This window comes from Novosphingobium aquimarinum, assembly GCF_009746585.1.
Classification (GTDB): Bacteria; Pseudomonadota; Alphaproteobacteria; order Sphingomonadales; family Sphingomonadaceae; genus Novosphingobium; species Novosphingobium aquimarinum.
The window spans coordinates 226,169-283,839 of record NZ_WRPO01000003.1 but is presented as its reverse complement, the minus strand read 5'-3'; the positions used below and the strand labels follow the sequence as shown (position 1 = coordinate 283,839).

The 57,671-nt window shown below is 64.6% G+C and carries 49 protein-coding genes, 1 tRNA gene and 1 pseudogene (2 of these 51 running past the window's edge); 36 read left to right on the top strand and 15 right to left on the bottom strand.

What is annotated here, in order from left to right; translation table 11 throughout:
* From murG to GQO94_RS05250, 21 genes are all read left to right on the top strand, one after another.
* Window positions 1–181, top strand: the end of a protein-coding gene (gene murG / locus GQO94_RS05350; protein ID WP_156840127.1) for an undecaprenyldiphospho-muramoylpentapeptide beta-N-acetylglucosaminyltransferase. 1,001 nt of this gene lie to the left of the window's left edge; only the last 181 of its 1,182 coding nucleotides appear in the window; the start codon falls outside the window, past its left edge; its stop codon occupies window positions 179–181.
* Window positions 178–1,587, top strand: coding sequence for a UDP-N-acetylmuramate--L-alanine ligase (gene murC / locus GQO94_RS05345; RefSeq protein ID WP_156840126.1), 1,410 nt, complete (start codon window positions 178–180; stop codon window positions 1,585–1,587). Before murG ends, murC begins: the two co-directional genes overlap by 4 nt.
* Window positions 1,584–2,498 (top strand): UDP-N-acetylmuramate dehydrogenase, encoded by a 915-nt coding sequence (gene murB, locus GQO94_RS05340; RefSeq protein ID WP_408636587.1) that lies wholly within the window; start codon window positions 1,584–1,586, stop codon window positions 2,496–2,498. The genes murC and murB overlap by 4 nt, the downstream gene beginning before the upstream one ends.
* Window positions 2,495–3,457 (top strand): D-alanine--D-alanine ligase, encoded by a 963-nt coding sequence (locus tag GQO94_RS05335; RefSeq protein ID WP_156840125.1) that lies wholly within the window; start codon window positions 2,495–2,497, stop codon window positions 3,455–3,457. The genes murB and GQO94_RS05335 overlap by 4 nt, the downstream gene beginning before the upstream one ends.
* Window positions 3,454–4,386 (top strand): cell division protein FtsQ/DivIB, encoded by a 933-nt coding sequence (locus tag GQO94_RS05330; protein ID WP_156840124.1) that lies wholly within the window; start codon window positions 3,454–3,456, stop codon window positions 4,384–4,386. Before GQO94_RS05335 ends, GQO94_RS05330 begins: the two co-directional genes overlap by 4 nt.
* Window positions 4,386–5,663 carry a cell division protein FtsA gene (ftsA, locus tag GQO94_RS05325; protein WP_156840123.1) on the top strand — a complete coding sequence of 426 codons (1,278 nt, stop codon included), beginning with the start codon at window positions 4,386–4,388 and terminating at the stop codon, window positions 5,661–5,663. Before GQO94_RS05330 ends, ftsA begins: the two co-directional genes overlap by 1 nt.
* 169 nt (window positions 5,664–5,832) lie before the next feature.
* Window positions 5,833–7,473 carry a cell division protein FtsZ gene (gene ftsZ / locus GQO94_RS05320; RefSeq protein ID WP_156840122.1) on the top strand — a complete coding sequence of 547 codons (1,641 nt, stop codon included), beginning with the start codon at window positions 5,833–5,835 and terminating at the stop codon, window positions 7,471–7,473.
* A gap of 306 nt (window positions 7,474–7,779) precedes the next feature.
* Window positions 7,780–9,735: an SPOR domain-containing protein gene (locus tag GQO94_RS05315; protein WP_232332785.1), complete on the top strand. Its 1,956-nt coding sequence runs from the start codon at window positions 7,780–7,782 to the stop codon at window positions 9,733–9,735.
* Between the two features lie 148 nt (window positions 9,736–9,883).
* Window positions 9,884–10,390, top strand: coding sequence for a type III secretion system chaperone family protein (locus tag GQO94_RS05310; protein WP_156840121.1), 507 nt, complete (start codon window positions 9,884–9,886; stop codon window positions 10,388–10,390).
* 52 nt (window positions 10,391–10,442) lie between these two features.
* Window positions 10,443–11,249: a pyrroline-5-carboxylate reductase gene (gene proC / locus GQO94_RS05305; RefSeq protein ID WP_156840120.1), complete on the top strand. Its 807-nt coding sequence runs from the start codon at window positions 10,443–10,445 to the stop codon at window positions 11,247–11,249.
* 120 nt (window positions 11,250–11,369) lie between these two features.
* On the top strand, window positions 11,370–12,116 hold the full coding sequence (locus tag GQO94_RS05300; RefSeq protein ID WP_156840119.1) for a Bax inhibitor-1/YccA family protein: 747 nt from the start codon (window positions 11,370–11,372) through the stop codon (window positions 12,114–12,116).
* Window positions 12,117–12,240: 124 nt separating this feature from the next.
* Window positions 12,241–12,957 carry a hypothetical protein gene (locus GQO94_RS05295; protein ID WP_156840118.1) on the top strand — a complete coding sequence of 239 codons (717 nt, stop codon included), beginning with the start codon at window positions 12,241–12,243 and terminating at the stop codon, window positions 12,955–12,957.
* Between the two features lie 136 nt (window positions 12,958–13,093).
* Window positions 13,094–13,169 (top strand) — tRNA-Ala (locus GQO94_RS05290).
* Between the two features lie 194 nt (window positions 13,170–13,363).
* Window positions 13,364–14,419, top strand: a complete 1,056-nt coding sequence (gene obgE, locus GQO94_RS05285; RefSeq protein WP_156840117.1) for a GTPase ObgE — start codon at window positions 13,364–13,366, stop codon at window positions 14,417–14,419.
* Between the two features lie 45 nt (window positions 14,420–14,464).
* Window positions 14,465–15,619 (top strand): glutamate 5-kinase, encoded by a 1,155-nt coding sequence (proB, locus tag GQO94_RS05280; protein WP_156840116.1) that lies wholly within the window; start codon window positions 14,465–14,467, stop codon window positions 15,617–15,619.
* Window positions 15,616–16,518: an NAD-dependent epimerase/dehydratase family protein gene (locus tag GQO94_RS05275; protein WP_156840115.1), complete on the top strand. Its 903-nt coding sequence runs from the start codon at window positions 15,616–15,618 to the stop codon at window positions 16,516–16,518. Before proB ends, GQO94_RS05275 begins: the two co-directional genes overlap by 4 nt.
* 80 nt (window positions 16,519–16,598) lie before the next feature.
* Entirely contained in the window at window positions 16,599–17,390 is a 792-nt protein-coding gene (gene cobA, locus GQO94_RS05270) for a uroporphyrinogen-III C-methyltransferase (RefSeq protein WP_232332784.1), read from the top strand.
* Window positions 17,387–17,683 (top strand): DUF2849 domain-containing protein, encoded by a 297-nt coding sequence (locus GQO94_RS05265; protein WP_156840114.1) that lies wholly within the window; start codon window positions 17,387–17,389, stop codon window positions 17,681–17,683. Before cobA ends, GQO94_RS05265 begins: the two co-directional genes overlap by 4 nt.
* Complete coding sequence (locus tag GQO94_RS05260; RefSeq protein ID WP_156840113.1) at window positions 17,683–19,317, top strand: nitrite/sulfite reductase; 1,635 nt, start codon at window positions 17,683–17,685, stop codon at window positions 19,315–19,317. Before GQO94_RS05265 ends, GQO94_RS05260 begins: the two co-directional genes overlap by 1 nt.
* Window positions 19,310–19,741 carry a DUF934 domain-containing protein gene (locus GQO94_RS05255; RefSeq protein WP_156840112.1) on the top strand — a complete coding sequence of 144 codons (432 nt, stop codon included), beginning with the start codon at window positions 19,310–19,312 and terminating at the stop codon, window positions 19,739–19,741. The genes GQO94_RS05260 and GQO94_RS05255 overlap by 8 nt, the downstream gene beginning before the upstream one ends.
* Window positions 19,742–19,745: 4 nt before the next feature.
* A complete protein-coding gene (locus GQO94_RS05250) occupies window positions 19,746–20,546 on the top strand; it encodes a phosphoadenylyl-sulfate reductase (protein WP_156840111.1) in 801 nt (266 codons plus the stop codon).
* Window positions 20,547–20,562: 16 nt separating this feature from the next.
* On the opposite strand, the gene GQO94_RS05245 is transcribed toward GQO94_RS05250, so the two are convergent.
* The 4 genes from GQO94_RS05245 to GQO94_RS05230 form a co-directional block, all read right to left on the bottom strand.
* A complete protein-coding gene (locus GQO94_RS05245) occupies window positions 20,563–21,546 on the bottom strand; it encodes a transporter substrate-binding domain-containing protein (RefSeq protein ID WP_156840110.1) in 984 nt (327 codons plus the stop codon).
* Between the two features lie 167 nt (window positions 21,547–21,713).
* Window positions 21,714–22,814 carry a mechanosensitive ion channel family protein gene (locus GQO94_RS05240; RefSeq protein ID WP_156840109.1) on the bottom strand — a complete coding sequence of 367 codons (1,101 nt, stop codon included), beginning with the start codon at window positions 22,812–22,814 and terminating at the stop codon, window positions 21,714–21,716.
* Window positions 22,811–24,022 carry a cystathionine beta-lyase gene (gene metC, locus GQO94_RS05235; protein WP_198045827.1) on the bottom strand — a complete coding sequence of 404 codons (1,212 nt, stop codon included), beginning with the start codon at window positions 24,020–24,022 and terminating at the stop codon, window positions 22,811–22,813. Before metC ends, GQO94_RS05240 begins: the two co-directional genes overlap by 4 nt.
* A gap of 35 nt (window positions 24,023–24,057) precedes the next feature.
* Window positions 24,058–25,278 (bottom strand): hypothetical protein, encoded by a 1,221-nt coding sequence (locus GQO94_RS05230; protein WP_156840107.1) that lies wholly within the window; start codon window positions 25,276–25,278, stop codon window positions 24,058–24,060.
* Between the two features lie 155 nt (window positions 25,279–25,433).
* Here GQO94_RS05230 and queF point away from each other — a divergent pair, with 155 nt between their 5' ends.
* A complete protein-coding gene (gene queF, locus GQO94_RS05225; RefSeq protein WP_156840106.1) occupies window positions 25,434–25,895 on the top strand; it encodes a preQ(1) synthase in 462 nt (153 codons plus the stop codon).
* Here queF and GQO94_RS05220 read toward each other — a convergent pair.
* On the bottom strand, window positions 25,892–26,161 hold the full coding sequence (locus GQO94_RS05220; RefSeq protein WP_156840105.1) for a hypothetical protein: 270 nt from the start codon (window positions 26,159–26,161) through the stop codon (window positions 25,892–25,894). The genes queF and GQO94_RS05220 overlap by 4 nt on opposite strands.
* A 219-nt stretch (window positions 26,162–26,380) precedes the next feature.
* Between GQO94_RS05220 and GQO94_RS05215 the strand changes: the two genes are divergently transcribed.
* From GQO94_RS05215 to GQO94_RS05205, 3 genes are all read left to right on the top strand, one after another.
* Complete coding sequence (locus tag GQO94_RS05215) at window positions 26,381–27,922, top strand: bifunctional GNAT family N-acetyltransferase/carbon-nitrogen hydrolase family protein (RefSeq protein WP_156840104.1); 1,542 nt, start codon at window positions 26,381–26,383, stop codon at window positions 27,920–27,922.
* Between the two features lie 157 nt (window positions 27,923–28,079).
* Window positions 28,080–29,864 carry an SLC13 family permease gene (locus GQO94_RS05210; protein WP_156840103.1) on the top strand — a complete coding sequence of 595 codons (1,785 nt, stop codon included), beginning with the start codon at window positions 28,080–28,082 and terminating at the stop codon, window positions 29,862–29,864.
* Window positions 29,865–29,955: 91 nt separating this feature from the next.
* The gene (locus tag GQO94_RS05205) at window positions 29,956–31,329 is read left to right on the top strand and encodes a sulfotransferase family protein (protein WP_156840102.1); all 1,374 of its coding nucleotides are present in this window, start codon (window positions 29,956–29,958) and stop codon (window positions 31,327–31,329) included.
* A 6-nt stretch (window positions 31,330–31,335) separates the two neighbouring features.
* Here GQO94_RS05205 and GQO94_RS05200 read toward each other — a convergent pair whose 3' ends face one another.
* Window positions 31,336–32,631 carry an HD-GYP domain-containing protein gene (locus tag GQO94_RS05200; protein ID WP_232332783.1) on the bottom strand — a complete coding sequence of 432 codons (1,296 nt, stop codon included), beginning with the start codon at window positions 32,629–32,631 and terminating at the stop codon, window positions 31,336–31,338.
* A gap of 348 nt (window positions 32,632–32,979) precedes the next feature.
* Between GQO94_RS05200 and GQO94_RS05195 the strand changes: the two genes are divergently transcribed.
* Window positions 32,980–34,335 carry a GntP family permease gene (locus GQO94_RS05195; RefSeq protein ID WP_156840100.1) on the top strand — a complete coding sequence of 452 codons (1,356 nt, stop codon included), beginning with the start codon at window positions 32,980–32,982 and terminating at the stop codon, window positions 34,333–34,335.
* Window positions 34,336–34,440: 105 nt separating this feature from the next.
* Window positions 34,441–34,860, top strand: coding sequence for a GlcG/HbpS family heme-binding protein (locus GQO94_RS05190; protein ID WP_156840099.1), 420 nt, complete (start codon window positions 34,441–34,443; stop codon window positions 34,858–34,860).
* A gap of 6 nt (window positions 34,861–34,866) precedes the next feature.
* On the opposite strand, the gene GQO94_RS05185 is transcribed toward GQO94_RS05190, so the two are convergent.
* The 3 genes from GQO94_RS05185 to GQO94_RS05175 form a co-directional block, all read right to left on the bottom strand.
* Window positions 34,867–35,217 carry a PilZ domain-containing protein gene (locus GQO94_RS05185; protein ID WP_156840098.1) on the bottom strand — a complete coding sequence of 117 codons (351 nt, stop codon included), beginning with the start codon at window positions 35,215–35,217 and terminating at the stop codon, window positions 34,867–34,869.
* A gap of 205 nt (window positions 35,218–35,422) precedes the next feature.
* On the bottom strand, window positions 35,423–37,156 hold the full coding sequence (locus GQO94_RS05180) for a DUF389 domain-containing protein (RefSeq protein WP_156840097.1): 1,734 nt from the start codon (window positions 37,154–37,156) through the stop codon (window positions 35,423–35,425).
* On the bottom strand, window positions 37,153–38,421 hold the full coding sequence (locus GQO94_RS05175; RefSeq protein ID WP_156840096.1) for a cation:proton antiporter: 1,269 nt from the start codon (window positions 38,419–38,421) through the stop codon (window positions 37,153–37,155). The genes GQO94_RS05180 and GQO94_RS05175 overlap by 4 nt, the downstream gene beginning before the upstream one ends.
* Window positions 38,422–38,824: 403 nt before the next feature.
* On the opposite strand from GQO94_RS05175, the gene GQO94_RS05170 reads away from it, so the two are divergent.
* The 7 genes and pseudogenes from GQO94_RS05170 (at window position 38,825) to galU (ending at window position 50,438) form a co-directional block, all read left to right on the top strand.
* A complete protein-coding gene (locus GQO94_RS05170; protein WP_156840095.1) occupies window positions 38,825–41,242 on the top strand; it encodes a glycogen/starch/alpha-glucan phosphorylase in 2,418 nt (805 codons plus the stop codon).
* Window positions 41,239–43,397, top strand: a pseudogene (glgB, locus tag GQO94_RS05165) (1,4-alpha-glucan branching protein GlgB). The gene GQO94_RS05170 and the pseudogene glgB overlap by 4 nt, the downstream one beginning before the upstream one ends.
* Window positions 43,398–43,415: 18 nt before the next feature.
* A complete protein-coding gene (gene glgC, locus GQO94_RS05160; RefSeq protein ID WP_156840094.1) occupies window positions 43,416–44,678 on the top strand; it encodes a glucose-1-phosphate adenylyltransferase in 1,263 nt (420 codons plus the stop codon).
* 31 nt (window positions 44,679–44,709) lie between these two features.
* The gene (glgA, locus tag GQO94_RS05155; RefSeq protein ID WP_156840093.1) at window positions 44,710–46,158 is read left to right on the top strand and encodes a glycogen synthase GlgA; all 1,449 of its coding nucleotides are present in this window, start codon (window positions 44,710–44,712) and stop codon (window positions 46,156–46,158) included.
* The gene (gene glgX, locus GQO94_RS05150; RefSeq protein ID WP_156840092.1) at window positions 46,155–47,978 is read left to right on the top strand and encodes a glycogen debranching protein GlgX; all 1,824 of its coding nucleotides are present in this window, start codon (window positions 46,155–46,157) and stop codon (window positions 47,976–47,978) included. The genes glgA and glgX overlap by 4 nt, the downstream gene beginning before the upstream one ends.
* Before the next feature lie 160 nt (window positions 47,979–48,138).
* Window positions 48,139–49,449 (top strand): UDP-glucose dehydrogenase family protein, encoded by a 1,311-nt coding sequence (locus GQO94_RS05145; RefSeq protein ID WP_156840091.1) that lies wholly within the window; start codon window positions 48,139–48,141, stop codon window positions 49,447–49,449.
* 104 nt (window positions 49,450–49,553) lie between these two features.
* The gene (gene galU, locus GQO94_RS05140) at window positions 49,554–50,438 is read left to right on the top strand and encodes a UTP--glucose-1-phosphate uridylyltransferase GalU (protein WP_156840090.1); all 885 of its coding nucleotides are present in this window, start codon (window positions 49,554–49,556) and stop codon (window positions 50,436–50,438) included.
* 106 nt (window positions 50,439–50,544) lie between these two features.
* Here the strand turns inward: galU and galE are convergent, their stop codons facing one another.
* On the bottom strand, window positions 50,545–51,555 hold the full coding sequence (gene galE, locus GQO94_RS05135; RefSeq protein WP_156840089.1) for a UDP-glucose 4-epimerase GalE: 1,011 nt from the start codon (window positions 51,553–51,555) through the stop codon (window positions 50,545–50,547).
* Between the two features lie 54 nt (window positions 51,556–51,609).
* Complete coding sequence (locus GQO94_RS05130) at window positions 51,610–52,392, bottom strand: sulfite exporter TauE/SafE family protein (RefSeq protein WP_156840088.1); 783 nt, start codon at window positions 52,390–52,392, stop codon at window positions 51,610–51,612.
* 338 nt (window positions 52,393–52,730) lie between these two features.
* Here GQO94_RS05130 and GQO94_RS05125 point away from each other — a divergent pair, with 338 nt between their 5' ends.
* Window positions 52,731–53,744 carry an NAD-dependent epimerase/dehydratase family protein gene (locus GQO94_RS05125; RefSeq protein ID WP_156840087.1) on the top strand — a complete coding sequence of 338 codons (1,014 nt, stop codon included), beginning with the start codon at window positions 52,731–52,733 and terminating at the stop codon, window positions 53,742–53,744.
* 25 nt (window positions 53,745–53,769) lie between these two features.
* The gene (locus GQO94_RS05120) at window positions 53,770–54,582 is read left to right on the top strand and encodes a hypothetical protein (protein WP_156840086.1); all 813 of its coding nucleotides are present in this window, start codon (window positions 53,770–53,772) and stop codon (window positions 54,580–54,582) included.
* Between the two features lie 86 nt (window positions 54,583–54,668).
* On the opposite strand, the gene GQO94_RS05115 is transcribed toward GQO94_RS05120, so the two are convergent.
* The 4 genes in view from GQO94_RS05115 to GQO94_RS21360 are tightly spaced (at most 29 nt apart) and all read right to left on the bottom strand, a layout consistent with a single transcriptional unit that may run on beyond the window.
* Window positions 54,669–55,709 (bottom strand): glycosyltransferase family 4 protein, encoded by a 1,041-nt coding sequence (locus tag GQO94_RS05115; protein WP_198045817.1) that lies wholly within the window; start codon window positions 55,707–55,709, stop codon window positions 54,669–54,671.
* Window positions 55,710–55,732: 23 nt separating this feature from the next.
* Complete coding sequence (locus GQO94_RS05110; RefSeq protein WP_198045816.1) at window positions 55,733–57,070, bottom strand: O-antigen ligase family protein; 1,338 nt, start codon at window positions 57,068–57,070, stop codon at window positions 55,733–55,735.
* Window positions 57,071–57,099: 29 nt separating this feature from the next.
* Window positions 57,100–57,597 (bottom strand): glycosyltransferase, encoded by a 498-nt coding sequence (locus GQO94_RS05105; RefSeq protein WP_198045815.1) that lies wholly within the window; start codon window positions 57,595–57,597, stop codon window positions 57,100–57,102.
* Window positions 57,594–57,671, bottom strand: partial view of a hypothetical protein gene (locus tag GQO94_RS21360; RefSeq protein ID WP_408636589.1) — the end only. The gene runs 132 nt beyond the window's last position; 78 of the gene's 210 nt are visible here — the last part of the coding sequence; the start codon falls outside the window, past its right edge; the stop codon is at window positions 57,594–57,596. Before GQO94_RS21360 ends, GQO94_RS05105 begins: the two co-directional genes overlap by 4 nt.

Sequence of the window (57,671 nt, the reverse complement as noted above, 5' to 3'; positions counted from 1 at the left end):
TCCCGAGACTCTCGCCAACGCCGCGCACGCCGCATGGAACTGCGGCTATCCGAATGCCGCCGCCGACCTCGCCGATCTCGTCGAGAGCTTCGGTGGCGAGCCGCTGATGGACGTGATCCGGGTGCAGGGCTCTTCGGTGAAGGCGGGCAAGGAAGCCCTGGCGCTGGAGAGTGCCGAATGAAGGGCGTTGCCACCGATATCGGCAAAGTGCATTTCGTCGGGATCGGCGGGATCGGCATGTCGGGCATCGCCGAAGTCATGCACAATCTCGGATACGACGTGCAGGGCTCCGACATTGCCGAAAGCTATGTCGTCGAGGGCCTGCGCGACCGCGGCATCAAGGTGCTGATTGGTCACGATGCGGCCAATGTCTCTGGCTGTGCCGTGGTCGTAACCTCGACGGCGGTCAAGCGCGACAACCCCGAAGTGCGCGCCGCGCTCGAAGCGCGCATTCCGGTGGTGCGCCGCGCCGAGATGCTGGCCGAACTGATGCGGCTCAAGAACACTGTCGCGGTGGCCGGGACCCACGGGAAGACCACCACGACCTCGATGGTCGCCTGCGTGCTCGAAGCCGGCGGCGTCGATCCCACGGTCATCAACGGCGGCATCATCAACGCCTACGGCTCGAACGCGCGGCTGGGCGAGAGCGACTGGATGGTGGTCGAGGCGGACGAAAGCGACGGTTCATTCTTGCGGCTTGACGGCACCATCGCGGTCGTCACCAACATCGATCCCGAGCACCTCGATCATTATGGCAGCTTCGAAGCGGTCAAGGACGCCTTCGTCGAGTTCATCGAGAACGTGCCGTTCTACGGCGCAGCCATCCTGTGCATCGATCATCCCGAAGTGCAGGCGGTGATCTCGAAGGTGCGCGACCGCCGGGTCATCACTTATGGTTTTTCCGCGCAGGCCGATGTGCGCGGCGAGAACGTGACGCCGATCCCAGGTGGCAACCGCTTCGATGTCGCGATCCGCGAGCGCGACGGGTCCTCGCGCCGGATCGAGGGTATCGAGATGCCGATGCCGGGCCGTCATAACGTGCAGAACGCGCTGGCAGCCGTCGCGGTGGCGGTCGAGATGGGCTGCCCCGAAACGATCGTGTGCACCGGGTTTGCCAAATTCGACGGGGTCAAGCGCCGCTTCACGCGAGTCGGTGAGGTAAACGGCGCGGTCGTGATCGACGATTACGGCCATCACCCGGTCGAGATCCGCGCCGTGCTGGCCGCAGCGCGCGAAGGCGTGACCGGGCGCGTGATCGCGGTGGCTCAACCGCACCGCTACACCCGCCTGCGCGATCTGATGGGCGAGTTCCAGACCGCGTTCAACGATGCCGACGCGGTCTACATCGCGCCGGTCTATGCGGCGGGGGAAGATCCCATCGCGGGTGTCGATGCCGCCGCTCTGGTCGATGGCCTGAAGGCGCGCGGACATCGCGAGGCGCACACGGTCGCCGGTCCGGCTGAACTGGCCCAGGCACTTGCGGACACGGTCGGCCCCGGCGACATGATCGTCTGCCTCGGGGCAGGGGACATCACCAAGTGGGCGGCCGGCCTTGCCTCCGCGATTGCGGAGCGGGTGGCGGCATGATGGCGCGGCTCGAAGCTCGCGAAGCCCATACGCTGCCGCCGGTCGCCGGAAAGCTGACGCCCGACGCGCCGCTCGCCCCGCTGGTCTGGTTCAAGTCCGGCGGCGCGGCCGACTGGCTGTTCGAACCGAAGGACGCGGATGACCTCGCCGCCTTCCTGCGCGATCTCGACCCCGCCACGCCGGTCATGGCGTTGGGCCTCGGTTCGAACCTGATTGTCCGCGACGGGGGCGTGCCGGGCGTGGTGGTGCGGCTGGGCAAGCCCTTCGCCAAAGTCAGCGCGCTCGACGAAACCACCCTCGAATGCGGCGGCGGGGCTTCGGGCATTCTCGTGTCCTCGACCGCGCGCGACGCTGGGATTGCCGGCGTGGAGTTCCTGCGCTCGATCCCCGGCACGGTCGGCGGCTTCGTACGGATGAACGGCGGCGCTTACGGTCGCGAAGTGAAGGACGTGCTCGTCGATTGCGACGTCGTGCTGCGTTCGGGCGAGGTCGTCACTTTAGCGTCGGCCGATCTCGAATACCGCTACCGCCACTCCGCGCTGCCCGAGGGCGCGATCGTCGTCGCCGCGCGGTTCCGAGGCGAGCCCGGCGAACTTGCAGCCATCCAGGCCGAAATGGATCGCATCGCCGCGAGCCGCGAAGCCTCGCAGCCGTTACGGAGCAAGACCGGCGGGTCTACCTTCAAGAACCCCGATGGTCACAAGGCCTGGCAACTGGTCGACGCAGCCGGCTGCCGCGGTCTGACGCTCGGCGGCGCGCAAGTGAGCGAGAAGCACACCAACTTCCTCATCAACACCGGCGATGCCACCAGCACGGACATCGAGGCGCTGGGCGAGGACGTCCGCCGCCGGGTGCGAGAGACCTCGGGCGTCGAACTGGAATGGGAAATCAAGAGAGTGGGCCGCGCATGACGCTTCCGAACCTTCACGTCGCGGTGCTGATGGGCGGGTGGTCGAACGAGCGGCCGGTCTCGATGATGAGCGGCGAAGGCGTGGCCGAGGCGCTGGAGAGCAAGGGCCACAAGGTCACGCGCATCGACATGAAGCGGGACGTCGCGCTGCGACTGGCCGAGATCGCGCCCGATGTCGTGTTCAACGCGCTGCATGGCGCGCCGGGCGAGGATGGCACGGTGCAGGGGATGATGGACCTGATGGGCCTCGTCTACACGCACTCGGGCCTCGCCACCTCGGTGATCGCGATCGACAAGGAACTGACCAAGCAGGCGCTCGTGCCTCACGGCGTGCCAATGCCGGGCGGCCGCATCGTCGAGAGTGCCGAACTCTACGAGCGCGATCCGTTGCCGCGCCCTTATGTGCTCAAGCCCGTCAATGAAGGCTCATCGGTGGGCGTCGCCATCGTCACCGACGAAAGCAATTACGGGAATCCGATCCGGCCCGATGCCGCCGGCCCCTGGCAGGAATTCGACCGGCTGCTTGCCGAGCCCTACATTCGCGGGCGCGAGCTGACGACGGCGGTCATAGGTGACCGCGCCTTGCTGGTCACCGAGTTGCGGCCCAAGTCCGGCTTTTACGACTTCGATTCCAAATATACCGACGGCATGACCGAGCATGTCTGCCCGGCAGAGATCCCCGACGAGATCGCGCAGGCCTGCAAGGACCTCGCGCTGCAGGCGCATCGCCTGCTCGGCTGTCGCGGCACGAGTCGTTCCGACTTCCGCTGGGACGATACGCAAGGCGTCGAGGGCCTGTTCCTCCTTGAAACCAACACCCAGCCGGGCATGACTCCGCTCAGCCTCGTGCCCGAACAGGCGAAGGCCTGTGGCATGGAGTATCCCGACCTTGTCGAGGCGATCATCGCCGAAGCGCTGGCCGACGCGGCCGCGAAGCAGGAGCGGGAGGGCGCCGGATGAGCCAGAAGAACCGTCGCAAGCCAACCACCGCGCGCAAGGCGATCGCGGCGGAAGGCAAGCAGCGCAAGGTCCGCAACGCCAAGGCGAAAACGGGTTCGGCGCTCGACAGCGTGATGGCGATGCTGCCGTTCTCGGACCAGACGCTGCACCGCATCGTGCTTGCGGTGGTTCTGGGCGCGATGGTCTCGATCGCGTGGATCGCGGCAGTGATGGCGGGCGTTCCCGCCATGGCGGAAAAGCAGATCGCCACGATCGCTTCCGACGCGGGTTTCGAAGTCGTCCACATCGAAGTGCAGGGCGTCGAGCACCTCAACGAATTGCAAGTCTACGAGCGGGCGCTGGTCGAACAGAACCGGGCGATGCCGCTGGTCGATCTCGAAGGGCTGCGGGAGCAACTGCTGGCGCTGTCGTGGGTGAAGGACGCGCGAGTCTCGCGCCAATTGCCCGATACCCTGGTGATCGACATCGTCGAGCGCGAGCCGCATGCGGTGCTGCGCAAGGCCGACCACTTCGTGCTGATCGACGACACCGGGCACGAGCTCGAGCCGATCAGCCGCCGCGCCGCGGAAGGGCGCTTGATCGTCTCGGGGCTGGGCGCCGGCCAGCAGGTGAAGGCGCTTGCGCATCTGCTCGCAGCGGCCCCGGCGCTGACTCCGCGGGTGCGCGAGGCGGAATGGATCGGCAATCGCCGCTGGAACCTCACGTTCAAGACAGGGCAAGTGCTGGCGCTGCCCGAAGGGGACGAGCGTTCGAGCTCGGCGCTGGTCTCCTTCGCCCGGCTCGATGGTACCAATCGCCTGCTCGGCGGGCCGGTCAAAGTCGTCGACATGCGCGGCAAGGACCGCGTCTATCTGCGCATTCCCGACCGCGCCAAGCTGGAAGCGGCCCTGGCGGCGGGTTCGGGACGGACCTTGGAGGAAACGGACTGATGGGAGCTCCCCGTATCGTTCGCGTCATCGGCGCGGTCAATCTCGGCTCGTTTCGAGTCTCGGCGATCGTCGCCGGGATCACCGAACTGGGCGACATGGTCGTGCTCGGATCGAGCCACCGCGCCGCCGAAGGCATCAAGCGCGGCTACGTCACCAACATGCAGGCCGCGACGCACGCGATCCGCGACGCGATCGATCGCGCCGAACGCATGGCGAACCAGAGCGTGCAAAGCGTCTGGGTCGGCTGTGCGGGCGCGGGCCTCGCCAGCCAGGTGGTCGAAGTCGATACCGAGATGAACGGCCGGCGGATCGAGCAGGACGACATCGATCAGTTGCTCGTCGCCGCGCGCGACGCGATCCGGCCCGACGGGCGCATGGTGCTGCACGCGCAGCCCGCGCAATACCGGCTCGATGGCGCGCACGGCGTCGCCAACCCTTGCGGCCTCCACGCCGAGCGATTGGGCGTGAACATTCACGTCATGCTCGCCGACGGCGCACCGATCCGCAACCTGACCGAGGCGGTGCAGAACGCGCATCTCGAAGTCGAAGCCGTGGTCGCCTCGCCGATCGCGGCAGGCCATGCCTGCCTTTCGCCCGAAGAGCGCGACCTTGGCGTGGCGCTGATCGAATTCGGCGCCGAAGTCACCAATGTCGCGGTCTATTCGCAAGGCCTGCTTCGCGGGATGACGGTGATCCCGATGGGATCGAACGACATCACCGACGCCATCACCTCCGCCTTCGGGATCCGCTCCTCGCAGGCCGAGCGGCTGAAGTGCGTCAACGGCTCGGCCATCGCCAGCCCGCACGATCACCGCGAAATGATTCCGGTCAACGCGCCGGGCGAGGAAGGGATGGGCCCCATCGCGCGCCATGCGGACGAGAAGAACCGCATCCCGCGTGCCGAACTGATCGGCGTCATCACGCATCAGCTGGGCCATCTCATGGAAGAAGTGGGCAAGGCGCTGAAGGAACTGCGCACGCTGGACCAGCGCGGCAAGCAAGTGGTGTTTACCGGTGGCGGCTCGGAACTCGTCGGACTTGCCGACTATGCGCAGGCCGCGCTGGGCCGTCCGGTGCGCATCGGCAGCACGCCGCAGCTTCCCGGTCTCGCCGAGGCGCATGTGAAGCCGGGCTTCGCCACGCTTGCCGGGCTGATGCTCTATGCGGCTGAGGATCCGGTCGATATCCGCCGACTCGGCTACAAGCACCAGACCGCGATCCGGCCCGGCCGCAGCGTGGTGAACCGTGTATTCCAAGCGTTGAAGGAATATTTCTGAGAGTGTCGCGATCCTTTACCATGGCCGGGCGGAACATCGGCTTTCTCAGGACGCTAAAAGCAGTCGTCGGCTGTGGACAACGAGGAGCCCCGCCTTGGTTCGGCGAGTCGGCTCGTGCAATCAATCGCGGTTAAGGAATTTGCGCGCGGGTTCGTGCGAGGAGAGCAAGATGAGCATTAATATCGGACCGCCGGCCATCGACGAACTGCGCCCGCGGATTGTCGTCTTCGGCGTCGGTGGCGCGGGTGGCAACGCCATCGCCAACATGATCGAAGCGGAGATCGAAGGCGTCGATTTCGTCGTGGCCAACACCGATGCCCAGGCGCTGAACAACGCGGTCGCGGAAAATCGCGTGCAACTCGGTCCGGACATCACGCAAGGGCTGGGTGCCGGTTCGCGCCCCGAAGTCGGCCGAGCCGCCGCCGAGGAAACGCTGCCCGAAATCGAGCGTCTGCTCGACGGTGTGCACATGTGCTTCATCGCTGCCGGCATGGGCGGCGGCACGGGCACGGGCGCTGCGCCGATCATCGCCAAGGCCGCGCGCGAGAAGGGCGTGCTGACCGTGGGCGTCGTGACCAAGCCGTTCCTGTTCGAGGGCACGCGCCGCATGCGTGCGGCGGAATCGGGCATCGAGGAGCTGCAGAAGGAAGTCGATACGCTCATCGTCATTCCCAACCAGAACCTGTTCCTGGTCGCGAAGGCCGAGACGACCTTCAAGGAAGCCTTCCAGCTGGCCGACGAAGTGCTGCAGCAAGGCGTACGCTCGATCACCGACCTCATGGTCATGCCGGGCCTGATCAACCTCGACTTTGCCGACGTCCGCTCGGTGATGGGCGAGATGGGCAAGGCGATGATGGGTACCGGTGAGGGCGACGGCCCGAACCGCGCGCTCGAAGCGGCGGAGCGAGCGATCGCCAATCCGCTGCTCGACGGCGTTTCGATGCAGGGTGCCAAGGGCGTGATCATCTCGATCATCGGCGGCGACGACATGAAGCTGCTCGAAGTCGATGAAGCCGCGAACCACATTCGCGAACTCGTCGATTCGGATGCCAACATCATCTGGGGCTCGGCGTTCAATCCCGATCTTCAGGGCAAGATCCGCGTCTCCGTTGTCGCGACCGGCATCGAGCAGAGCGCCGAGCAGGCCGAGCAGGCCTCTCGCCCGGTCAACCTTGGTATGGCGGCGCGCGGACCGATGCGTCCTGCTGCCTCGACCACAGGCCCGGGCGATGCGCAGCCCTTGTTCGAGCGCGGGCCGCGCGGGGCCGCGCCGGCGTCGGAACCCGCCGACGAGGAACCGCTCGACCTCGACGAATCCGTCGAGGCGCGGGGCGACGACGATGCGTCTGGCGAACTCGAGCTTGGCAGCAACGAGGAAGTCTCGTTCGCCGAAGAGGCTGGCAGTGACGGCGATGACTCCGGCAATGGCAGTTACGGCAGCCTTGATCGTGGACGGGGCGAGCCGACCGAACTCGGCTTCGAGCAAATCGACGCAGCCAAGGCTTCGCAGGATACCAAGGACAAGGGTTCCTCCGACGAACTGCTGCTCAATGCCGATCGACTGGCCAAGGAAGATGGCCCGGTAACGCCGCTGGCTGGCCGGCGCCGTTCGCTGCTCGGCGGGCAGTCGGAAACCAAGGCGGCCGAGGCGCAGCCGCAACCCGCGCCCTCGGCATCGGGAAGCACCTTGTTCGAGCGCATGGCCAATCTTTCGCGCAGTGCCCGCCCCGCCGAATCGGAGCCCGAGCAGGAAGAAGACAGCGGATCGATCAGCATTCCGCGGTTCCTTGGTCGCCAGAACAACCAGTAAGCTTGCGCGAAAGGGGCTGGGTCCGGCCCACCCCCTTTCGTTCGTCGACGGTTCATCTGCCATCATGCACCGCGATATTCGGCTCGGGGCAGCGTAGGCCCGCACCCCCGCAAGAGTGGCGCAGGCGAGGCTTGCTTTGTGTCCCGGCGCCATGCGGTTTATGAGCGACCCGGACTCGGGCCGGTGTCGCCCGGATTGAAATTGAAATGGCCGGCTTGATGCACCCGCTCTGACAGGATGGCAGGAAGCGACGACAAATTGATGCAAGCGAGGAACTTCGGGAGGAGGCGGTCGAGCTGGACCGCCATGGCTCTGGCGCTGGTGTTCGCCGCGCCGATGGTGCCTGGAGCTCTGGCCCGCGAAGTCGTCCAGCCCCTGCCGAGCCGCGAAGCGTTGCGCCTCAACGCCGCCTTGGGAACTCTGGCGCGCGACCCCCGCAATGTCGATGCTCTGATCGAGGCCGGTGAAGCGGCGAGCGCGATGGGTGATCCCGAAGCCGCGCTTGGTTTCTTCCGCCGTGCCGACCAGATGTCGGGCGGCAATGCCAAAGTGAAGGCGGGAATGGCCTCGGCCATGGTCCTGCAAGGCAATCCGGTGGCGGCCTTTCCGCTGTTCGATGAAGCGATCCGTGCCGGCGCCACTCCGGTCAGCATCGCGGCGGACAAGGCGTTGGCCTATGATCTGGTGGGAGACACCGCCCGGGCTCAGGCGCAGTACGCGATTGCGGCGAAGGCTGAAATGGACGACCAGCTGCGGCTGCGCATGGCGATCAGTCAAGCGATCGGCGGCGATGCGAAGGGCAGCGAAGAGACGCTCATGCCCTTGCTGCGCAAGCAGGACAAACCGGCCTGGCGCACGCGCGCGTTCACGCTCGCGATCCTGGGCGACACCAAGGAAGCGGTGAAGATCTCCAACACGATCCTGCCGTCCGAACTGGCCGAGAGTGTGGCGCCGTACTTGCGTTACATGCCTCGTCTGACTCCGGCGCAACAAGCAGCGGCGGTGATTCTCGGCAAGTTCCCGCGCGCATCGGAAATCGGTCGCGACGATGCGAAGATCGCCGCGTATCAACGCAGCATGCCGCAACGCCCGGCTCTGGCGGCGGCGGACAAGGCGCTGGTGCCGCAGGGTCAGGCCTTGGGCAACGCGGAAAGCCGCTCGCGCAACACCGCCAAGGCTGCGCGCACAGCCGCGAAGGAGCGAGTCGCGCCGCCCGATCCGAAGCCGACCATCGAGCGTACGACGGGCGAACTGCCGCCGGTCGACGATGCCCGCTCGACACCCGTTCGCCAAGCCGCCGTCGCGAACACGCCAACGCAAGCACCAACCCCAACCCCAACCCCGGCGCCCGCGCCGAAACCGGCTGCCTCGCCAGCGCCCACTCCGGTTCAGCGAATGGCCCAGGCGACGCCTGCGCCACAGCCGACGACTACGGCATCGACGCCTGCGCCGGCACCCACCAACGCATCGTCCCCCGCGCGCCAGATCGCGATGGCACCGGCGACCAGCACGGCCGGCCCCGGTTTCGATCTGGCGAAGATGCCCGGTGCGGCCACGGCGACTGCTGCGCAACCGGCGGCGCGGGACATTCCCTCGCCTGCGAACATTCTCGACTCCGCGGAAGGAAGGCCGCCCGCGCCGTCTTCGACCGCTCCGGCAGTCACGCAGATGGGCACGGTGGCGTCGGCAACTTCCCCGAGTTCGACCGGTTCCGTTGCAACGACGCCAGTGGCGGGAGCGGGCGAAAAGGTCTCGCTCTCGGAAGTCTTTGCCGATCTGGGCCGGCCCTCGACGCAAGTCGCGCCGATTTCGGGGGCGGTCGACATGCGCAAGATCGAACCCGCGCGGCCCGCACCCGAACCCGATCCGGCCGAGGTCGCCGCCGCCAAGGCCGCCGAAGCGCAGAAAGCGGCGGAGGCGAAGAAGGCCGCCGACGCTAAGAAGTCGGCCGAAGCGAAGAAGGCCAAGCCCGCGCCGCCCAGCCACCCGAGCCGCATCTGGGTGCAGCTCGGTATCGGTCGCGACACCAAGGCGATCGAATACGACTGGCGCAAGTGGACCCGGTCCAGCGCTGCCCTGTTCAAGGGCCAGCAGCCGCACATCAGCGAAATGGGCCGGACCAATCGCATTCTGGCCGGTCCCTTCGACAGCCAGAAGGCGGCGAAGGCGTTTTTAAACGATGCAGCGAAAGAAGGGTTTTCCGGGGCTTTCGTCTGGACCAGCCCGGCCGGTCAGGTCGTCGACAAGCTGGGCAAGGAGTGAATCCGGTGCGTTCCGATCGGCTTGGCCCTTTTCCACACGCTGTGAACAGGGTTATCAAGTTATGCTCAGAGCTTAACCACGGCCGCATTGTGCGACACCCCCATCACACCGCATTCAGTCGCTCGAGCCGAGGGGACGATGAGCGGTTATGAGAGTAGTGCAGAGCAACATCGAGCAGGACGATGATCTGGCGCCGGTCGAAATGCTCGCATCGCTGTTCGAGGCGCGCGAGTGGGAGTTCGAGTTCATCAGCGACGATGAGATCTCGGCCGAGATCAAGGGCGGGTGGGCGACCTACCAGTTTCAGGCGATCTGGCGGCCCGAAGATCACGTCCTGCAATTGCTTTGCCTGCCCGACATTCGCGTGGCGGACGCCAAGCGCGCCGCCGTGTTCGAGGCGTTGGCGCTGGTCAACGAACAGCTTTGGCTCGGCCATTTCGATGTCTGGTCGAACGGCGGCGTGGTGCTCTATCGCCATGGGCTGATGCTCGGCGACGATGGATTGCTCGGCCCGTCGCAGGCGCAGATGATCGTCGAGACCGCGATCGAGGAATGCGATCGCTTCTATCCGGTGTTCCAGTTCATCCTGTGGGGCGACAAGACGCCGAAGGAAGCTCTGGCCGCCGCACTGGTGGACGCCGCCGGCGAAGCCTGATCGCGCGGCTTCGCGGTTGGCAAGGCAGTCTGGCGCGGTTAGGCGAGAGCGCATGGATCCTCTTCACGACATTCTGATCTTAGGCTGTGGCAACATGGGCGGAGCGATGCTCGAGGGCTGGCTTGCCGGCAATGTCGATCCGGCGCGCTTCACCGTGGTCGATCCGCAGCGTGAGAGCGTGCCCGAAGGCGTTACGCTGCTCCGCGACGTGCCGGCCGATCGCCGCTTCGATGTGGTGATGCTCGGCATCAAGCCCCAGATGCTCGACGATCTCGCGCCGCAAATCGGTCTCGCGACCGGACCCGACACGGTGCTGTTCTCGATTCTCGCCGGTGTCGAACTCGCAAGCCTCGCTCGCCGGTTTGCCGCGCGCGCGATCGTGCGGATCATGCCCAATCTGGCTGCCGGGATCGGCCGCTCGCCGATCGCGCTGGTCGGACGGGACGACGACGACGCGCTTCGCGATGCCGTAACCCGCCTGATGGCGCCGCTCGGGACGCCGGAATGGATCGAGAGCGAAGCGCTGTTCGATGCCGTCACCGCATTGGCCGGGTGCGGGCCGGGGTTCGTCTATCGTTTCATCGATGCGCTGGCGGCCGGAGCCGCGCAGCTTGGTTTGCCTGCCGACCAGTCGCAAAGACTGGCGCTGGCGATGGCCGAAGGGGCCGCGATGCTGGCCGCGCAGTCACCGGATTCGCCGGCCACTCTTGCCGATCGTGTCGCCAGCCCGGGCGGGTCGACCCGCGCTGGGCTCGACGTGCTTGACGCCGATCAAGCGCTTGCTGAACTGCTGGCGCGCACCTTGCAGGCCGCTCGCGACCGCAATGCCGAAATGGCGGCCGCCGCGCGCGAAGCATGATACAATTTGAAACAAATGCGTGAGCACCGGTTTTTCTTGAATCCTTAGCTCCTTGCACCGATATTGCACTTGACCGGCGCGCATTGGGCGCAAGGAGCCGGAATAGGGAGTTTAGGAAACATGGCGAATTGGAACGACCCTCAGCCCCGCTCGGGCTTCGGAGCGTCTCCTAGCCTGGGTGGACGCGTCGCGGATCGCGCCGGCTATGACGCTGGTCTTCGCAAATACATGCTGTCGATCTACAATTACATGGCCTCAGGTGTGCTGCTGACCGGGGTGGTCGCGCTGCTGTTCGCCCGTTCGGGCATGGCCGCGTCGATCATGATGAACGGCGGACTGCTGAGCTGGGTCATCATCCTGTCCCCGCTTGCTATCGTCATGGCCATGAGCTTCGGCGCGATGAAGTTCAGCACCGCCACGCTTCAGGCGATGTTCTGGGGCTTCGCGACGCTGATGGGCTTGTCGATGTCGACGATCTTCCTGGTCTACACCGGCCAGTCGATCGCCACGACGTTCTTTGCCACTGCGGCCGCCTTCGCTGGTCTTAGCCTGGTCGGCTACACCACGAAGAAGGACCTGTCGGGCATGGGTTCCTTCCTGATCATGGGTGTGATCGGGATCCTGGTCGCGATGGTGGTCAATATCTTCCTGCAGTCGACCATTCTGCAGCTGGCTGTCTCTGTGCTCGGCGTGCTTATCTTCGCGGGCCTTACGGCTTACGATACGCAGCGCCTCAAGCAGCAGTACTATCAGCTGCGCGGGTCCGATTTCATGGGCAAGGCCATCGTTCTGGGCGCGCTCAGCCTGTATCTGGACTTCATCAACATGTTCCAGTTCCTGCTGGCACTGACCGGTAGCCGCGACTGATTGCTTGGCCTGCACTAAGGCTTCCACAGTAATAAGCATGCCCGGTGCGATTCGTCGCGCCGGGCATTTCCTTTGTCGAGGCAGGACGTTAAACGATCCGGCAATGCTCTTTCGGAGAGGTTCGTTGATCAGGTTTCCCTCGCTTCGCACCAGTTTGTGCGGGTTGGCGTCAGCCGCGGTAATCGCGCTCGCCGGCTGTTCCACGCCGGCGCCCCCGCCGCCGCCGCCGCCGCCGGTCGTGACCATTCCGCCGCGCCCGACCCCGCCGTTGGGAGCTGCGCCGAATCTGACGATCCCGCCGCTCGGCCCGGACGGCATGCGTGCTACGGTCAACAGCAACTTGTCGACGGCGCAAGCCATCTGGAACTTGCGTTCGGCCTACAACGTCGCGGCGCTCAACTGCATGGACCCGCAATTCGCGCCGATCCTTCCCGGCTACAGCGCGTTTCTCACGAAACACAAGAAGGCGCTGAACACCGTGAACAAGGACCTCGACAAGTCCTTCCGCGAGAATTTCGGAAGCAAGGCCTACATTCGCGAGCGTGAGACGTACCAGACCCAGGTCTACAACTATTTCGCGCTTCCGCCGGTGATACCCGCCTTCTGCAATGCGGCTCTGCAAGTCTCGAATGAGCTGCTGACGCTGCCCGAGGGCCAGCTGGAAACCTTCGCGGTCACCGGGCTCGAAAAGTTCGACACCCCGTTCCGCGAGTTCTTCAACAGTTACGACCAATACCGGGCCGACCTGCAGGCCTGGGATGCACGCTACGGCGCCGGCGAACCGATGCCGGTCATGGCTCCGATGGCCAGCGAGACTGTGTCGCAGCCCGCCGGAAGCTGATAGCGGCGACATTTGGATTTTGCGCGGAGTATCGGCAGCGCAAAATTGTTCTTTCATGCGCGCGGCCAACTCGCTAAGGGGGCCGCTCGCGACGCGGGGCACTCTTCGAGACGCCGCTTCGCGCGATTGCTGGAACGGGGCCGTAGCTCAGATGGGAGAGCGCGTCGTTCGCAATGACGAGGTCAGGGGTTCGATCCCCCTCGGCTCCACCAGCATGTTGCCTTCCGCCCCATCCCGGTCCGCGAACGGTAGCGCCCCTTGCGACCGTTGGGCACCAGCCGAATGGTCGCTGCCGGCCGGTCCCGAGGCCCGATGGGTCTCGGCACGGTTCGCGGCAGAATCTGACATGCTGGCCTGAATCACCCTGGTCGCCTAAGGTGACCGCTGGCGCTTGAGGCTGAACACAATGCATTTTCTCGATCAGGCCAAGATCTACATTCGCTCGGGCGGGGGCGGTCCGGGCGCAGTCAGCTTCCGGCGCGAGAAGTACGTCGAATACGGCGGGCCCGACGGCGGTAACGGCGGCAAGGGCGGCGACGTGATTTTCGAGGCGGTCGCCGGGCTCAATACCCTGATCGACTTTCGCTACACTCAGCACTTCAAGGCGCCGCGCGGCAATCACGGCATGGGCAAAAGCCGGCATGGCGCGGGCGGCAAGGATCTCGTGATCAAGGTGCCGGTCGGCACCCAGATCATCTCGGACGAAGACCGCGAGACGGTGCTGGCCGATCTGATGGAAGCGGGCCAGCGGGTCACTCTGCTCGAAGGCGGGCTCGGCGGGCGCGGCAACGAAAGCTACAAGTCGAGCACCAACCGCGCGCCGCGTCAGCATCAGCCTGGCTTGCCGCCACAGGAGATGTGGGTCTGGCTGCGGCTCAAGCTGCTTGCCGACGTCGGCCTCGTCGGGCTGCCCAACGCGGGCAAATCGACCTTCATCAATGCCTTGACCAACACCAAGGCCAAAGTCGGGGACTATCCCTTCACCACGCTGCATCCGCAGCTGGGCGTCGTGCGGCACAAGGGGCGCGAGTTCGTGCTGGCCGACATTCCCGGCCTGATCGCCGGCGCGGCGGATGGGGCCGGGATTGGCGATCGTTTCCTCGGCCATATCGAGCGTTGCCGCGTCCTCATCCACTTGATCGATATCGCCGGCGAGGATCCGGCCGAAGCGATGCACGTGATCGAGGAAGAGCTGGAAGCTTATGGCGGTGGCCTCGAGGCGAAGCCCCGGCTGGTCGTGCTCAACAAGATCGACCTTGCCGACACAGAACTCGCCGCCGATTTTGCCAAAGAGCTGAAGGGGGCGGGCGCTGACGAGGTCTTCGCGATCTCCGGAGCGACCGGGCAGGGCATCGAGAAGTTGCTCGACGGCGTAATCAGCTACCTGCCTGCCGAGACCGTGACCGAGCGCCCCGAAGGCGAACGCGAAGAAGAGGACGAGACCCCCTGGACACCGCTGTGATCCGGGAGTTTCCTTGACGCCCGGTTTGGCTTAAGCCGCGCGCCCATGGCTGTCAGCAACCCTCTCACCAGTCTGGTCGACCTGGCCGATCCGCGCATCGTTTCGCGTCTCGTGATCAAGGTCGGATCCTCGCTGCTGGTCGCGCGCGGCGCTGTGCGACGCCAATGGCTGGCGGGGCTGGTGGCCGAAATCGCCCAAGCGCGCGCGCGAGGCCAGGAAGTGATTATCGTGAGTTCCGGCGCGATCGCGCTGGGGGCTTCGCGGCTCGGCCTCGAAAAGGGCGGGCGCGGCAGCCTTGCCGATGCGCAGGCGGCGGCGGCGGTCGGCCAGATCCTGCTTTCGGGGCTGTGGTCCGATTTGCTGGCGGAGCATGGCGCGACGGCGGCGCAGCTCCTGCTGACGCTGGACGATCTGGAGGATCGCCGCCGTTACCTCAACGCCACGGCGACACTGATGCGGCTGCTCGATGCCGGCGCGGTGCCCGTGGTCAACGAGAACGATTCGGTCGCGACGCAGGAAATCCGCTTCGGCGACAATGATCGGCTCGCCGCACGCGTGGCACAGGCGGCCAAGGCGGATGCGGTGCTGCTGCTGTCCGACGTTGACGGGCTCTACGATCGCAATCCGCGGGAACCCGGTGCCACGCTCGTGCCGCTCGTATCCGGAGTCAGCGCGGATGTGCAGGCGATGGCGAGCGCGGATTCGGGATCGGGCATGGGCTCGGGCGGGATGACGTCGAAGCTGCAGGCCGCGCAGATCGCCGAACTCGCCGGCATTGCGCTGGTCATCGCCAACGGCACGCACGATCGCCCGATCGCGCGCGCTACGGGGCATGCGGGCGGCGAGGCCATCGGCACGCTGTTTCAGCCCGGGCGCAAGGCGGGGGCGCGCAAGGCCTGGCTCGGCGGGCGGTTGCGGCTGCGCGGTGCGCTCATCGTCGATGCGGGCGCGGCAGAGGCGCTGCGTGGCGGATCGAGCCTGCTTGCAGCCGGCATCGCGGAAATCGAGGGCGAATTCGGACGCGGCGACCCAGTGGCCATTCGCGATTGCGAGGGCCGCGTGATCGCGCACGGCCTTGCCGAATACGATGCCGCCGAATGCGCGGCCTTGCGCGGGAAGCAATCGAGCGAGCACGCTGCGATTCTGGGCTACGCGCCGCGCCGCGCGGTCGTGCACCGCGATCAACTGGTTCTGAAATGAAGCTGGCCCTGACCGGCGCGACCGGGTTCGTCGGCGCGGCGCTGCTGGATCTCGCGCTGGCCGAAGGACACGAAGTGCGCGCGCTGACGCGGCGGCCGCAAGCGGACCGCGCCGGTGTCGCATGGATCGCTGGCGATCTCGCGGACGGCGCGGCGCTGGCCGATCTCGTGCAGGGCGCCGATGCGGTGATCCACGTCGCGGGCGTCGTCAATGCGTCGGATCGCGCGGGGTTCGAGGCCGGCAATGTGGCGGGCACGCAGGCGATGCTCGATGCCGCCGAAACGGGCGGAGTGAGCCGTTTCGTCCATGTCTCCTCGCTCGCCGCGCGCGAGCCGGGCTTGTCCGCCTACGGCGCATCCAAGCTGCGCGCCGAGGAGCGGGTGCAGGGTTCCGGGCTCGACTGGACGATGGTTCGCCCGCCGATGATCTATGGGCCGCGCGACAAGGAACTGCTCGATCTGTTTCGCTCGGCGAAATGGGGCCTCGTGCCAGTCCCGGCAGCGGGCCGGGCGTCGATCATCCATGTCGAGGATCTGGCGCGGCTGCTTCTGGCGCTGGCGACGGCCTCGAGCGTCGGGACGATCTACGAGGCGGACGACGGGGTCCGTGGCGGCTGGCGGCATCGCGACATGGCCCGCGCCATCGCCGCAGCCGTGGGGAGAAAGGCGCTGGTGATCGGCGTATCGGCGCGCATGCTGGAATGGGCCGCCAAAGCCGATGGCCTGCTGCGCGGATCGCGCGCCAGGCTGACGCCGGACCGCGCGGCGTACTTTGCCCACCCCGACTGGACTTGTGCCGCCTCCGCCGGGGTGCCCAAAGCACTATGGTCTCCCCGCATCGAAACGCGCGCCGGCCTTGCTGCCACCGCGCGGTGGTATCGCAAGGCCGGCTGGCTCTAAAAGACGCCAAGCCCGCGCTAAAGTTGGCCTAGGGGCGGCCCAAGCCATTGTGGCTGGCAAAGCTGGGCCAGCACTCCCAAATGGCCGATATGTCGAAATTGCCGCAATCCGAAGGCCGCACCGCCGGCACCGTCTACCTCGTGGGGGCCGGGCCGGGCGCCGCCGATCTGCTGACACTGCGCGCCGCGCGGCTGCTGATGAGCGCGGGCATCGTTGTCCATGACGGGCTCGTTTCCACCGAAATTCTCGAAATGGCGCGCAGCGATGCGCGGTTCATCTCGGTCGCCAAGCGCCGGTCGCGGCATTCGATGCCGCAGGACGAGATCAACGCCCTGCTGGTGCGCGAGGCTCTGGCCGGCAACACGGTCGTGCGCCTGAAGGGCGGCGATCCGTTCATTTTCGGACGCGGCGGTGAAGAGGCCGAGGCGTGCCGTGCCGCCGGCGTTCCCGTCGAAGTCGTGCCCGGCATCACTTCGGCGCTCGGCGGGGCTGCCGCCGCGCAGATGCCGCTGACCCATCGCGATCACGCCTCGATCGTCACCTTCGTTGCGGGCCAGTGCAAGGGTCTTGCCGAGCAGGACTGGGCGGGTCTTGCCGGAGCGGGTCGTACGCTGGTGATCTTCATGGGTGTCGCCACGTCGGCTTCGATCGCGGAAAAGCTTATGGCCGACGGTCTTGCTCCGGACGCACCGATCGCGGTGATCGAAAACGCCACGCGGTCCGACATGCGCGTGTTGCGCGCGCCTCTTGCCGGTCTGGCCGACCTCGTCGATAGCGCGCGCGTGCGCAGCCCGGCGCTCATCGTCATCGGCGATGTCGCGGCTGAGCCCGATCCGATTGTAACCGAACTCGCGCTGGAGGCTGTGCGATGAAGATCCTGACCGGAAACGACCTCAAGTCCGGGGCGGTCACCTGGTGGACCGGCGAAGGCTGGTCGCTCAGTGTCGACGATGCCGTCGACGTTGGTGATGAAAGCGCGAACATCATTGCGCGCGAGGAAGCGGCGCAGCGCGTCTTTGCCGCTTACGTCATCGACGGCGAGCGCACCGACAAGGGCGTGCGCCCCGCGCACATCAAGGACCGCGTCCGCGCGCTCGGCCCGACCGTGCGGCCCGACCTCACGCTCAAGCCTTCCGATCCCGACGCACTGAACTGGGTAGTCTGATGTACAAGTACGACCAATACGACCAGCAGATGGTCGACACCCGCGTGGAGGAGTTCCGCGATCAGGTGCGCCGCCGCCTTTCGGGCGAGCTGACCGAAGAGCAGTTCCGGCCGCTGCGTCTGCAGAACGGGCTCTACCTTCAGCTCCACGCCTACATGCTACGCGTCGCGGTGCCTTACGGCACGCTGAGCTCCCAGCAGATGCGGATGCTGGGCGACATCGCCGACAAGTACGATCGCGGCTACGGCCATTTCACCACGCGCCAGAACATCCAATACAACTGGATCAAACTGGAGGACACGCCCGACATCCTCGCCGATCTGGCGACGGTCGAGATGCATGCGATCCAGACCAGCGGCAACTGCATCCGCAACATCAGCTCGGACCAGTATGCCGGGGCCGCGGCCGACGAGATCATCGATCCGCGCCCTTATGCCGAGCTGCTGCGCCAGTGGTCGAGCTTCCATCCCGAATTCCTGACGCTGCCGCGCAAGTTCAAGATCGCGGTGATCGCCAGCGAGACCGACCGCGCGGCGATGAAGCTGCACGATATCGGCATCAAGATGGTGCGCAATGACGCGGGTGAGATCGGCGCGCAGTTCTACGTTGGTGGCGGCATGGGCCGTACCCCGATGATCGGGCCGATGATCCGCGAGTTCGTGCCGCTCGATCACCTGATCACGTATTCGGAAGCCTGCCTGCGCGTCTACAACCGCTATGGTCGGCGCGACAACAAGTACAAGGCGCGGATCAAGATCCTCGTCCACGAGCTGGGCAAGGAAGAATATACCCGCCAGGTCGAGGAGGAATTCGAGCACCTTCTGTCGCAAGGCATCGAACCGCCGATCGCCGAGCTGAAACGGATCATGGGCTTCTTCCAGGATCCGCCGTTCGAAACCGGACTGTCCGACGATCTCGATCTGTCGGACCCCGATTTCCGCCTCTGGGTCGATCGCAATTGCGAGACGCACAAGACACCGGGCTACATCATCGCCACCGTCAGCCTGAAGCCGGTCGGCGGCATTCCCGGCGACGCCAGCGCGGATCAGATCCGGCTGATGGCCGATCTCGGCAAGGAATATTCCTTCGACGAGATGCGGGTCACGCATGCGCAAAACATCGTCTTCCCGCATGTGAAGAAGGCCGATCTCTACGCGCTGTGGCAGAAGCTCGACGCGGCGGGCCTCGGGACCGCCAATCTCGATACCGTGGGCGACATCATCGCGTGCCCGGGGCTCGACTACTGCAGCCTCGCCAATGCGCGCTCGATCCCGGTCGCGCAGAAAATTTCCGAACGCTTCGCCACGCAGGAGCGGCAGGATGCGCTGGGCGAGATGAAGCTCAAGATCTCGGGCTGCATCAATGCCTGCGGGCATCACCACGCGGGCCACATCGGCATCCTCGGCGTCGACCGGAAGGGGGTGGAAAACTACCAGCTCCTGCTCGGCGGCAGCGAGGGCGCGGATACGTCGCTCGGCCAGATCACCGGCCCCGGTTTCAGCGAGGACGGCATCGTCGACGCGGTCGAGAAGGTGACCGAAGTCTACTTGCGCGAAAAGGAGGGCGAGGAGCGCTTCCTCGATACCTACCGCCGCCTTGGCATGGCTCCGTTCAAGGAGGCGCTCTATGGTTGATGTCCAGTTCCGCTTCCGCGACGATGAGGTGGTCACCGACCCCGCCGTCACGGTCGATGCGTTTGCAGAGCAGACCAACGCCACCGCCGTGCGGATCGAGCCGGGCGACGATGCCCGCGAACTTCTGCCGCAGCTCGATCGGATCGCGCTCGTCGAAGTGAACTTCCCCGCCTGGACCGACGGACGAGGCTATTCCTCCGCCCGCGTGCTGCGCGAGGCGGGCTACACCGGAGAAATCCGCGCGGTGGGCGATGTCGTGATCGATATGCTCTCGCACTTGAAGCGCTGTGGGTTCGACGCCTTCGCGCCCGAGCACCCGCTCAATCCCGACGACGCGCAGGCCGCGTTCGACCGTTGGGACAATGTCTATCAGGCGACCGCCGACGGTCGCCGCCCGATCTGGGCTTTACGCCACGAAAGCTGATACCATGACCGAACAGACCCGCATCCGCGATCGTATCGACACCGGACCGCGCTTCCAGGAAGAAGAGGCGGTGCGCCTCAACCGCCTGTTTCGCGGGTCGGACACGCTCGAAATGCTCGAAACGCTGCTCAAGGAGCGGATGGCGGGCGAAGTCGCGGTGGTGTCCTCGTTCGGCGCGGAAAGCGCGGTGCTGTTGCATCTGATCGCGCAAGTCGATCCGGCGACCCCGGTGCTGTTCCTCGAGACCGGCAAGCATTTTCCCGAGACGCTCGCCTATCGCGATCTGCTGATCGAGCGGCTGGGCCTCACCGACGTGCGCAACCTGGAGCCCGATCCCGAGGATCTAGCGAAGAAGGACGAAAGCGGCCTTCGCTGGTCCTACGATCCCGACGGCTGCTGCGAGATCCGCAAGGTGAAGCCGCTGGCCAAGGCGCTTGCCGATTTCGACGCCACGCTGACCGGCCGCAAGGCCTTCCAGGCCGCGACCCGCTCCAGCCTGCCGCGCTTCGAGATCGACAAGTCCGACATCCAGGGCCGCCTCAAGATCAATCCGCTGATCGACTGGACGCCCGAGGATATCGCCGCCTACATGGCCGAGCACGACTTGCCGCCGCATCCGCTGGTAGCCGAAGGCTATCCCTCGATCGGCTGCTCGCCGTGCACCAGCAAGGTCGCCGAAGGCGAGGACCCGCGCTCGGGCCGCTGGAAGGGCTGGGACAAGACCGAATGCGGCATCCATGTCCCCGGCGGTGAGGATGACGGCAAAAGCAGCGATCTGCCGCCGGGTTACGAACCGGCGTTCTGAGCGGTCGCTGCGCCGTTCAACGTGGCCCCAGCATCGCGCGAACGCGTTTGTGCCAGGCGTCGTTTTCGATGAGTTCGAGCAGCGAGATGTCGATCGGCTCGCGCAGCGGGCTTGCGAAGGGCAGCGCGAAGCCATAGTCCTGCCGCCCATAGGTTCCCGGCAGCAATAGCAGTTCATCGGCAAAGTCGGTGTTGGTGAGATAGGCCAGCAACGGCTTGTCGTAGACGAAGGCGTCGAGGTCGCCATCGCGCACGGCTGCGAGCCCCGAGCGGACGTCCGGATAGGACTGGAACGCCACCCCGTCGTTTGCGAGCCATTCGTCGCTTGCCGACCCGCGGATCGATCCGACGCGCACCGAAGGCAAATCCTCGGGTCCACGCACCGTTCCGGACAAGCGGTCCGCCGTGAGCGAGGATGCGATCAAGCCGGTGAAGGTCGACGTGATCAGGATTGCGGTGAACATCCAGACCAGGGCTATGAGCTTGCCAGGCAAGGTCCGCGGCGCCTTGTCGCCGTAGCCCACCGTGGTCATCGTCACTGCGGAGAACCAGAAGCCTGCGAAAATACCGCGCGCCCCTTGGCCGAATTCCTCGGAGTTGCGCTTGCGCTCGACCAGCCAGAACAACACGCCGACCACCAGCAGCACCGCGCACAGCGCGAGGATCGCTTGCAGGAACGCGATAGTGAAGAAGTTGCGGAACAGCGAGATCCAGGCGGACGGATCCTTGGCGGTGACGATGCCGAAGCCGGTCGAGTAGAACGGATGGGTGAAATCGACCTTCTGCTCACGCGCGGCAGTGACCGTCAGCGCCCCGACACTGGCATCGAAACGACCGTCGGCGACGCCGTCGACCATGCCGGCAAGGTCCGTCTCGACGAAGCGGAAGCGATAGCCGCGTTCATCCGCGATGGCGCGCCACAAGTCGATCGCGAGGCCCTGCCACTGTCCGTCCGCACTGCGTTCCACGAAAGGCGGCGCCTCGCGCGTGGCGATTCGCATGGTGGTGTCGGTTTCAGGTTGTTGTGTGCCGGCAGATTCCTGTGCGCCGGCAGCGGGGGCCAGAAGAGCGCCCAGCAAGAGGGCTACGGCCCATAGCCAAGTCTGCGATGCGGCAAAGCGACGAGCGTCGGTCCGGGGTATGGCGAGTGCGATGACGTGGTTGTGTCTTATGATTCGGAGCTTTCCTTCGGAGGGGGTGGGGTGTCGCGCCTGGTGTCGAGCGAAGCGAGAAGATCGCGGAAGGCCTCGCCATCGCGCAGATTGACGTCGCGCTGCGGGAAGGGAATTTCGATGCCGTGTTCCTTGAACAGCGCCCACAGCTTCTTGAGCACAGCGGAGCGCACGTTGCCCACGCCTTCCTCGGGATCTCTGATCCAGCAATGGATGATGAAGTTGACCGAAGAATCCCCGTAGGCATCCCACCAGACCGTGGGTGGGGGCACGTCGAGCACGCGTTTGACGCTGCGCGCCGCCTCCAGCATCAGTTCCTCGGCCTTGGCCATGTCGGCGAGATAACTGACGCCGACCGCGACTTGCATGCGCACATTGCGCGAGGAATAGGACCAGTTCTCCACCTGATTGACCATCAGGTTCTCGTTCGGAATCAGGTATTCCTTCTGGTCTCGCGTCGTCAGCGAGACGGCGCGGATGCCGATTTTCTGGATTTGGCCGAAAGTGGATTGCCCCGCTTGATCGGCGACGGCGATGACGTCGCCCGGCTTGATCGACTTGTCGAGCAGCAGGATGATCCCGGCGATGAGGTTGCCGAAGGTCTTCTGCAAGCCAAAGCCGATAGCAAGGCCGAAGGCGCCGGAAAAGACCGCGAACGCTGTGAGATCGATGCCGAGAATGTCGATCCCGATGAGGATCGCAGCCGCCCAGACGAGCAGGCTGACGACCTTTTCCGCCAGCAGGCGCTGCGCCTGGTCGAATCTGGTCAGCTTCTCGATCGCGCGATTGGCGAGGCGGCCCCCGAAATAACCGACCGCGATCACCGCGGCGATGACCAGAAGCACGACGAGCAAGTCCCAGACCGAGAACCGCGAATTCCCCACTTGAACCGCGAGGCTGTCGAGCGTGTTGACGAAACCGCCGATGGTTTCGCTCTTGGATGCGACCGCTTGCCGGATCCCTTCCGCGCCGGCGACCGTCTGGTCGGCGACCTCGGTCGGGGTTGGAGCGGGAAGGGGCATGGCCGCTTGGGGCGACAACACGGCGGAACCGGAAGCGAGCGCGTCCGGTTCCGCCATATCGATGGTCGTGCTCATGTTTCGGCCATTCTCGCGAAGGCGCGCTCGCAGTCGGCGATGAGGTCGGCCGGATCTTCGAGGCCGATCGAGAACCTGACACCGTAGCGGTCGCCGGCTTCGAGGCCGGACGGCGGCCATGCCATGACATCGCGCATCGGTGCGGGATCGACCGGCGTCGCCAGGCTTTCGAACCCGCCCCAGGAGTAGCCGATCCCGAACAATTCAAGCGCATCGATGAAGCGGTTGCGGCTGGCGCGAGTGCCGCCGCGCAGGACGAAGCTGAACAGCCCGCAGCCGCCGGCAAAGTCGCGTGCCCAGACTTCGTGACCGGGGGCGCCGGGCAGCATCGGGCACAAGACCCGCGCGACTTCGGTACGCTGAGACAGCCAACGTGCCACCTCAAGGGCACTTGAGGTCTCCTGTTCTACCCGTATTTTCAATGTCCTGAGGCCGCGAAGGGCGAGCGCGGCATCGTCGGGCGAGACCACCAGCCCAAGCGACTGCGCACGCTTGCGCAGCCGCTGGTACAAGTCCTCGCCCGCGCTCGCACTGCCCATCATGACGTCGGAATGGCCGCCGACATGCTTGGTAAGAGCATGCAGCACGACGTCGACACCATTCGCGAGTGCCTGAAACCCGAGCGGTCCGGCCCAGGTGTTGTCCATGGCCGAAAGTGCACCCTTTTCGCGCGCTATGCGGGCCAGTGCGGGGATGTCGGGCACTTCCATGGTGAGGCTGCCTGGCGCTTCGAGCAGGACGAGCCGCGTCCGCTCGCAGAAGGCTTCGGTGTAGGTGGTGAGATCGAGCGGATCGTAGAACCGGGGCTCGATCCCGAAATCGGTGAGCAAGCCGCGCCCCATCGCCCGGCTCGGATCGTAGGCGTTGTCCGGGATCATCACGACGTCGCCGGGCGCGAGCAGCGCGAGCATCACGCCCGCGATCGCCGACACGCCCGACGGATAGAGCACCGTACCCGCGGCACCCGCCTCGAGCCCGGTCAGCGCGTCGGACAGGGCCCACTGGGTCGGCGCGCCGCGGCGGCCGTAGAAGAAGCGACCGTCCTCGTTGTATCGGGGGCCTTCGGCATGCGCGGCCATGTCCGGATAGAGATGCGTGCTGGCGCGCCAGATGGGAGGATTGACCACGGCCCCGGTCCATTCGGGGCGGCGCCCCGCAGCAACCAGCCGGGTCGCCGCGCCGTGTTCGTGCCGCTTGTCCTCGTCGATCAATGCAAACTCCAGCCGTTGACGCAGGCGCGAGTCTAGCTGGCCGCAAGGACCGGGTCGAGAGCCAACCACCGCTTCGTTTCGATCTCGATCGCCCCGAGATCGGCGAACAGGCGCGGCGTGTCGGCGCAGATCGGGCCGAGCCGCTCATTGCCGGCGGTGCCCACGGTCCAGATCCGGACGCTGGCTTCGCCGTCGTGCGGGACGAGCGCCAACCGGACCAGCGGCACGAAGAACTGGTGGCCGCCTTTGAGGAAGCCCAGGATCCGGTCGAGCGGCAGTTTCACCTCGATCCGCCGTTCGCTGGCAGTCCCGGCAGGGATGCTCTCGATGCTCGCCAGCGGGTCGAGCTCGGCCAGCAACGGCGAGAGAGTGGCGCGCTGGTCGACCGCGCGGTGCGCGGTGGCAAGATCGCCGCGGAGCGCAAGCGGGCCGCTATCGGCATCGGTGTTGTTGGTGATGGCGACGCGGCAGATCAGCGTTGCGTAAGCCAGCGAAACGCGCAGGCTTACCGGCTCGATCGCCAGGCTTATCTCCCGTGGTGCGTCGGCGAGCGAAGGGGTGGCGCGGCGCGGGGGCGCGCTTACCCGGCCCGATGGCGCCAGCGCAGCCGGAGCGCCCGGCTGAAGCGCGGGGGGCGGGGCAGGCGCCGGGGCGGCGGGTGCTTCGGCTTCCAGTTCCTGGACGAGCGCGCGCCGGCGTCGCTTCGCCAGGAACCAGGCTGCGATTGCTCCAGCGATCCCCAATCCCAAAGCCAGCAATGCCCATTGCCACCAGTCCGGGGTCCGGTCGCTGCTTGCCACTTTGGTGTCGGGCTCGAACACGGGAGCCGGGGAGGGGGCGGGCGGCGCAGGCAGCGGCGCGATATCGGTCGCTTCCGCGCTGAGGTCGGGCTCCGTGGCTTGCGGTTGCGGGGGAGATGCCGTGGGCTGTCCGGTCGTCCCCGGCGCGGCGCGCTGGCTGGCACGCGGACTCGGCCTGGCCGAAGGCGCTGGGCGCGTCGGCTCCGCAACGGGGGGAAGGGTGATGCTGGGCTGCGGGCTCGGAGCCGGCATTGGCGCCGCGCTGGCACGCGGGGTGGGCCGCGTTCCGATCGGATTTTCGGGATCCACCGGCCCTTGGACGCTGGGTCGTGCCGATGGTGTGGGAGCCGGCGGAAGCTGGAATTCGGTCACCGAATCCTGCGCCAGCGACGGGCGCGACAAGGCCAGCGCCACGACGAGCGCTATCAGCCCAGCCTGTCCGGTTCTTGCCATTCGTCCATATTCCCCGCTGGCCGCGCCTTCACCGGCGACGGCTGAACGGCGACTTAATCCAGCGCCTCTCGAGTGTCATCACGGAACGGCAATGCGTCTGACCGCTTGTCACGCGCGCCCGATCGCGGCATGGGCGCCCGCATGGTCAAGTCATCATGAGCGAGGACCCGGTACAGCCGCTGCACCTCGGCCGCAATACGCCGCTGCCGGCCAATCCGGCCGACGCGGTGCTGGATTACGTGCAGAATCCGAGGGCGGACGAGCTTTATCTGGTGCGGTTCGCCGCGCCTGAATTCACGTCGCTATGCCCGGTCACCGGCCAGCCCGACTTCGCGCATCTCGTCATCGATTACGCGCCGGGGGAGACGATCGTCGAATCGAAGAGCCTGAAACTGTTCCTCGGCGCCTTCCGCAACCACTGCGGCTTCCACGAGGATGTCACGGTCGGCATCGGCAAGCGACTGTTCGATGAAATGACGCCACGCTGGCTGCGCATTGGCGGCTACTGGTATCCGCGGGGCGGCATTCCAATCGACGTGTTCTGGCAATCGGGCAAGCCGCCCGAAGCGCTCTGGCTGCCGGGTCAGGGCGTGCCGTCGTACCGCGGACGCGGTTAGTCCATCAGGGCGGCGAAGCCTTTTGCCGACTTGGTGAGATCGACTTTGCCAGTGCCCAGGGCGATCAGTTCGCCGCTGGTCATGCATTCCGCGAAGACGCTGGGATAATCCGCAGACATCGCCACATCGCTTTCAATCGCGTCGCTTTGCGAGGCCAGACATTCGACGCGCGATTCGTAGCGCGTGTCGGGGCCTTGCAGGCGCTCGCACAGCGTTCCGTCATCGGAACAGCCAAACAATGCCAGCGCGTAGATCAGTCCACTCATTCGTCTTCCCTTTCTGGGAATGTCAACGTGGCTGAGACGGAATGTATCCCGCTTTCCCGTAATTTTCGGTGATTTCATCTTCCAATGGCGTTCGCCATGCCGCGCGAGCGGACAGGCGGCAGGACGTCGCCCGCTGAGCCGCGCCTTCCCGGAGGTTTCTTCGTGCGCGTCTGCATTTGCAGGGGTGGAACCGGCACTCAGCATGAGTATTAGCGTGCCATGGACCAATCCAAAGCAAAGCTTCTCATCCGCCAGGCCCGCCTTGGCGATATTCCCGCCCTCGCGCGTCTGTCCAACAAGGTCTACGGCCGCGCAGAGGGGTTCACGAGCGCCGAATTGCGCGGCCAGATCAACAATTTTCCCGAGGGCCAGTTCATCGCCGAGTACGAGGGCACGATCGTCGGCCATTGCGCGACGATGATCCTCACGGCCGAAATGGCCTTCCGGCCCCACTCCTGGGAAGAAATCAGCGCCGGCGGCTATGGCCGTGTTCCGGCCGAGGACGGCGAAGTGCTTTACGGCTTCGAAGTCTGCGTCGATCCCGATTACCGTCGGCTTCGCATCGGGCAGCGGCTCTATCGCAAGCGCAAGGAACTGTGCCAGGATTTCGAGCTCCAGGGGATCGCCTTTGCCGGGCGCATGCCGGGCTACGGGCGCAAGAAGCGCAAGTATCCCAATCCCGCCGACTATCTCGATGCCGTGGTCGCCAAGCGCGAGCGCGACCAGGTCATCAATTTCCAGATGAACGAGGGCTACGAGCCGCGCGGGATCCTGCCGGACTACATTCCCACCGACAAGGAATCGGGCGGCAACGCGGTGCTGATGTACTGGACCAATCCGCTGGCTCCGCGCGATACCGGTAAGGCGGTTCCCGGTCTGAAGGAACGGCTGCCATCATCGGTCCGCGTCGCGACCGTGCAATGGATGATGCGCGGCATCAGCGAGATCGACGAATTCGAAGAGCAGGTCGAATACTGGGTCGACGTCGCTTCGGACTACAATGCGGACTTCGTGCTGTTTCCAGAACTGTTCACGCTGGAACTGCTGTCGATGCACAAGACCAAGCTTGGTCCGGTCGAGGCGATCCAGAAGATCGCGGACTACACCGAGCGATTCTGCGCCTTCATGGAAAAGCTGGCGGTCAGCTACAACATCAACATCATTGGCGGTTCGCATCCGACGCGCACCGAGAACGGCGAGATCCGCAACATCAGCTACGTTTTCCTGCGCGATGGTTCGACCCACACGCAGGAAAAGCTGCATGCCACGCCTTCGGAGCGGCGCTGGTGGAACATCCAAGGCGGCTCCGGCGCGAGCATGATCCCGACCGACTGCGGCCCGATCGGAGTGATGATCTGTTACGACAGCGAGTTTCCCGAACTCGCGCGGCACCTCGTCAATCAAGGCGCGCTGCTGCTGTTCGTACCGTTCTGCACCGACGAGCGGCGCGGCTACTTGCGCGTGCGCTATTGCTGCCAGGCGCGCGCGGTCGAGAACCAGTGCTACGTCATCACCTCGGGCGTGGTCGGCAATCTGCCGAATGTCGAGAACATGGACATTCACTACGCCGAAAGCGCAGTGCTGACCCCGTCGGACTTCCCGTTCGCGCGTGACGGTGTCGCGGCCGACACGGCGCCGAACACCGAGACCATCGCGATCGCGGATCTTTCGCTCGACGACCTGCTCACCAGCCGGCAGTCGGGGGCCGTGCAGAACCTGCGCGATCGGCGCTTCGATCTCTATCGGGTCGACTGGAACTGACCAACAAGTCCGTCTGGCGGAAATCGTCCGATGACGGTGTGTGGGGCTCGTGCTGTCGCCCGGCAGGAAAGCCGCGGTCAGGTCCGCCCCATCGGGATCGCATTGACCAACCGAACGTGATTGCCGCGCCCCATCCGCGCGTCTAGACGCCGGAACAATGTTCGCCGTTCCACCCATCCACGCGATCGTCTCAATGTCGATCGCGGTCGCCATGTTCTATGGCTTTGCCAACGGCAAGCTGCGCGTGGAGATCGTCTCGCTGCTGACGATCGGCGCGATTGCGCTCGCGCTTTTCGTCTATCCCATGGCGGACGACACCAAGTACGCCGGGCTGACGCTCGCGTTTCAGGGCTTCGGCCACTACGCGCTGGTGACGATCTGCTCGCTGATGATCCTGGGGCGGGGGCTGGTCGTGACCGGCGCGCTCGATCCGGCGGCGCGCGCGCTGCATGGGGTGTGGCGCAAGAGCAAGTCGATCGGTTTGCTCGTCACGCTGTCGGTGTGCCTGTTCATGAGCATGATCGTGAACGATACGCCGGTGCTCGTGCTCATGATTCCGATCATGGCGCAGATCGCGCACCGCGGCGGTATGGCCGAGTCCAAGACACTGATCCCGGTCAATTCGGCAATCCTGATCGGCGGCATGTCGACGACGATCGGTACCTCGACCAACCTTCTGGTCGTGTCGATCGCGCAGGATCTCGGGTTGCGATCGATGAGCGTGTTCCACTTCACGCCGATCGTGCTGTGCGCCGCGCTGGTCGCGCTGCCGTACATGTGGCTGGTGATGCCGCGCTTGCTGCCTGACAACTCGGTCGCGGTCGCGCCGGCGACGCGGCGGTTTCTCGCCAAGCTGCGGCTCGATCACACCGCGCCGATCTATGGCGAGCCATTGGCCGACCTGCGCGAGAAACTGCCCAGTGACGTGAAAGGCTGGCTCCCGGCGACCGCTGGCGGCGTGGTCGGCCGCCGCGTGTTCCTGGAAGGCACGTACGACGATATCAAGGAAGCCGCGCGTCTCGTCTCGGCCAATCTCGCGCCGTCGTGGTTGCTCGAACGGCTGCAGCGCGATGCCGGCAACAAGGGCAAGGACGTGATCGTCGGCGAGATGATCATCGCGCCCGACAGCCGCTTGATCGGGCTCAATCCGCGGACTGCGGGCCTTGCCGGGATCGCACTGCTCGGCGTCCATCATGCGCGTCAGCCCTTGCGGGATTCGCGCCCGCGCACCCCCGACGCGCCGATGGAAGAAGGCGACGTGCTGCTCGCCATGGGCACGGGCACCGACCTGCGCGCGTTTGCCGAGAACGATGGCCTGCTGATGCTCGAAGGCGGGCAGGAGATCGCGCGTTCGGCCAAGGCGCCGCTGGCCTTGGCGATCATGGCGGGCTCGGTCGGGCTTGCGAGCGTCGGTCTCGTGCCGATCGCGATTTCGGCGCTGGCCGGCGCGATCCTGATGTTCGCGACCGGCTGCGTGCGTTTCGAAAGAGTGGGCCGGGCGCTTTCCGCCGAAGTCATCGTGCTGGTCGCGGCGAGCATCGCGCTGGGCAATTTCATCCTGGTCTCGGGCGCGGCGAACTGGCTGGGCGGGCTCTTGGCGATGGGGCTCAAATACCTGCCGCCCGAAGCCGTGCTGGCGACGATCATGCTGTTCGTCACTGCTCTCACCAACTTCGCCTCGAACACCACTGCTGCCGCGGTCGGCACGCCGATCGCGTTCAACATCGCGCAGACACTGGGGATGCCGGCCGAGCCGCTGGTGCTCGCCGTGCTGTTTGGCTGCAACCTGTGCTACGCTACGCCGGTCGCGTACCAGACCAACATGATGATCCTGTCCGAGGGCGACTACGTCTTTTCCGACTATATCCGCTCCGGATTGCCGCTGGTCGGCATCATGGTGGTCGCGCTGTCGGTGCTGCTGGTGTTCTTCTATCAGATCTGACGCCCGCTGAAGCTGGCTGACGCTCGCTTCGGGGTTGCTTTGCAGCGCCCTGTCCGGAACAATCAACGCGAATGGCGATTTTCCTGATGGCATGAATTCATCTCTTCGGCTTTCCAAGCGCTCGCGCCTCGTAGACGCGGCCAATCGCGCGCTCCCTGTGTTCTGGAAGACGGGCGTGCTCGCGAGTCCAACCTTGGACCCCGAAGCCATCCGCCAGGATGTGCGCGACGCGACGGGTCTCGAAGACTTCGGCGATCCCTGGTTCGAACGTCCGCTCGACGTGCTGGCGCAGTCGCTGGAGGAAGAGGCTGCGCTGAACAACGTCGGCCGCTTCGGCGCGCATGGTCAATTGCACAAAGTGCTGAAGGAACGGCTCTACGCGCAGGCGTGGTTCGATCGCCATCCCGAAATCCTCGAGCGCTCGCTGGCGCGGCCGATCGTCGTGGTCGGGCCGATGCGCTCGGGCACCACGCGCCTGCACCGGCTGCTCGCTTCGGATGCGCGCTTTGCTCACCTTCGCTTGTTCGAGACGATCACGCCGGCGCCGCCGCCGGACCGGGTCCCGAAGGAGGGCCGGGATCCGCGCTGGCTCAAGGCGGCGATGATCGTGGGACTGGTGCACCGCTTCAATGCGAACACGGCTCGTATCCACCCGACCGCGCCCTTCGCGCCGGAAGAGGAACTGGGCCTGCTCGTCGCTTCGATGTGGGGGATGAAGCACGAGGCGCAGTGGCACGTGCCGAGCTACGGCCGCTGGAGCGAGACGCAGGATGCGACACCGGCCTACGAGCACCTTGCTCGCCTGCTCAAGCTCGCCGGGTGGCTGCGCGGCGAAGACGATACGCGGCCCTGGGTGCTCAAGACGCCGCAGCACATGCTCGATCTTCCGGCGCTGCTGAAAGTGTTTCCCGATGCCCGGATCATTTTCACGCATCGCGCGCCTGCCGCAGTGGTCGGCTCGAGTTGCTCGCTGGTCTGGAATCAGATGATCATTCATTCCGACGAAGCCGAGGCCACGGCTATCGGCCAGGAATGGCTGCGCAAGACGGATCTCCAGATCGAGCGGATGCGCGCCGCACGCAAGCGGATACCGACCGATCAGCGCATCGACGTGCGCTATGAAGACGTCGAGAACGACTGGCTTGGTGTGATGGCGCGGATCTACCGGTTCCTCGATCTCGACATCACGCCGAGCCTGCCCGCAATGACCGCCTACGTCGACCGCTCGCAGCGCAAGTTGCGCCGCAAGCCGCACCAATACGATCTGGCGTCATTCGGCCTCGAATCGGGCAGGGTGGAAGACCGCTTTGCCGATTATGCCGCAGCGTATGGCCTGGGCGAGGCCGAAGAGCGCGCGCACGATACGGTGTTGCCACTTTACAAAGCCGAACCCGAATCCGCGGCAGGGGCCTTGCCTGGCGCCGCCGCGTGCCGGACGAAAGCCGTCAGCGCCATGCGGCTATGACGTCCTTCAACGCGCCGAGCGGATCGCTGCGGTGAGAAGCTTTTCACGCAGTTGCGCGGCATCCGGCAGTTCGAGGCCCTCGAGACTGGCGATGCCCTTGATCGCATCGCTGCCGTAGCAGACCGATAGCGCGATCGTCTCCGCGGTCACGTGCCGCCGCCGCTCCAGCGAATAGAAGGCGCGAACCGTGGGCATGTCCGGGGCGGCTGGGTCCTGATCCACGACCATGGCGACCCGACCCGACTCCAGTTCGACGAACGTGCCGATGGGATAGACGCCGACAGTCTCGATGAAGCGCTCGAGGATGTTGGAGTCATAGCGCGATTTGTCCGCCTGCAGGCGCGTCACCGCAGCGGCGGGATCCATTCCGGTTCCGTCGTAGGCGCCGCACAAGAGGTGATCGTACGTGTCGCACACGGCGGCCATTCGGGAGAACAAGTCGATCTCGTCGCCGACGAGTCCCTGCGGGAAGCCTTTTCCGTCCATCACTTCGTGATGGTTCAGCGCCACGCGCGCGACGCTGTGCGGAATTTCGTCACAGGCTTTGAGCAGATCGTACCCGATGCTGGTGTGGCGAAACAGCAATTCCGGATCGATCTTGTCGAACTTTCCCTGGTTCGCATTGAGATCCACGTCGATCTGCGCCACGCCGATATTCATCAGCAGGCCCGCCATTCCGGCTTCACGCGTTTCGAGTGGCGTGAGTTTCATCTGCCGCGCCAGCGAGACCATCATCGCTGAGACCGATAGCGAATGGCGATAGGCGACTTCCTGGTCCGACTTGCACCGCATCAGACCGCTGAACGCGAAGGGGTTGCGTTGGATCGAGCCGTAGATGTCCTCCACCACCGGTTCGACTTCCGCGATCTTCGGTGACTTGCCGAGGCGGGCTTCGAGAAACACCTTGGAGATGACCTTGCGCGCCTTGCCGGCCGTGAGGCGCGCGTTGCCGAACTCGCGCGTTATCGGCACCGGTCCCGATGTGGGCTGCGTACCGGCGAACATCACGGGCGGTTTTGCTGCCCGATTCGGGCGCGCGGCAGCCGATCGAAATGCCGTGCGGCCCTGCAGACTTGCCAGCGGCGCGGCCTTGGCGACCGGTCGTGGTTCCGGCGCGACATCGCATCCCTTCTCGATGTCGATAATCACCGCATCGAGCGCGCTGTTGCGCAGCGTATCGAGAATATCGGGGCTTTCCAGTAGAAAACGTGATTTCCAGAACGGATGCGAAAACCAGCTGCCCTCCAGCTTGTGCACGAACATGCCGAGTTCGATTTGAGACGTGGAAATTCGCTTGAGCATCACCTTCTCCGCTGAAGTCAGACTTCTTTGGCGATGGGGCGCTTAGGTGCCGGTTAGAACCGGCTACGGATAAGCACTTAGATTGGCTCTGCCGGATCGCTTGGCGCCTGGGCTTGACGTCGACGCCTAGGGGCGAACTGGCTGACGAGGCCGACGATGCAAACGTCGGAAACTTGGTCGGCCTGAACGAACCCCTTGATTTGGGGCTGCTTCCCAAGCAGAGCATGTCACCACGACGGTATGCCTGCTGGCCCGGTATCACCGAAGCGCCGGGAGACCGGCGCCCCGTCCGGCGAGGACTGAGCGCGGTCCGACCTTGGCAGCGGCAATGTCTTGGAGGGAATGCACTTGCTCAGCGCCTTGGGTCTCGTCGGCGCGCTCGCCTTGCTCATCTGGATGACGGTCAGAGGCGTGAACATCCTCATCGCCGGTCCCGTAGCCGCCGCGCTGGTGGCCGCGACCAGCGGGCTGGCCTGGCTGCCGCCACTCGCCGCGGAAGGCGCGCCCGATTTTGCGACCGCCTACATGAATGGCTTCACCGGCTTTTTCGCGGACTGGTTTCTCATGTTCCTGCTCGGCGCCATCTTCGGCGAAGTCATGGGAGCGAGCGGCGCGGCGGCCAGTGTGGCGCGCTGGGTGGTGGGGCGCATCGGCATCCGCCATTCCGTCCTGGCGGTGGTCGCGGCCTGCGCGCTGCTGACCTATGGCGGGGTCTCGGTCTTCATCGTCGGCTTCGCGGTCTATCCGCTGGCGGTCCACTTGTTCCGCGAGGCCGATCTGCCGCGGCGGTTCATTCCCGGCGCGCTGTGCTTCGGTTCGGTGACTTTCACCATGACCAGCGCCGGCTCGCCCGAAATCCAGAACCTGATCCCGATGCAGTATCTCGGCACGACTGCCTATGCGGGTTGGCAAGTCAGCCTCGTCGTCGCGCTGTTCATGGCGGTGAGCGGCTATCTGCTGCTCGATCGCATGGTGCGCCGCGCCGTCGCGGCCGGGGAACGGTTTCATTCGCGCGCGTCGGACGATGTGATCGAAGAGGAAAGGGTGCTGCCCAATCCGCTCCTGTGCCTCGCACCGCTGGTCGCCGTTCTCCTGGTCTTCATGCTCTACCAGTATCCGCAGAGCGCCGGACCGCTGTCCGCCCTGCTTCCCGCCGAGACGCTGGGCAAGTGGGCGCTGGTCCTGGCGCTGGCGGCGGGCACCATTCTCGCCGTGCTGGTCGGGCTGCGTTCGCGCGCAGCGATGCCGGCGGCCTTTTCCCGCGGTGCGACCGGTGCTGTGGTGGCGATCACCAACACTTGCGCCGTCGTCGGGTTCGGTGCGGTCTCGGCCCTGTCGCCTGCGTTCCAGGCCGCGCTCGATGCGGTGCAGAACTTGCCCGGCGATCCTCTGCTCGGGGCTGCGGTGGCAGTCACCGTGATTGCCGGCTTGACGGGGTCGGCTTCGGGCGGGCAAACCATCGCCCTGCCGTTGCTGGCGCCCGGCTACCTTGCTGCGGGAGCGGATCCGGCGGAACTGCATCGCACCGTCGCGATCGCCAGCGGCGCGCTCGATAGCCTGCCGCACAACGGCTATGTCGTCACCACGATCCGGGCGATCTGCGGGGAGACGCACAAGGATGCCTATGGCGCCGTCGGGCTGTTGACCGTGATCGTGCCAATGATCGGCTTGGCCCTCGCCATCGGTCTGTTCGCTATCTTCTAGAGCGGGCGCAGGCGAACGACGACCTTCGACGCAAAGTTTCGCGGTTGAATTCGGCCCTTCGGGCGCTCAGGGCGCAATCGTCAGGCAGGAAGCAGGAGCAAGGTTTTGATCAGTCTCGAACAGGCCCGGGTCATCATCGGGGCGACCCGTTCGCAAGGTCGGACGATGAACTTGGCGCCGCTGACCGTCGTCGTGCTCGACGCTGGCGGGCATGTGGTGGCGATGGAGCGAGAGGACGGAGCGTCCTACGGAAGACCCGAGATTGCCATCGGCAAGGCGGCGGGTGCATTGGCGATGGGCGTATCCAGCCGCAAGCTGGGCGAGATGGCGGCGGAGCGCCCGCAGTTCATCGCCGCCCTGGGCACCGCGTGGGACGGCAAGCTGATCCCGGCGGCAGGCGGCGTGATCGTGAAGACCGATGACGGCACGGTGCTTGGCGCGGTCGGCGTGACCGGCGATGTGTCCGACAAGGACGAGGAAGCAGCTATGGCCGGGATTTCGGCGGCGGGTCTCGTCGCCGGCTGAGCGCCGTCAGGCGACCATGCGCAGGCGCGACGGTTCGGGGCGCTCGATGCTTTGCAGGAAGCCCGACCATTTGTAGTGGATGTGCTCGACGACGGGGCCATAAAGCGGGCGCTCGAAGCAAATTCCCGCGTGATCGAGATCGACCCAGCGCACTTTGCCGGTCAATCCCTCCAGAATGTCGGTGCGGACGATGACGGAGTCGCCAATGCGAAGCGAGTGTCCGGGCCGCGCAATCCGGCAGCCTCCGACCGAAAGGTCGTAGACCATTACCGGCACGCAAGAGCTGCGCCCGAACCGGCATCGCGCCCGCAGCACGACATCGAGCCGCGGCGATCCTCGCTGTTGTTCGACGTACATAGTTCCCCGTAGACCCGACAGCATACCCACGGCAGTGCCCGCTGCCATATCCGTATGAAGAGACGGCGATCCGCGCCGCGTATTAAGCCCGCGTTACCCATGTGGACGGGCTCCGCTTCACGGCAATCCGTCCGGGCATCGGAAGGCTCGGCGGAGCGCTAGCGCGGCCCGCGACGGCTGCGGGTCGGGCATCATCGGCCCCAGGCTAGCGGGCCTCTTCGCGCGCCGCCGATTCCTCCGCCTCGCGCCGCGCTGCGGCGTTGGCGGCGGCGATCTGGGACGGACTCGGCGTGAAAACGGCAAGGGTCGCGCTCGTTGGCGCTTCGCTCGCATCCCCGTCGCCTCCCGCTGTCGACGGTGGAGCAGCGGCGCGCGAGAACCGGGCTTCTATTCCGGCATCGCTGAGCGCCTTGACCAGTGGTTCGTAAGCGGGGTTGGCGGCGCCTTCGATCGTGACTTTGTTCATGCCCCAGCGGCGGAGCGCCCAGATTCCCAATTCCGGCGAGACCGCGCCTTCGGGCGCGTTCGCCGCATCGCCCAGCGCGATCGTGAGCTGCTCCATCGGCGGCGGGACGACGCGCACGGTCCACTTGGTGTCCGTTCCGGAGCGCGCGCTGGCCTCGATCGAGCGATAGTCCGCCAAAGTCCAGCCGGGCGCCGGCACCGGCTCGACATAGACGAGGCGCTGCGCCCGGTCGGACCACAAGGAGCGGGTGGGCAAACCGATGCTCTGGCGCACCAGATCGATCGGCGGGACATCCGCCGCAATACCTGCGGTGGTGCGCTCCATCGCGGCATCGACCATCGCGCGTGTGCGCGATTGCCAGTCCGCCGCCATGACTTGCTGCAGGTTGATCTGCACCTCGCGACCGAGCACGGCCCGCATGCGCTTTTCGGCATCGGCGGCGGCATTGGTGGTGTATCCAGGAGCGATTACCAGCGCATCGACGCTGGGCTCACCGAACATCGGCGTCGTGACGTCGATCTGCGCGATCGTCGATTCGTCGCCGCAGACGCTGAGAATGGCGTTGGACGCCGCGGTACGGATCTGAGCCTCGCGCGACAGTTTGATCAAGGTCATCGAAAGCGGGGTCGCCAGCAACAGGAAGACGGCGGCGAAGGCACCGACGTAGCGCGGCGTCCACTCGACCTTGTAGAGCGGCCGCGCGACGCCCGCGATCCGTGCGACGACGGCAAAGGCCAGCGTGATCGCCGCAAGGTTCGTGAGAAACAGCAGCAGGGCGCCCAGTGCGAAGCGGACCTGCAGCACGCCGATGCCGTAGCCGAGCACTGCCAGCGGCGGCATCAGGGCCGTGGCGATGGCGACGCCGATCGCGGTGCCGCCCTTGCCGATGACGGTCGCGTAGCCGCCGGCGATGCCGGAAAACAGCGCGATCGCGAGATCGAGCAGGGTCGGCTGGGTGCGCGCGAGAATTTCGGGGGTCGCGTTGCGGATCGGGCTCAGCCAGGTGATCAGGATCCCGGTCAGGATCCCGATCCCGGCGCCGATCGCGACGACTCGCGCGGCATCCTTGATGCGGCGGCCGTCGATCGAGGCGAAGCCGAAGCCGAGCGCGGCGATCGGGCTCATCAGGGGCGAGATCAACATCGCGCCGATCACCACCGCAGTCGAGGATTGCAGCAGGCCGAGCGCGGCGATCCCCGCGGAAAGCGCGCTCATGAGGATATAGCCGCGTGTGAGGCGGCCATCCTTGCGCACCGTTTCGCGCAGCTGGAAGGCTTCGTCGAAGGTGTAATCGGGCAGCAGAATCACGCGCGCGAGCTTGATCCGCAGGAACCGGAGCCAAGCGCCGATCCGGGAGATCTTCGGCGGGGTCCAACCGTCCTCGGCCGTCGCTTCGCTCCGGGCCAGCGGTGCGTCCTTATCTACCCCCGCGACGTCAGGAGGCTTCTGCATGTCGAGGCTGTTCCACTTCATGCCGCTTCGCCTTTATAGCGTGCCTTGATCCGGGCAATCAGCCAGCCAATGCTTCCGCCCTGCACGACGACCGCGAACAGCACGACGAAATAGGTCGCCACGAGCAATTCGTCGCGGATATCGCTGTCCGGCAGCGAAAGCGCGAGCGCGATCGAGATACCCCCGCGCAGGCCCCCCCACAGCAATGTCGGAAAGGCGAGCGGGCCCATGTCGATCATCCGCTTCATCGCCTTCAGCGGGATGCCGATCGAGATCGCCCGCGCCGCGAGCACGATCACGATCGCGCCGATCCCGGCGGCGATGAAGCGCGCCTCCAGGGCGAGCGCGATGACTTCGAGGCCGATCAGCAGGAAGAGGACGGCGTTGAGGATCTCGTCGATCAGCGCCCAGAACTTGATGACGTAGTCGCGCGTCACGTCGCTCATGGCATGGGCGACGCCGGCATTGCCGATCATCAGCCCGGCGACCGCCATCGCGACGGGGCCGCTGACGTGCAGCGCCAGCGCCAGACTGTAACCGCCCATCACGGTCGCAAGGCTGATCATGGCCTCGATGTTGTATTCGTCGATCGAGTGCATCGCCTTGAACGCGATCCATCCAGCGATGAAGCCGAGCACCGCCCCGCCGACCGCCTCTCGCACGAAGTCGATGGCTGCGTGAGACAGGCTGAACTCTTCCGCGCCGACGGCGATCGAGACGAGGATACCGAACACGACTACGCCGACGCCATCGTTGAACAAGCTTTCGCCCGCGACCGTTGCCTGCAGAGTATCGGGCATCGCCGCGCGCTTCATCACCGCCATCACCGCGACCGGATCGGTCGGGCTGATCAGTGCGCCGAACACCAGACACCATTCGATCGGGACGAGCGCGCCGACGAAATAGGTGAGGAAATGAAACGCGAACCCGACGATCAGGGTCGAGGTGACGACACCGACCGTGCTGAAAATCAGGATCGGCCAGGCCCCCTTGCGCATGTTCGACCAGTCGACGTGCATCGCACCTGCGAACAGCAGAAAGGACAGCATGCCTTCCATCAGCGTCGCGCTGAAGTCGATGTCGGTCAGGAAGCCGCCGAGCTTGTCGCTCAGATTGCTCGACGGAACCAGCCGGTCGTAGCCGATCACGAGCAACGAGGCGACGGTGCCCATGACCGTGAGGCCGACGGTCGAGGGAAGCTTCAGCCAGCGATGATTGAGGTAGCCCAGGGCCGCCGCGAGCACGATGAGGATGGAGGCCGCATCGAAGGCGTTCAGTTCATGCATGGACCCTGCCTTAGCGCCTGTCGGCCAGCCTGCCTAGCGGATCGGGAATTCGTGACGACCGCTGCGAAGCGCCTCTGAGGGCCGCACGCCAAGCCAGGACGGGCTTCGTCTTGGTGCGCCAGACCATCGGCAAGCGATAGGCAGTCCGTTTCTCCAACTAACCAAACCGTGGCCATGAGATCGCGCCAGGAATTGTCGACACGCTGGCGAGCCCGTCTCGCGGGAAGGGCTAGGTATTTGTGCGGCAGTGCACAAACGCGCTTGCAGCACAAGCCGCGTGCGAATAGCCATGGGGGCGAGGAAGCGAATGATTGGGGAGACGCGGCTCCCGTTTCGCGTCCGGCGGCATCAACCTTGGCAGGCGAAGACCGCGGCGGCTGTCCAACTATTCGGAGTCTGCGCCATGGCGACGGTTTCGGCTCGTAATGCCATCGAAGAGCTGGACGAGCGCATCATCGATGTGCTGCGTCACCGTGTCGGCAAGGACGAACTCGCGGCCAAGGAACACGACTGGTACAGCGCCGCGATCCTGTCGCTGCGCGACGAGGTGATCGACAAGTGGATCGAATCCACGCGGCGGACCTACGGTTCGAAGCAGAAGCGCGTCTATTACTTGTCGATGGAATTCCTGATCGGCCGGTTGCTGCGCGATGCCGTCACCAATCTGGGACTGTCCGAGGCGATGGATAGCGCGCTTGCCCGGCATGGCCTGGACCTGGCGATGATCGAGGAGCTGGAACCGGACGCGGCGCTTGGTAATGGCGGCCTCGGCCGCCTCGCCGCCTGCTTCATGGAGAGTCTCGCGACGCTGGACATCCCCGCGTACGGCTACGGGATTCGCTACGTGAACGGGATGTTCCGCCAGCGCATCGACGACGGCTGGCAAGTGGAATTGCCCGAGAACTGGCTCGCGCACGGCAACCCTTGGGAATTCGAGCGGCGCGAGAGCTCGTACGTTATCGGTTTCGGCGGGGAAGTGACCGCGCAGGACGATGGCGTCGTCTGGCAGCCGGCCGAAGAGGTCGAGGCGACCGCGGTGGATACGCCGATCGTCGGATGGCGGGGCAAGCGGGTCAACACGCTGCGCTTGTGGACCGCAGCCGCGATCGACCCGATCAAGCTCGATGCCTTCAACGCGGGCGACCACATCGGGGCGCTGAGCGAACAAGTGCGCGCGGATGCGCTGGTGCGCGTGCTCTATCCGGCGGATTCGCATCAGGCGGGCCAGGAACTGCGGCTGCGGCAGGAGTATTTCTTCACCGCCGCCTCCATCCGGGACATCTTGCGCCGGCACATCCAGTACGAAGGCGACGTGCGCACGCTGCCGGACAAGGCAGCGATCCAGCTCAACGATACCCATCCCGCGATCGCGGTCGCCGAACTGATGCGTCTGCTGGTCGACGAGAACGGCCTCGAGTTCAACGAGGCCTGGACGATCACGCAGAAGACGATTTCCTACACCAACCACACGCTGCTGCCCGAAGCGTTGGAGAGTTGGCCGCTGCCGATGTTCGAGAGGATGCTGCCGCGGCACATGCAGATCATCTACGCGATCAACAGCCGGGTTCTGCGCGAGGCCCGCAAGGCCGGCTTCGACGATGCGACCGTCGCCCATATCTCGCTGATCGATGAGGACGGCGAGCGCCGGGTGCGGATGGCGAATCTCGCCTTTTCGGGATCGCATTCGATCAACGGCGTTGCCGCGCTGCACACCGAACTGATGAAGGAAACCGTCTTTGCGGACCTCCACAAGCTCTATCCCACGCGGATCAATAACAAGACAAATGGCGTCACGCCGCGACGCTGGCTGCAGCAGTGCAACCCAAGGCTGACCGAGGTCCTCAAGGACGCGATCGGCGACGCGTTTCTCGACGATGCGGCCAAGCTCTCCGATCTCGACGCCATGGCGACCGACGCCGCGCTGGGTGAGCGGATCGCCGCGGTGAAGCGGGCGAACAAGGGCGCACTCGCCGATTACATCAAGCGCACGATGGGCGTGCGGCTCGATCCCGATGCGATGTTCGACGTGCAGATCAAGCGCATTCACGAATACAAGCGGCAGCTGCTCAATCTGGTGGAGACGGTGGCGCTGTACGACCAGATCCGCAGCCATCCCGAGCGCGACTGGGTCCCGCGCGTCAAGATCTTCGGCGGCAAGGCCGCGCCCAGCTATCACAACGCCAAACTGATCATCAAACTGGCGAACGACATCGCCCGGCGGGTGAATTCCGATCCTTCGGTCGGCGGGCTGCTCAAGGTCGTGTTCGTGCCGAACTACAACGTCAGCTATGCCGAGCGGATCATTCCGGCGGCAGACTTGTCGGAGCAGATATCGACTGCCGGCATGGAGGCATCGGGCACCGGCAACATGAAGTTCGCGCTCAACGGCGCGATGACCATCGGCACGCTCGACGGCGCCAATATCGAGATCAAGGACCATGTCGGTGACGACAACATCGTCATTTTCGGGCTGACCGCGGCGCAAGTCGCCGAGCGTCGCGCGAACGGCTATGACCCGCGAGAGATCATCGAGGAGTCGCGCGAGCTGTCGCAGGCCCTGTCCATGATCGCCTCGGGCGTGTTTTCGCCCGACGATCCGGAACGCTATGCGCAGCTCATCGGCGGGATCTACGAGAGCGACTGGTTCATGGTCGCGGCCGATTTCGACGATTACGCCGCGGCCCAGCGCAAGGTCGATGAACGGTGGGAGGATGTCGCCGGTTGGCGCGCGGCGACGATCCACAACATCGCCAATGTCGGCTGGTTCTCGTCGGACCGGACGATTTCCGAATATGCGCGCGAAATCTGGAAGGTGACGTGAAGCCACCTCAGGAAGCCATCCAGGCCATCCTGCAAGGCACGCACGCCGATCCGTTCTCTATCCTGGGTATCCATGCCACGCCGGGCGGCGGCAGCTTCGTGCGCGCCGTGCTTCCGGGGGCGGAGCAAGTCGAGGTCTTTTCGCTCGACGGACGCCCGCTCGGCGAATTGTACCCGAGTGACGAGAGCGGGGTGTTCGAGGCGGATCTGCCGATCGAACCGCAACCGCTGCGCTACCGCTGCTCGGCAGGGGATGACGACTGGCTGGTGGCCGATCCCTATACGTTCGCGCCGGTGCTCGGGCCGGTCGACGATCTACTGATGGCGCAGGGGACTCATCTCCGCCTGTTCGACAAGCTGGGCGCCCATCTGATCCGGCATCAGGGCGCGGATGGTGTCCATTTTGCGGTCTGGGCGCCCAATGCCCAAACCGTCAGCGTGGTCGGCGACTTCAACGGCTGGGATTCGCGGCGCCACCTGATGCGTCACCGGGGCGATTCCGGCGTCTGGGAAATCTTCATCCCGGGGATCGAGGAATACCACGTTTACAAGTTCCACGTCGTCGGTGTCGATGGCGTGACCCGGCCGCTGAAGGCGGATCCCTTCGCCTTCGCGGCCGAAGTCCGCCCCAGCACTGCGTCGCTCACGATGGTCCCGGGCAAGCGCGACGAATGGGGCGATGCCGATCATCGCGAGCACTGGGCCTCGGTCGATGCCCGGCGTCAGCCGATCTCGATCTACGAAGTGCACGCGGGGTCGTGGAACCGCGACCGCTGGAACTGGTTTCTCGATTGGGACGCGATGGCGGACCAGCTGATCCCTATGTGGTCGACATGGGCTTCACCCATATCGAGTTCATGCCCATTTCCGAACACCCCTACGATCCCTCGTGGGGCTATCAGGCGACGGGTCTTTACGCGCCTTCGTCCCGTTTCGGCGAACCGGCCGGCTTCGCTCGTTTCGTGGATGGCGCGCATCGGGCGGGCATCGGCGTGCTGATCGACTGGGTGCCGGCGCATTTCCCGACTGACGAGCACGGGCTCGTCCGGTTCGATGGCACGGCTCTGTACGAGCACGACAATCCGCAACAGGGCTATCACCCGGATTGGAATACGCTGATCTACAACTTCGGGCGGCAGGAAGTGTCGAACTTTCTCGTCAACAACGCCTTGTTCTGGGCCGAACGCTATCATGTCGATGGCCTGCGCGTCGATGCGGTCGCCTCGATGCTCTACCGCGACTATTCGCGCGCTCCCGGCGAATGGGTGCCCAACGCACAAGGCGGGCGCGAGAACTGGGAAGCGGTCGAGTTCCTGCGCACGATGAACGCCAAGCTCCAGGCGAGCCATCCCGGCGTGATGACTTTCGCCGAGGAATCGACCACTTGGCCGAATGTCTCGCAGCCGGCGGATGCAGGTGGGCTGGGCTTCGGGTTCAAATGGAACATGGGCTTCATGCACGACACGTTGCAGTACATGCGGCGTGATCCCGAGCATCGCAGCCATCATCACGCGGACATAACCTTCGGACTGACGTACGCGTTTTCGGAAAACTTCGTGCTGCCGCTCAGCCACGACGAAGTCGTCCACGGCAAGGGCTCTCTGCTCGACAAGATGAGTGGCGACGATTGGCAGCGCTTCGCCAACTTGCGGGCCTATTACGGCATGATGTGGGGCTATCCGGGCAAGAAGCTGCTGTTCATGGGGCAGGAATTCGCCCAGCGCCGCGAATGGAGCGAGGAGCGCGCGCTCGACTGGCACTTGCGGCAGGCCCCGGCGCATGAAGGCGTGCGCCTCCTGGTCCGCGAACTCAATACGATCTACAAGCAGTATCCCGCGATGCATGCGCTTGATTGCGAGCCCGACGGTTTCGAATGGCTGATCGTGGACGACAGCGCGAATGCGGTTTTCGCTTGGTTGCGCAAGGCGCCGGGGGAAAAATCCATCGCCGTCATCTGTAACATGTCCTCCGCTCTGCTAACGCACTACAAGCTACCATTACCGCAGGACGGCAATTGGTGGGAAAGGATCAACACCGATTCCGCGATCTACGGCGGCAGCGGGCATGGGAATCTGGGGCGGGTGATTGCCAAGGATGGCAGTGCCCGTCTCACTCTGCCCGCGCTGTCGACGATCATGCTGGAATACGGCGGATGATCGATTGGAGAGGATTCGATGAGAAGACCGGTCGGACAACCCCTGGCGCGTGACGCCATGGCTTATGTCCTTGCGGGGGGGCGCGGTAGCCGGCTGAAGGAATTGACCGACAATCGCGCCAAGCCCGCCGTCTATTTCGGCGGCAAGGCGCGGATCATCGATTTCGCGCTGTCGAACGCGATCAATTCGGGGATCCGCCGCATCGGCGTCGCCACGCAATACAAGGCGCATAGCCTCATTCGTCACATGCAGCGGGCGTGGAACTTCATGCGCCCGGAACGCAACGAAAGCTTCGACATCCTGCCTGCCAGCCAGCGCGTGTCCGAAACGCAGTGGTACGAAGGCACAGCCGACGCGGTCTACCAGAACATCGACATCATCGATGCGCACCACCCCGAATACATGGTCATCCTTGCCGGCGATCACGTCTACAAGATGGACTACGAATTGATGCTGCAGGAGCACGTCAATTCGGGAGCGGACGTCACGGTCGGCTGCCTGGTCGTGCCGCGCGCCGAAGCGTCCGGTTTCGGCGTGATGCATGTCGATGAGAAGGACCGGATCACGGACTTCATCGAAAAGCCCGCGGATCCGCCGGAGATTCCCGACCAGCCCGGCATGGCGCTCGCTTCGATGGGGATCTACGTCTTCCACACGCGCGTGCTGTTCGAGCAATTGCGCCGCGACGCCGCCGATCCGGCGTCCGGTCGGGACTTCGGCGGCGACATCATTCCCTGGCTGGTCAAAAACGGAACCGCACAGGCGCACCGGTTCACCACGAGCTGCATCCGGGCCGCCGAAGAGATCGGCGAATACTGGCGCGATGCCGGCACCATCGATGCCTATTTCGACGCCAATCTCGATCTGACCGACGTCGTGCCGCAGATTGACATGTACGATCGCGAATGGCCGATCTGGTCGGATGCCGTGGTGTCGGCGCCCGCCAAATTCGTCCACGACGAGGAAGGCCGGCGGGGGATGGCGATTTCCTCGCTCGTCTCGAATGACTGCATCGTCTCGGGAGCGACGATCAAGCGCTCGCTGCTGATGACCGGGGTCAAGATGGGCAGCTATTCGAGCGTCCAGCAAGGGGTGATCCTGCCCTATTGCAACATCGGCCGCGGCGCGCGCCTGTCGCGCGTCATTATCGATTCGGGCGTGCGCATCCCCGAAGGCCTGGTGGTTGGAGAGGATCCCGAATTCGACGCCCAGCGCTTTCGCCGCAGCGAGAAGGGCGTGTGTCTGATCACCAAGTCGATGATCGACCGGCTCGCCGACTGAGCCGCGGCGCCGGAATTCCGAGCCAACGACGATGACGCTTCAGGTCCTTTCCGTCGCCTCCGAGGCCGTGCCGCTGATAAAGACCGGGGGCCTTGCCGACGTGGTCGGCGCGCTGCCTGCCGCGCTGGCCCCCCATGATGTCGAAGTGACCACTCTGCTGCCGGGGTATCCCTCGGTCCTCGCGGCACTCGACGAAGCGGACGCGGTGCATTCCTGGGACAGGCTGCTGGGCGAACCGGCACGGCTGCTGGCGGGGCAGCTCGGCGATCACCCCTTGCTCGTGCTCGATGCGCCGGCGCATTTCGAGCGCGAGGGGGATCCCTATACCGCGCCCTCGGGTAGCGACTGGCCCGACAACTGGCGGCGCTTTTGCGCGCTGGGCCAGGCTGCGGCGCAGATCGCGCGCGGCGTGGGCGCGGCGCCGGGCTTCGATCTTGTCCATGCGCACGATTGGCAGGCGGCGACGGCCCCCGCGTACTTGCGGTTCGCCTCCGACGCCGCCGAACGCCCGGTGCCCAGCGTGCTCACCGTTCACAACATGAGCTTTCAGGGCTGGTTCGATCCGGCCGTCTTCGCGGCGACCGAGCTGCCCGGCGAGGCGTGGTCGCTGGACGGGGTGGAACACCACGGCGGCTTCTGCATGCTGAAGGCAGGTCTGGCGCTAGCCGATGCGGTCAGCACGGTCAGCCCGACGTATGCGGCCGAGATCCGCAGCGCCGAGTTCGGTATGGGGTTCGAAGGTCTCATTCGCGCGCGAGGCGACGCCGTCAGTGGTATTCTCAACGGCATCGACGTCACGAGCTGGAACCCTGCGGACGATGCCGCGCTCGTATCCCCCTATGATGCGGACCACCTTTCACGCCGGCATGACAACAAACGCGCACTGGAAGCCGAGTTCGGCCTCGAGAGCGGTGAGGGCCCGCTGTTCGTCGTGATCAGCCGGTTGACCTGGCAAAAGGGCATGGATGTCCTGCTCGAATGCCTCGATCATCTAGTAGGGAACGGTGGCAGGCTGGCGCTGCTGGGATCGGGAGACGGTGCGATCGAAGCCGGCCTGCACGAGGCGGCGGCGCGCCATCCGGGGCGGATCGGCGTTCGCATCGGCTACGACGAAGCGCTGTCGCACCGGATGCAGGGCGGGGGGGATGCGATCCTCGTGCCTTCCCGGTTCGAGCCTTGCGGCCTCACGCAGCTTTACGGTCTCGCCTATGGCTGCGTCCCGGTCGTCGCGCGGACCGGCGGGCTGGCCGATACGGTGATCGATGCCAATCCTGCAGCACTCGCAGCGGGCGTCGCGACGGGGATCCAGCATGGCCCGGTCCATTACGACGAGCTGTGCAACGCGCTCACGCGCGCGGCCTCGCTTTATCGCCAGCCCGAAACGTGGCAGCACATGCAGCGCAACGGCATGGTCTGCGATTTCTCCTGGACGGCGAGCGGCCGCGCTTACGCCGATCTCTACCGGTCGCTCGTGCGATGATCCGGCCCGGCGCGCATGTCGATGCGAACGGAACCACGTTCGCCGTGCGGGCGCCGGATGCGGCGCAAGTCTGGGTCTGCGTGTTCGATCCCGATGGGGAGGCGCGACAAGAGATGACGCGCGAGGACGATTGGTGGGTTTATCGCGATCCACAGGACTTGGCCGGCCGGCTTTACGGGTATCGCGCCGATGGCGATTGGGCGCCGGAGCAGGGGCGCTGGTTCGATCCCGCCAAGCTGCTGGTCGATCCCTATGCGATCGAGCTCGACCGGCGCTTCGTGCAGGACCCGGCGCTTGCCACGTACGGTGCGGATACCGCGAACATCGTCCCCCGGTCGGTGATCCAGCCGGTTCGCGACCCCGTTGACCATACGCCGCCGAAGTTCGAACGCGGCGGGCTGGTCTACGAGCTCAATGTCCGCGCATTCACCAAGCTGAACCGCGCCGTTCCCGAAGAGCTGCGCGGAACGATCGCAGCGCTCGCGCATCCGGCGGTGCTGGCGCATTTTCGCAAGCTGAATGTCGCGGCGATCGAACTGATGCCGATCATCGCATGGATCGACGAGCGTCACTTGCCGCCACTGGGTCTCGCCAACGCCTGGGGCTACAATCCCGTGGCCTTGATGGCGCTCGATCCGGGCCTCTGCCCCGGCGGTGTCGACGAATTGCGCGACACCGTGGCGGCGCTGCATGCAGAAGGCATCGGCGTCATCCTCGATCTGGTGCTCAATCACACCGGCGAAAGCGACGTCTATGGCGGCGTGATCAGTCTGCGCGGGCTCGACGACAGCGCCTACGCCCACGCGCCTTCGGGCGAACTCATCAACGATACCGGTTGCGGCAATACGCTCGATTTCGCGCAGCCACACGTGCGAGCGTTGGCGGTTAAAACCTTGCGCCACTTCGTCGCGCAATGCGGCATTGACGGCTTCCGGTTCGATCTAGCCCCCATTCTCGCGCGTGGACCGGGCTTTGCCGCCGACGCGCCGATCTTCGCCGAGATCGAAGCCGATCCGCTGCTGCGTGACCGGGTGATGATCGCCGAACCCTGGGATATCGGACCCGGCGGCTACCAGCTGGGTCATTTCCCCGAAAATTGGCTCGAATGGAACGACCGCTTTCGCGACGATGTCCGCCGCTTCTGGCGCGGCGACGGTTCGATCGGCGCGCTGGCCACGCGGATCGCCGGATCCCGCGACATTTTCGGCCAGGGCGAAAGCCGCACGGTCAATTTCCTGGCCGCGCACGATGGCTTCACGCTGGCCGACACCGTGGCCTATGCCGAGCGTCACAACGAGGCCAACGGCGAAGGGAATCGCGACGGTCACGGCGAGAACTATTCCTGGAACTGCGGCGTCGAGGGCCCGACTGACGATCCGCACGTGCTTGCTGCGCGCGATGCGGATATCCGCGCGATGCTCGGCACGCTGTTCGCCTCGACCGGCACGATCATGCTGACCGCCGGCGATGAATTCGGGCGAAGCCAGCGCGGCAACAACAACGCCTATTGCCAGGATAACGATATCGCTTACGTCGACTGGGACCATCGCGACATCGAACTGGAAGACTTCGTCGCCGCGCTGAGTGCGACAAGAGCCAAGAACCTGAACCACTTTCGCGCTTTCCCCGAGGACGGAACCTGGCTCACCCCCGCGGGAGACCCAATGGACGCCGCCGATTGGGAACGGGAAGGGGCAGGCGCCGTGGTTTGGACGCACGTTTCGACACGCGACGATGAGACGGAGCGCGTCGAACTGGACATCGATCGTACGCGACGCCACGCGGAGTTCAGGAAAATTGGGCCCCGCGAAATCGATTAGGAGTGCGGCCTAAAGGTGCTGCCAGGACAATTCGGGAGCCGGACGTTACCACCATAGTGATGTGGTTTGATGTCAAGCGGAGGCAAAAGCGGTTTACTGCCGAATTGTGCAGTGCAATAGAACGTGCCGGGTATCGGCGGGTATTTGAAGCGGAGTCTGCATGAAAATCGCGATGGTGGGATCGGGCTATGTCGGCCTTGTCTCGGGGGCATGCTTTGCCGATTTCGGTCACGATGTCGTTTGCATCGACAAGGACCAATCGAAGATCGATCGGCTCCATGATGGCGTCATGCCGATCTACGAGCCGGGCCTCGATGCGCTGGTCGCCAGCAACGTTTCGTCCGGCCGGCTGTCGTTCACGACCGATCTGGCCGAAGGTATCGCCGGCGCGAGCGCGATCTTCATTGCCGTAGGTACGCCCTCGCGGCGAGGCGATGGCCATGCGGACCTTTCGTTCGTCCATGCCGTCGCCCGCGAAGTCGGCGAGAACTTGTCGAACGAAGCGGTGATCGTGACCAAGTCGACCGTGCCTGTCGGAACCGGCGACGCGGTCGAGCGGATCCTGGCCGAAAGCGGCACCAAGCATCGCTTCGCGGTCGTCTCCAATCCCGAATTCCTGCGCGAAGGCGCCGCGATCGGCGATTTCAAGCGGCCCGATCGGATCGTCATCGGCGCGGAAGACGAGTTCGGTCGGGAGGTCATGCGCGAGGTCTATCGCCCGCTGTTCCTCAACGAATCGCCGATCCTGTTCACCAGCCGTCGCAGTTCGGAACTGATCAAGTACGCCGCGAACGCATTCCTCGCGACCAAGATCACTTTCATCAACGAGATGGCCGATCTGTGCGAGAAAGTCGGCGCGAACGTGCAGGACGTGTCGCGGGGCATTGGTCTCGATGGCCGGATCGGCTCGAAATTCCTTCATGCCGGCCCCGGCTACGGCGGATCCTGCTTCCCCAAGGACACGCTGGCTCTGCTCAAGACCGCAGAGGACTACGAAAGCCCGGTACGGATCGTCGATGCCGTGGTCAAAGTGAACGATCTGCGCAAACGCGCGATGGGGCGCAAGGTGATCGAAGCGCTCGGCGGCGTCGAAGCCGCTCGCGGCAAGCGCGCGGCCATCCTGGGCCTGACCTTCAAGCCCAATACGGATGACATGCGCGATTCGCCGGCCATCGCGATTGCACAGACGCTCGAAGATGCCGGCGTTAAAGTCGCCGCGTTCGATCCCGAGGGCATGGAACTGGCGCGACCGCTCATGCCGGGTGTCGAGATGAAGGATGATTCCTACGCTGCGATCGAAGGCGCCGACGTGATCGTCATCGCCACGGAGTGGGACGCGTTTCGCGCACTCGACCTGAAACGTGTGAAGTCTCTCGCCGCGGCACCGGTGCTCGTGGATCTTCGCAATATCTATCAGCCTGATGATATGCGCGAAGCCGGCTTCACCTACATCTCGGTCGGCAGAGCCTGACGTTAAGCACGATCGCGCATTGCAAAGCCGGGCTCCGGCGGTAACTAGATGAACAGCAAATCGGACCGCATCGCGCGACGCAATACGCCAAGGACGTAGCCATTATGTCAGCAGCCCAGTTCAACAAACCTGTCCGCAAGGCCGTGTTTCCCGTAGCGGGACTGGGCACACGATTCCTCCCTGCGACCAAGGCGATTCCAAAGGAACTGCTGCCGATCGTCGACCGCCCGCTGATTCAGTACGCGGTCGACGAAGCGCGCGAAGCAGGGATCGAGGAGTTCATCTTCGTCACGGGTCGCGGCAAGACTGCGATCGTCGAGCATTTCGATACCGCCTTCGAACTCGAAGCGACCATGACGGGCAGGGGCAAATCGCTCGATCCGCTTGAACCGACACGGATCCTGCCGGGCAATCTCGTCACCGTGCGTCAGCAAGTGCCCCTGGGCCTGGGCCATGCGATCTGGTGCGCGCGCGCAATCGTGGGCGACGAACCCTTTGCGATTTTCCTGCCGGACGAACTGATGCATGGCTCGCCGGGCTGTATGGCACAGATGGTCGAGGCTTATAACGAAGTCGGCGGCAACCTCATTTCGGTGCTTGAAGTCCCTCACGAGGATGTTTCGAGCTACGGGGTCATCGATCCTGGTGCCGCAAACGGGGCTCTGACCGAGGTCAAGGGCCTCGTGGAAAAGCCCAAAGTCGAAGATGCGCCCTCGAACCTCATCGTTTCGGGTCGGTACATCCTTCAACCCGAAGTGATGCGGCTGCTTGAAAACCAGAGCAAAGGCGCGGGGGGCGAAATCCAGCTGACGGATTCCATGGCGCGGATGATCGGCACCCAGCCGTTCCACGCCGTGACGTTTGCCGGGCGGCGCTTCGATTGCGGATCGAAGCTCGGCTTCGTCGAAGCGACGCTCGCACTCGCGCTCGAGCGCGAGGACATGGGCGCCGAAGTCCGGGAACTGGCATCACGAATGCTTGCAGGCTGAGGTCTATCGCAGCCGTCGACGGAGCTCTGCCGGCGATCGCAACAGTACTTGAGCGCCTTCGCATCCGATCACTTGATCCGGGCGCGACCTTCAGGAGCACTTCGCCTCAGACGGAGCCGCCTCGGATCTCGTCGAGGCGCCGCTCCCAGGCCAAGGCATGGCCGACGATCGTTTCGAGGTCGGCAAACCGCGGTTGCCAGGGCAGTGTGGCCTTGATCCGGCTATTGTCCGAGATCAGAGAGCCGGGGTCGCCGGCGCGGCGGCCTTCCAATTTGCGCTCGATTGTTCGATTGGTCACGCGGTCGACAGCATCGAGCACTTCGAGCACCGAAAAGCCCCGACCGTAGCCGCAGTTCATCGTGAGCGACTTATCCGGCTGCGCAACAAGCGCCTTCAGCGCCAGAACGTGGGCATCGGCGAGGTCGGAGACGTGGATATAGTCCCGCACCCCCGTTCCATCGGGCGTGTCATAATCGGTTCCGAAAACGGAAACGTGATCGCGTTTGCCCAGCGCGGCTTCCACGGCGACCTTGATGAGATGGGTGGCGCCCGCCGTGGATTGGCCGGTGCGGGCCTGCGGATCGGCCCCTGCCACGTTGAAATAGCGCAGCGCGCAGAAATTGATGGGATGCGCGGCGGCCGTGTCCGCCAGCATCGTTTCGGTCATCAGCTTGGACATGCCGTAAGGGTTGATCGGCTGCTTCGGGCAGTCTTCCGGCACCGGAGAAATATCGGGAACGCCGTAAGTGGCCGCCGTCGAACTGAAGATGAAGTGGCGCACGCCGCCGGTGACTGCCGCTTCGATCAGCGCCCGGCTCTTCGCGGTATTGTTGTGATAGTACTTGAGGGGGTTCTCGACCGATTCGGGAACGATGATCGAGCCGGCGAAATGCATGATCGCGCCGATGCCCTGTTCCGCGATGATACGCGCGACCAGTTCGCCATCCTCGATGTCGCCATCATAGACTGGCACGCCATCGGGAACCGCGAAGCGAAACCCCGTCGTGAAGTTGTCGATCACGCTGACCGGCCAGCCTGCATCCTTCAGAGCCAGGACGGCGTGACTACCGATGTATCCGGCGCCGCCGGTCACCAATACGGGCAAAGTGGTCGTCATAAGAGCGCTCGTTCTGCTGACAGCATGGATATGCCCTCGCTAGCCCGGCATGTCTTACCAAAACAGCAACTTCGCGCCCGTAATGGCAAGCATTGTGGACAGTGCGATCCGGACCAGCACGTCGTTCACCTTGCCGGCGACGAGCGATCCGACAATGATACCGGGTATCGAGCCGATGACCAGCATGCCGAGAAGCCCCCAGTCGACGTTGCCGAAGAAGGAGTGGCCGATCGCGGCGACGAGCGCCAGCGGCACGGCATGGACGATATCGGTGCCGACGACGGCCCTTGCCTGGAGGCTCAGCGGATAGAGCATCATCAGCAGAACCGCGACAAGCGCGCCCGCCCCGACCGACGTCAGCGTTACGAGGCAGCCCACTGCGGCGCCGCCGATGATCGTCAGCGCCAGCTGGTGCGTACGAAAGCCATCTCCAAGGTGGTTGCGCAAGTTCTGAAAGGTCGTGTTGAGACGAGCTTTCAATGGCAGCAGGCAGGCCGAAAAGAGCAGGGCCGCCCCAAGCAACTTGAGCAGGAGCTTGGCTTCGAGGTGGCCGCCATGATTGTAACCCAGCCACAGCAGGGTCAGTATGGATGCCGGCACGCTGCCCATCGCGAGGCGACCGACGATTCTCCAGTTCGGTGAGCCCAATTGACGGTGGACGACGCCACCGACGGACTTCGTCACCGCCGCGAACCACAAATCACTGCCGATCGCGACGGCAGGCTGGAAGCCGAAAAAGAGGATCAGGATCGGCGCCATCAACGACCCGCCGCCTACGCCCGTCAGACCGACGAGAAAGCCGACAAAGGCGCCGGCTATCGAATACCCGAAATCCATCAGGCCCGCGTACCGGCGCCCTTGCGAAGGCAGGAGGCTCTTTCTTCCAATCCAGTCACTTAGCGATTTGCTCCAGTCAACAGAGGATAGCTCTACTCGCAATTTTCCGGATCAGAGAGGCGTTCTTGCCGCATCTGCGAACTAGGGGCATGCCCGGATTTCCCGGAATTGACAAGACATGACCAATGCCCAGCCGCGACTTTGCGGCGTTGCGAAATTCGTCATGCTGCGCAGCCAAGCCTCTGGCGCGAGCACTCCGCCATCCCGGGCTAAGGCGCAACTCGCCTGCGCGTGCTCTCCTCTTGCTCGCCCTTCGACATGCGTTTAGCACGTGCAGCATGCGTAAGGTTCTCGTGACCGGCTCGGCCGGTTTCATCGGCTATCATCTCAGCCAGCATCTGCTTGACGAGGGCTTCGCGGTCGTCGGCTTCGACGGTATGACCGACTACTATGATGTGCGCCTCAAGCAGAGGCGTCATCAGATGCTGATGCAGAACCAGCATTTCAGCGCGCGTGAAGGCATGCTGGAGGACTTCGATTCGCTGCACGATTTGTGCCTGTCGGAAAAGCCGGACGTGATCGTTCACCTCGCTGCGCAAGCGGGAGTGCGCTATAGCCTGGAAAATCCTCGTGCTTATCTCGATGCCAACTTGGTCGGCACATTCAACGTGATGGAATGTGCGCGCGAACTGGGCGTCGAGCATCTCCTGATGGCGTCGACATCCTCGGTCTATGGCGCGAATCTCGAGATGCCGTATTCCGAGTTGCACAAGGCGGACACGCCGCTCACGTTCTACGCGGCGACCAAAAAGGCCACGGAAGCGATGGGTCATTCCTATGCCCATCTTTGGAACCTGCCCACCACGATGTTCCGGTTCTTCACGGTCTATGGCCCTTGGGGGAGGCCCGACATGGCCTTGTTCAAGTTTACCAAGGGTATCCTCGAAGGCACGCCGATCGATATCTACAATCATGGCGAGATGTATCGCGATTTCACGTATATTACGGACCTTGTTCACGGCATTCGTCTGCTCGTCGATGCTGCACCGGTTCGTGCCGAGGATCCGACGACGATACCGGAATGGGATTCTCTCAGCCCCGCAGCGCCTTGGCGCGTGGTCAATATCGGCAACTCCGACAAGGTGAAGCTCAGCGACTTCGTCGACGCGATAGAAGCCGAATGCGGCCGCCCGGCGATCCGTAATTTCATGGATATGCAGAAAGGCGACGTTCCGGCCACCTGGGCCGATGCCACGATCCTGAAGAACCTCACCGGCTACGCGCCGCGCACGGACGTGAAGGAAGGCGTGAAACGGTTCGTGGCATGGTACCGGGAATACTACCGCGCCTGATCGTGCCAGAGCGAAGGAGCTGACCTTGCGCCTGCTACGCCCCTTGCTGATTGGCTTAGGCCTCCTCGCTCTGATCGCGGCGGTGTTCGTCTGGGCGACTGCGCCTAAAGCTGCGTCAGGGCACTTCCTGCTCAAACCCAAGACGGATTATACGAGCGGCCCCTGGTTTGCTTACGTTTCGCCCTGGGGCGGCGAAAGTCTTTCGATGACTCGCCCCTGGAGCAAAATCGCCGACGGTATTTCGCTCGACCTCAAGCGCATGCCTGCCAATTCGATATTCCAGTGGCGATGGCCGCCGTTCAACGCATCGTTCGGACCCGGCGTCTGGGGTTACGATCACGTGGCTTACGGCAATTACGACGGCGGCATGACCGAGGAAAAGGTCGATCCCATCCGCGTCCGCGACGTGCGCCAGTTCAGCCAGGCGTTCGACTGGACGCTGGACGCTGATTGGGGTGAGGCCAACGTCTTGACCGAATTCTATCTCCGGTCCGACACGGAAGACGTGGAGAGCAAGTTGCTCGAGGTCGGCTGGTTCCTTCATTTACCGGAAGGCACGCGCCCGTTCTTCGAGAATGGCAAGCCGGTCGGCACTTTCGTGGACCCCAAAGGACGACGCTGGCGCGTTCGTCTCCAGGACAAGTTCTGCATGTTTGCGCCGGAACAGGGCGTCGACGTGGCCAAGGGCAGTCTCGATATGCTTGCCGCCATCCGCTGGTTGCAGACCAAACAGCTGGTAACCGGTGACGAATGGCTTTGGGGCGTCGCGATCGGCGTGGAGCCTGTCTCCGGAATGGGTGAAATGACGCTGCACGACTGGAAGGTTGAAAGACACTGAGGTTCAGGAGCGACAATCCTGACCGAAGCATCTTCGTGTTGAAGCATTGCCGTTCACTTTGCGATCAATCGGTAAGGCCCACTCGGTCAGCCTTTTGATGCCACGGCATAATCGGCGGCCTTTGCAACCGCCCCGGCAACGACATCCCAGGCATAGTCTCGTCGTGCTAGGGCCGCCGCATCGGCGGCGCGAAGGCGCAGCGTAGCCACGTCCTGATGGGCAAGCCAATCCGCGGCAGCTGCGACTTCGCCCTGCTGTGTAACGAAGCCGCCGTAGTTTCGTACCATATTCGAAGCACCGGCCATGTCCGCGACGATGGCGACAGCCCCGGCGATTTGCGCTTCGAGCACGATCAGCGGGAAGCTATCGAGTTCAGAGAGATGCACGAGGACATCTGTTTCGGTCAGTGTCTGGCGCAGGGTATGTCCGTCCATCCAGTCGCGAAGCGCGATTTTCTCTTCGATACCGGATGCGGCGATCGCGCTTTGGATCGACTGTGCGGTCTCGCTGTCAGAACGGCCGACGATCATCGCGGAAAACGCGATTTGCCGGTCATGGAGATGACGACATAGTTCGATCATCCGGAATGTGCCCTTCTGTTCCGAAAGGCGTCCGGCATGCAGCAAGCGAAGCTCCGGGCCCTCACGAGCGAGAATGGGGGTGTCGAACAATTTACGAGGCAGAAACGTACCAACCACTGACCGTCGGACGCAATCCGGAAGGTCGATTTCGCGGTCCTGTTCATCGAACAGAAGCGCGAACCCATCGGCTGACGTAAGCCAACGCTTGCATACCCGTCGCAAGATCGAAGAGCGCTGGAGTCTGGCGCCGGCGCCGAGATGGGGTGTCACCAGCACGCGGAAGCCACGGCGCTTCGCCAGGATAAGGAACAGCAAGTCGAGCAGGGTGCTCCATTGCAGCCAGATGACGTCTATTTGCTGCAGCCTCGAAACCTTACGCCAAGCTTCGCGGATGCCGGCCCTCCGAGTTGGCTGGAAATAGGCTGTCTCCGTCGGCACCCATTCAGCCCGCCAGCCTTCAGCGTGGTTCGTGATCGCGGTGGTGGCGCGCTCACAGAACGCTTCCAACCCACCAGGATGATGGAGGGATCCGCCAAGAATGATCATCCGCCGCGGCGCGGCGCCGTTCGTCATTCAGCCGATGCGCGAATACGCCTGCGCTTCCTCTTGGCATGGCTCGGACTTGGCGGCGACTGGGGCTTTTGCGCCGGAATGGCGATGGCCGTAACGCTCCAGATCAGCGCGATCGCGATCATGATCGTCACTTGTCCGACTGTATCGCGATCGAACAGCGTCGTTTCGGTGAAATTGTGTCCGAGGCAGAAGATCATCAACGCTGCTCCCAGCGTGCGGGCCGGGTGATCTCCGCCGCGAAGGAGCCTTTCCAGGGGCCAGACGAGCGTCGCGAAGAGAACCAGCAAGGTTCCAGGCGCACCGATCTGCACCAGCAGATCGAGGTAACCGTTATGCCCTTCGCTCTGTTCTATGATCCAGCCCGAGGCGTATTGCGAAATCGCCCGCGTATCGCCGATATCCCAGATCGAACCAAAGCCGACACCGGTCAGCGGCTGATCGACGTACAACTTGATGAGCGCGGCCCAGATCTGGGTACGACCGGTAAAGGCTTCGGGGTCGCTGATGAGTTCGAAGTAAGGCTGCGGATTGACCGCCATCGTAATGAAGAGGATGGCAAAGACAGCCAGGGGAGCCCAGGCCCAGCCAGGTGCCGCAAGGCGAGCCCGACCAAGGCGCGCCGAGTGCAGATAGAACAGCCCGCCGAAGAACAGTGCAAAAAGGCACATCCCCATCGATGTGGCGGAATCGGTGAATATCAGGAAAAGCCCCGCCGCAATGCCTCCGCCGATGCGCAATGCGATCGGCACGCGTTTCGCGTCGAAAACGCATAGGAGCACGGTAATCGCGCAAGCAAAGCCGGCCCAGTTCTTCTGGCCCATGACGCCGCGCCAAGGTCCATCCCAGATAGCGATGGCATTCGGGCGAACGCCCACGTCAGGTGCCAGGAGTACGACGAAATAATTGCAGAAGAGCACTATGAACATGACGACGCGCAGGATCGCCACCGTCCGTTCGGCGCCAATTTCGCGAATCAGCGCGAAAAGCGACCATACAATGATCGCGGTTAGCGCAATCTTTCGCAGACCGTCTTCGAAGGAGAGACCCCAGAAAATGCTCAGGAGGCAATAGAGCAACGCAGCGGCAATCGGCCAGGGAATGGCGAGCAGACGCTGCGGTTGCTGCCAGGGCCGCACCGACACGAGCGCAACGATGAAAAGCGCGAGATAGCCGATCGTTCGGTACTGGCTCATCATGAAGCCGCCGACGCTCGTCATCCAGGGGCCGGCCATCGCCAAGGCGAGGAAGCCTGCGAAGACGGCTTGTGCCAAGAGGTTGTTCCAGCCGGGATTCTCAGCCTTACGCCGCGTCGCGGAACGGGAAAGACGCGGCAAGCGAACTCCGCCTGGCTGTTCCATCGTGCTCACTGTCCCGACCCTGGCGCTTGAAGGACATCGCGAACCAGATCGGAGACGGTCCTGCGAAGACGGTCCCGACCGGGCAGGTCGGGTCCTAAGACCGGCAAGCTATGCGGCCCTGCCATCTGCGCGACGAGCTCGTCTTCGGTCATAGCTGTCCGTATTCCCTGACGGTCGCCCAGCGCCTGGACCGTTGCCAACTGATGATCGTTGCGATGTTCATCGAGAGCCGCGCGCCTGGGAAACAGGATCATAGGCTTTGCGTGCTTCTGCGCCATGACGATAGTGCCGATCCCGGCGTGCGAAATGATCAGGCTGCAGGTCCTGATCCGCTCTTCAAACTCAATCGGCCCGATGAAAGGCTTCCAGTCCATGTTGGCCGGAACATAGCTTCCCCGGCCTATCTGCGCGAAGATGCGATCCGGCAATCGAGGTGCATGGCGATCGACGATCTCGACGAAACGGTCAAAGGGAAGCTGGGTCCCCACGGTCAGTAATATCATAGGAGCGCGCCGTCGAAGCGACGTCCGTCTCCCGCAAGATGGGGCCACTGCGTAAACCATTCGTGGGCGAAGGG

Bases quoted from the DNA above. Each gene is read 5' to 3' on its own strand.
- murC (WP_156840126.1), top strand. From the start codon at position 178: ATGAAGGGCGTTGCCACCGATATCGGCAAAGTGCATTTCGTCGGGATC.
- murB (WP_408636587.1), top strand. From the start codon at position 1,584: ATGATGGCGCGGCTCGAAGCTCGCGAAGCCCATACGCTGCCGCCGGTC.
- GQO94_RS05335 (WP_156840125.1), top strand. From the start codon at position 2,495: ATGACGCTTCCGAACCTTCACGTCGCGGTGCTGATGGGCGGGTGGTCG.
- GQO94_RS05330 (WP_156840124.1), top strand. From the start codon at position 3,454: ATGAGCCAGAAGAACCGTCGCAAGCCAACCACCGCGCGCAAGGCGATC.
- ftsA (WP_156840123.1), top strand. From the start codon at position 4,386: ATGGGAGCTCCCCGTATCGTTCGCGTCATCGGCGCGGTCAATCTCGGC.
- ftsZ (WP_156840122.1), top strand. From the start codon at position 5,833: ATGAGCATTAATATCGGACCGCCGGCCATCGACGAACTGCGCCCGCGG.
- GQO94_RS05315 (WP_232332785.1), top strand. From the start codon at position 7,780: ATGGCTCTGGCGCTGGTGTTCGCCGCGCCGATGGTGCCTGGAGCTCTG.
- GQO94_RS05310 (WP_156840121.1), top strand. From the start codon at position 9,884: ATGAGAGTAGTGCAGAGCAACATCGAGCAGGACGATGATCTGGCGCCG.
- proC (WP_156840120.1), top strand. From the start codon at position 10,443: ATGGATCCTCTTCACGACATTCTGATCTTAGGCTGTGGCAACATGGGC.
- GQO94_RS05300 (WP_156840119.1), top strand. From the start codon at position 11,370: ATGGCGAATTGGAACGACCCTCAGCCCCGCTCGGGCTTCGGAGCGTCT.
- obgE (WP_156840117.1), top strand. From the start codon at position 13,364: ATGCATTTTCTCGATCAGGCCAAGATCTACATTCGCTCGGGCGGGGGC.
- proB (WP_156840116.1), top strand. From the start codon at position 14,465: ATGGCTGTCAGCAACCCTCTCACCAGTCTGGTCGACCTGGCCGATCCG.
- GQO94_RS05275 (WP_156840115.1), top strand. From the start codon at position 15,616: ATGAAGCTGGCCCTGACCGGCGCGACCGGGTTCGTCGGCGCGGCGCTG.
- cobA (WP_232332784.1), top strand. From the start codon at position 16,599: ATGGCCGATATGTCGAAATTGCCGCAATCCGAAGGCCGCACCGCCGGC.
- GQO94_RS05265 (WP_156840114.1), top strand. From the start codon at position 17,387: ATGAAGATCCTGACCGGAAACGACCTCAAGTCCGGGGCGGTCACCTGG.
- GQO94_RS05260 (WP_156840113.1), top strand. From the start codon at position 17,683: ATGTACAAGTACGACCAATACGACCAGCAGATGGTCGACACCCGCGTG.
- GQO94_RS05255 (WP_156840112.1), top strand. From the start codon at position 19,310: ATGGTTGATGTCCAGTTCCGCTTCCGCGACGATGAGGTGGTCACCGAC.
- GQO94_RS05250 (WP_156840111.1), top strand. From the start codon at position 19,746: ATGACCGAACAGACCCGCATCCGCGATCGTATCGACACCGGACCGCGC.
- GQO94_RS05245 (WP_156840110.1), bottom strand. From the start codon at position 21,546: ATGCGAATCGCCACGCGCGAGGCGCCGCCTTTCGTGGAACGCAGTGCG.
- GQO94_RS05240 (WP_156840109.1), bottom strand. From the start codon at position 22,814: ATGAGCACGACCATCGATATGGCGGAACCGGACGCGCTCGCTTCCGGT.
- GQO94_RS05230 (WP_156840107.1), bottom strand. From the start codon at position 25,278: ATGGCAAGAACCGGACAGGCTGGGCTGATAGCGCTCGTCGTGGCGCTG.
- queF (WP_156840106.1), top strand. From the start codon at position 25,434: ATGAGCGAGGACCCGGTACAGCCGCTGCACCTCGGCCGCAATACGCCG.
- GQO94_RS05220 (WP_156840105.1), bottom strand. From the start codon at position 26,161: ATGAGTGGACTGATCTACGCGCTGGCATTGTTTGGCTGTTCCGATGAC.
- GQO94_RS05215 (WP_156840104.1), top strand. From the start codon at position 26,381: ATGGACCAATCCAAAGCAAAGCTTCTCATCCGCCAGGCCCGCCTTGGC.
- GQO94_RS05210 (WP_156840103.1), top strand. From the start codon at position 28,080: ATGTTCGCCGTTCCACCCATCCACGCGATCGTCTCAATGTCGATCGCG.
- GQO94_RS05205 (WP_156840102.1), top strand. From the start codon at position 29,956: ATGAATTCATCTCTTCGGCTTTCCAAGCGCTCGCGCCTCGTAGACGCG.
- GQO94_RS05200 (WP_232332783.1), bottom strand. From the start codon at position 32,631: ATGCTCAAGCGAATTTCCACGTCTCAAATCGAACTCGGCATGTTCGTG.
- GQO94_RS05185 (WP_156840098.1), bottom strand. From the start codon at position 35,217: ATGTACGTCGAACAACAGCGAGGATCGCCGCGGCTCGATGTCGTGCTG.
- GQO94_RS05180 (WP_156840097.1), bottom strand. From the start codon at position 37,156: ATGAAGTGGAACAGCCTCGACATGCAGAAGCCTCCTGACGTCGCGGGG.
- GQO94_RS05175 (WP_156840096.1), bottom strand. From the start codon at position 38,421: ATGCATGAACTGAACGCCTTCGATGCGGCCTCCATCCTCATCGTGCTC.
- GQO94_RS05170 (WP_156840095.1), top strand. From the start codon at position 38,825: ATGGCGACGGTTTCGGCTCGTAATGCCATCGAAGAGCTGGACGAGCGC.
- glgC (WP_156840094.1), top strand. From the start codon at position 43,416: ATGAGAAGACCGGTCGGACAACCCCTGGCGCGTGACGCCATGGCTTAT.
- glgA (WP_156840093.1), top strand. From the start codon at position 44,710: ATGACGCTTCAGGTCCTTTCCGTCGCCTCCGAGGCCGTGCCGCTGATA.
- glgX (WP_156840092.1), top strand. From the start codon at position 46,155: ATGATCCGGCCCGGCGCGCATGTCGATGCGAACGGAACCACGTTCGCC.
- GQO94_RS05145 (WP_156840091.1), top strand. From the start codon at position 48,139: ATGAAAATCGCGATGGTGGGATCGGGCTATGTCGGCCTTGTCTCGGGG.
- galU (WP_156840090.1), top strand. From the start codon at position 49,554: ATGTCAGCAGCCCAGTTCAACAAACCTGTCCGCAAGGCCGTGTTTCCC.
- galE (WP_156840089.1), bottom strand. From the start codon at position 51,555: ATGACGACCACTTTGCCCGTATTGGTGACCGGCGGCGCCGGATACATC.
- GQO94_RS05130 (WP_156840088.1), bottom strand. From the start codon at position 52,392: ATGGATTTCGGGTATTCGATAGCCGGCGCCTTTGTCGGCTTTCTCGTC.
- GQO94_RS05125 (WP_156840087.1), top strand. From the start codon at position 52,731: ATGCGTAAGGTTCTCGTGACCGGCTCGGCCGGTTTCATCGGCTATCAT.
- GQO94_RS05115 (WP_198045817.1), bottom strand. From the start codon at position 55,709: ATGATCATTCTTGGCGGATCCCTCCATCATCCTGGTGGGTTGGAAGCG.
- GQO94_RS05105 (WP_198045815.1), bottom strand. From the start codon at position 57,597: ATGATATTACTGACCGTGGGGACCCAGCTTCCCTTTGACCGTTTCGTC.